This is a genomic window from Erwinia endophytica (assembly GCF_009295515.1).
Lineage (GTDB): Bacteria > Pseudomonadota > Gammaproteobacteria > Enterobacterales > Enterobacteriaceae > Erwinia > Erwinia endophytica.
On record NZ_RQVV01000003.1, the window covers coordinates 115,343 to 173,013 of the forward strand.

Sequence of the window (57,671 nt, forward strand, 5' to 3'; positions counted from 1 at the left end):
AACTCCCCCTGCGGCTGATTGCCGGAGTAGAGATCTCTTCCCAGTGGGAAAATAATGAAATCCATATTGTCGGTCTTGGCGTGAATTGCCAGCATCCCGGACTGATCGCCTTTTTGCGTGAGCAAAGCGATCGTCGGTTGGCGCGGGCGCAGTTAATGGCTCAACGTCTGGAAAAAGCGCATATCCCCGATGCACTGGAGGGTGCGCTGGCGCTGGCAGAGGGCGGAGCCGTCACTCGTGGGCATTTCGCTCGTTTTCTTATCGCGCAGGGCAAAGCCGATAATATGGCGCAGGTGTTCAAAAATTATCTTGCCAAAGGCAAAACCGGTTATGTCCCACCACAGTGGGGTACAATTAAACAGGCCATTGCGGTTATCCATCATGCGGGGGGGCGGGCTGTCCTGGCTCATCCGGGACGTTACGGTCTGTCGACAAAATGGTTAAAGCGCCTGATTGCCCACTTCAGTGAAGAGGGCGGTGATGCGATGGAGGTGGCGCAATGCCAACAGGCGCCCAATGAACGTACCCAACTGGCTCGCTATGCGCAAGATTATCAACTGGCCGTGTCGCAGGGGTCGGATTTCCATCAGCCTTGTGCGTGGATTGAACTGGGGAAAAATTTATGGCTGCCGGGCGGTGTTGAAGCCGTCTGGCTGCGTTTTCCGGAAATTGTATCTGTTTGATCCGTCTGCCTGACGGCGAACAAGAGGGTTGTTATGAGTCAATTTTTTTATATTCATCAGGAAAACCCACAGCCGCGTTTGATTAAACAGGCGGTAGAGCTCCTGAATAAAGGCAGTGTTATCGTTTATCCCACCGATTCTGGCTATGCGCTGGGCTGCAAGTTAGAAGACAAGAATGCGATGGATCGCATCTGTCATATCAGGCAACTGGATGGTCACCATAACTTCACGCTGATGTGCCGTGATCTGTCCGAGCTATCCACCTATGCTTACGTTGACAACACGGCTTTTCGGCTGATTAAAAATAACACACCGGGCAATTACACTTTTATTTTGAAAGCGACGAAAGAGGTGCCGCGTCGTCTGATGAATGAAAAAAGAAAAACCATTGGTCTGCGTGTCCCCTCCAATCCCATTGCGCTGGCATTGCTTGAGACGCTGGATGAACCGTTAATGTCAACATCGTTAATACTGCCAGGCAATGATTTTACTGAGTCTGATCCCGAGGCGATTCAGGAGATGATTGGTAAACAGGTGGATTTAATCATCCATGGCGGTTATCTGGGGCAGCGTCCGACGACGGTTATCGATCTGACTGAGAACAGCCCCGTGGTCGTCAGGGAAGGGATGGGAGATGTACAACCTTTTCGTTAAGTTTCGCGGTAAAGCAGGAGGAGCATTCTGGTGAAAGGATCTTGTCTGTGTGGCAAGGTAGCACACGCAGATGACGGAAGCCTGGGTTGAATTATGCAGAAGGCTAAAGCGCCAGATTTCAATGAGAAAGGGCAAAAACGCCGGGTTCATGCTATCCGACACTCATTCATCACAAAAGCCCTGGTACACTCCGGACCTGTGTATGTACAGCTTGTTGTTGGGCATAGCCTCACAGAATCTTTAGGCATCACAGCACGCTACACACATGAGCCAACCCTCAGAGAATTACTACCTGTTGTTGATGGCGTTGATATTTCATTGTTTAGTAAGAGGTGCAGGTAGTACTCGCATTTCCAAACGTGCTCACGTTATTACCGTACACATTACCCGTGGTGCTACCAAGGGTGTTGCAGGTAGTTGTTTTTGGTCGATTTGCCTGCATCTGTTGATTGTAGTTGTCCAATGCTTCGCTTATGGCTACTGCTCTTTGTTGCTCTTGGATTGCGTTGTTAACTGCCAGATTCGCAGATGTTAAACAATCATCATTACTGATTTTAAAGATTTTTAACGCTTTTCTGCGTTGTATCTCTGACTTAATGGAAAAAAAGTTGTCAGTATTGCCCTGATGCATAGCTAAGCCACCATTGCCGCACAATTCAATATCTGATTGTTGTTGCACTGGTCGCATCTGTGCACAGCCGGCAAGAAGAACGATTGCTGGCATGGTGTAGAAAAGTTTCATAACGTCCCTTATCGTAATTTTTACATATATTAAGAGCATTCTTAGTGTAGTGGAAGTTCAGGATTTTCTGATTTTGTCTAAGGGCTTAAAGATATATTGAAGTAATCCTTTGATTAGCATCACTTGATTGGTAGACGAAAAAGCTTATCATTAGCTGGATTAATCAATAAGAAGGTAACAGATGATCCAGTGTGAGATGGATTACAATAAGGTGAGTGCTGACGGGAAAACCGTAAAACTTCTTTGCTATGGCGTTGGCACCTTTGATGTATTTTCAGGTGATAATCCGACAACGAATATTGCTGAATGTGCCTGGAAGAACAAGGCCGCATTGCCACCCGGTACTTACTGGATTGTTCCCCGTCCTGTTGGCAGTTTCGCTAACCGTGTATTGAGCACCATAAAGGACTGGAAATAACGGTACTGACCATAGCGAATGGTTCGGGCTTTATAGCAACTCAACTATGAGTGATCATATGTTCGTTCATGGTGTTGATAGAGGCGGGTTCAGGCTCCATCCTTTAAGGCCTAATGGCGGGGGTGAATCATGGGGTTGCATCACATTCCACCGAATATCACAGTTTGAGGTGCTCCGTAAGGCGCTTCTGTCTACTAAAATGGTCCAGGTTAAAGCAGGCGTTAAGGCCTACGGACGTGTAATAGTTAGGGGGAGAACGGATTATGACAACTGTCAAATCAAATAGCCGCTGGCGCGCTCTCCTGTTGTTTGTCGTGCTCTATCTGGTGTGTTTAGCGGTAGTTTTGTTTGTCCGTCCTGTCTGGGACCTGATTGAGAAGCTTTCCTATCGGATTGATGATCTTTTGAATGCAACAGGCCTTGCTATGGCTGATGGAGAGTATGATCCGGCGTCGCTATGGGTAATATTCGGTGTCCCTCTGATTGTAGCGGCAGTTATCTTCTTCCTGATACGGCGATTTCGTTAGTCATCGTCAAATATCATCGTGTGATGGCATGATGCGGATTTGGATACCTTCACCTGTCTGTTCAGAACGTTGTGAATGAAGCGCCACGGATAATCTAGACACTAGACGCTGTAATTTTCAATCTCGATCTTGAACAGATGAGACTGGTAGCAACAACAAACATTAATGTTATCGCTACCAAAACAGTGTCTACTAAGAACATAGGCGGAACCACTAAACCCCTACAGCCGAACAAAACAACCACTACTACACTGCAAAGGGCTTCTGTCGGCAATAGCAACCTGGGCGTGTAGGGAACATTAACCCGTCTATGGCGGGTTTTTTATTGTCCGGAGATTGTACAACATCGCGTACAACATTGGGGGTTACAATGGATTGCACATCCTGTATAATGGCACTCGAATTTAAATGCAACTCATTGATTTTTAAGTGTTAATTTTTATCCATTCGACGCCTGGGAAGGCGACACAGAGGTAGCTCCATGAGCGAAAAATTACAAAAAGTCCTGGCGCGCGCCGGGCACGGTTCCCGCCGCGAGATTGAAAGCATGATTTCTGCCGGACGCATTAGCGTCGACGGCAAGCTGGCCACGTTAGGCGATCGTGTCGAGCCAGGCAACGCCCTGAAAATTCGTATTGATGGTCATTTGGTCTCTGTCGCCGAATCAACGGAAACCGTTTGCCGCGTGTTGGCATACTATAAGCCGGAAGGCGAATTATGTACCCGTAACGATCCCGAAGGTCGGCCGACAGTATTTGACCGTTTGCCAAAGTTGCGAGGCGCCCGCTGGATTGCTGTTGGACGGCTGGATGTAAATACCTGCGGCCTGTTACTGTTCACAACCGATGGTGAGTTAGCGAATCGTCTGATGCACCCCAGCCGTGAAGTAGAACGGGAATATGCGGTGCGCGTATTCGGACAGGTTGATGATGATAAACTGAAACAGTTGAGCCGTGGTGTGCAATTGGAAGATGGTCCAGCCTCGTTCAAAACCTTGAAGTTCAGTGGTGGTGAAGGCATCAACCAGTGGTACAGCGTGACGTTGACCGAAGGGCGTAACCGCGAAGTGCGGCGTCTTTGGGAGTCTGTCGGGGTGCAGGTCAGCCGGCTGATTCGTACTCGTTACGGCGATATTGCGCTGCCTAAAGGTTTGCCGCGCGGCGGCTGGACTGAGCTGGATCTGGCGCCGATCAATTATCTGCGTGGACTGGTTGATTTACCGCCAGAAACCACCAGTAAATTGCCGGTTGAGAAAGATCGCCGTCGCACCAAGGCGAACCAGATCCGCCGTGCTGTCAAGCGTCACTCACAGGTTAGCGGTAGCCGCCGTCCGGCGAATAAACGTTAACACCCAAAGACGGGCGCGGTGGTTTTTCACTGCTTGTTTAAGCCTGGATATTCGTATTGAAGGCGTGAGCATTGTAGTGGCGGCATCGGTTATTTTCCGCAGCGTCGCCACTGAGCGTTATTATTCGGCTGCACCGGGTTTACGTCCTGGCTGCGCATCAAAGCTGATACCATTCTTCCCTTTGCTGTCGTCGCCCATCAGATAAAGGTAGAGGGGCATAATATCTGCCGGAGTTTTTAATTTGTTGGCGTCTTCCTGGGGGAACGCACTGGCGCGCATTTTCGTCCGTGTGCCCCCCGGGTTGATGCAGTTTACCCGCAGATTATGATTAGCATATTCTTCCGCCAGTACCTGCATCATGCCTTCAGTCGCAAATTTGGACACGGCATACGCGCCCCAGCCCGCGCGTCCCTGTCGGCCAACACTGGAACTGGTGAACACCAATGAACCCGATGCAGATTTGAGCAATAAGGGCAGCAATGCCTGGGTCAGGAAGAATGTGGCGTTAATATTGACCTGCATCACCTGCTGCCAGACCTGCGGATTCTGCCGGTCCATCGGTGCGATATCACCCAGTATACCGGCGTTATGCAGCACGCCATCCAGCCGTGAAACATGTTGCGCCACGTCGCTGGCCAGTTGCTGACAATGCTCCGGGGTGGCGGTGTCGAAATCAAGAATAAACCAGAGTGGGGCGGGCTTGCCCTGTACGGCAATTTCGTCAGCCACGGCCTGAAGTTTTTGTCGGTTACGTCCGAGCAACAGAACCTGCGCGCCATAGCGGGCATAAGACAGCGCGGCTTCGCGGCCGATCCCATCGCTGGCTCCGGTAACCAGAATGATACGATCGGTCAGCAGTGTGCTTTTCGGATGATAGTGCACGGAGATGTCCTCTGGCGGTAAAATGAGCAGCGAGACAATTAAGCTCTTGCTTACAATGAATAATCTGCTTTATGCCTGAAAATGGTAATTAGTTCAATGTTATCCCGGTGTAAAACTGCATTAAAACGACGCTATTCGGGCGACGCCGGTCAGCGACTCGGCTACACTAGCGGCTTTTCTAATACGATGTTAAATAAGGCGGAATAAGTGGAACTACTCTCTTATTATGGACTATTTCTGGCTAAAACGATCACCGTGGTAGTGGCGATTGCTGTCATTGCTGTCCTGATTACCAATCTGGCGATGCGTAAACGTGATCAGGGGGGACAGTTGAAACTGACGAACCTGGGTAAACGTTATCAGGAGATGAAAGATGAGATGGTGTTGGCGAGAATACCGCATCATCAGCAGAAATTGTGGCACAAAGCGCAGAAGAAAAAAGAGAAGCTCGAAGCTAAAGCAGCAAAACAGCATGCTAAACAGGGACTGAAATCCGACGAGACGAAGCCAACGCTGTTTGTGATTGATTTTAAAGGCAGCATGGATGCTCATGAAGTCAGCTCGCTGCGTGAAGAAGTGTCTGCGGTCATGGCGGTCGCACAACCAGAAGATGAAGTGTTGCTGCGTCTGGAAAGCCCGGGAGGAGTCGTACACGGTTACGGGCTGGCATCTTCTCAGTTGCAGCGACTGCGCGATAAAGGGATCCGCCTGACGGTGGCTGTCGACAAAGTGGCCGCCAGTGGTGGTTATATGATGGCCTGCGTGGCGGATCGCATTGTCGCGGCGCCGTTCGCTATCATTGGATCAATTGGTGTGGTGGCGCAAATCCCTAATTTCAACCGACTGCTGAAGCGTAACGAGATCGATATTGAATTGCATACTGCGGGGGAGTACAAACGTACGCTGACGCTGTTTGGTGAAAATACCGAACAGGGACGTGAGAAGTTTCGTGAAGATCTGAATGAAACTCATCAATTGTTCAAGCAATTTGTCCACCAGATGCGTCCTGCGTTGGATATCAGCAGAGTGGCGACGGGCGAACACTGGTTTGGTACTCAGGCGCTGGAGAAAGGACTGATTGATGCCATTGGCACCAGTGATGACCTGATAATCGACCAGATAGCCAGTCGTGAAGTGATCTCGGTACGCTTCACTCGGCGTAAGAGCGTTATTGACCGTTTTACTCAGAGCGCCGCCAACAGCGCGGAACGAGTGCTGCTACGTTGCTGGCAGCGCGGTCAGAAGCCGTTACTGTAATGCCGTTAACGCCCGTATCGCGGGCGTTATTCTTGTAAATGGTAGCGAGACGAAAGCGCTACCGCCAGAAACTTAAATACGTTAAATGCTGCCGTACTTTTCTCCCCCGGAAGTCCTTGCTCATCCAGAAAATAGTCACCACGAAATACCAATACGTCGCCTTTTTGTTCCACGTCAGTGGCCGTCAGTCCGGTAAAGTAATGCTCGTGCTGCGTCATCATCTCATTCGCTTTTTTCAGCAGCGCGGCCTTATCAATAGCCTCAGTCTGGTTCACTGTTTATCTCCTTTATAAAGGTTGCTATCGCACAGTATATTACGACCACGATAAATAAGACCACCCTGTTAGCGATACGACATGTGAGGTGATTCCTTTCGTTGCTATTTCTGGCAGAAACGATGGGCAGATGCTAATTAAGTTGCGTATCAAATTTTATCAGGTAGAGTGTGGGCGTTTCGGGTTCTGGGTGTAAAACAGGCGTTACGTTTGGTGATCAGTTCGCTCAGCAGGTGGGAAAAGGTATAATTAATCAACCGGTTGACTTGCATGTGGCTTGTGTTGACCAGACAAAAAACAACCGGGTTGAAAAACTGAAATCCGGTAGCCATATCCTTAACGCGACGAGTTTGCATCGGGCAAACAGCGCAATTTACTCTCGGATGTTTTAATCAGGTAAAGGTAAATATGGGTAAAGCTCTCGTAATAGTTGAGTCCCCGGCAAAAGCCAAAACAATCAATAAATATCTTGGAAATGACTACGTGGTAAAGTCCAGCGTCGGTCATATTCGTGATTTGCCGACGAGTGGGTCAACAGTTAAAAAGAGCGCTGACTCTACAACCAGTAAAGCGACCAAAAAGGTAAAAAAGGACGAAAAAACGGCGTTAGTTAACCGCATGGGCGTCGATCCTTATCATGACTGGAAAGCGAATTACCAAATTCTGCCCGGCAAAGAAAAGGTGGTTTCCGAGCTAAAATCTCTGGCCGCGAATGCTGAGCATATCTATCTCGCAACGGACCTTGACCGCGAAGGGGAAGCCATTGCCTGGCACCTGCGGGAAGTGATCGGCGGCGATGACTCGCGCTTCAGTCGTGTGGTGTTTAACGAAATTACCAAAAATGCTATTCGCCAGGCTTTCGACAAACCGGGCGAGCTGAATATTAACCGAGTAAATGCGCAACAGGCTCGTCGGTTTATGGACCGCGTGGTGGGATATATGGTTTCCCCATTGCTGTGGAAAAAAATTGCCCGGGGACTGTCGGCAGGCCGTGTTCAGTCGGTTGCTGTGCGTCTGGTGGTTGAGCGTGAGCGCGAGATTAAAGCGTTCGTTCCAGAAGAGTATTGGGAACTGCACGCTGATTTGAACACGCCAAAAGGCAATGTGTTGCCGATGGAAGTGACTCATCAGCATGATAAACCGTTCCGTCCGGTTAACGGCGAGCAGACCCAGGCGGCGCTCAGTCTGCTGGAGAAAGCGCGTTATGTGGTGGTCGATCGTGAAGATAAGCCAACCAGCAGTAAACCTGGCGCGCCATTTATCACCTCCACACTGCAGCAGGCAGCCAGTACCCGTCTGGGCTTCGGCGTGAAAAAAACCATGATGATGGCGCAGCGCTTGTACGAAGCGGGTCACATCACTTATATGCGTACTGACTCTACTAATCTCAGTCAGGATGCGCTCAATATGGCGCGTGGCTACATTGAAAGCGAGTTCGGCGGCAAATATTTACCGAAAGCGCCAAACGTTTATGCCAGCAAAGATAATTCGCAGGAAGCGCATGAAGCCATTCGTCCTTCCGATGTAGGCATATTATCTGAGCAGTTGAAGGACATGGAAACCGATGCGCAGAAACTTTATCAGTTGATTTGGCGCCAGTTTGTTGCCTGCCAGATGATGCCGGCACAATATGATTCCACGACGCTGACCGTTGCGGCAGGTGACTTCAAATTAAAGGCGAAGGGGCGCACATTGCGTTTTGACGGCTGGACTAAAGTGATGCCCGCGCTGCGTAAAGGCGATGAAGATCGCACGTTACCGGTGATAGAGGTTGGCGAAGCGCTTGAACTGCAACTGTTGAAACCAAGTCAGCACTTCACCAAGCCGCCAGCGCGTTTCAGCGAAGCGTCACTGGTTCGCGAACTGGAAAAACGCGGTATTGGGCGTCCTTCAACTTATGCTTCAATTATCTCGACGATTCAGGATCGTGGCTATGTGCGGATCGAAAATCGCCGTTTCTACGCCGAAAAAATGGGTGAGATTGTCACCGACCGTCTGGAAGAGAACTTCCGCGAGCTGATGAATTACGATTTCACCGCGCACATGGAAGATAATCTGGATAAGGTCGCCAACAACGAAGCGCAGTGGAAAAGCGTACTGGATAAGTTCTTTGCCGATTTTAGCCAGCAGTTGGAGAAGGCGGATAAGGATCCGGAAGAGGGCGGGATGCAGCCGAATCAGATGATCCTGACTGCTATCGATTGTCCGACCTGTGGGCGTAAAATGGGGATCCGTACCGCCAGTACCGGCGTATTCCTCGGGTGTTCCGGTTATGCTCTGCCGCCAAAAGAACGTTGCAAGCAGACTATCAACCTGATCCCCGAGAATGAAGTTTTGAATATTCTCGAAGGCGACGATGCTGAAACTAATGCCCTCCGCGCTCGCCATCGCTGCAATAAATGCGGTACGGCGATGGATAGCTACCTGATTGATAATCAACGCAAGTTGCATGTTTGTGGTAATAATCCTGGCTGTGATGGTTATGAAATCGAACAAGGTGAGTTTCGCATTAAAGGCTACGATGGTCCGGTCGTCGAATGTGAGAAATGTAGCGCGGAAATGCATCTGAAAATGGGGCGTTTCGGCAAATATATGGCTTGCACCAACGACGAGTGTAAAAATACACGTAAGATCTTGCGTAATGGCGATGTTGCTCCACCGAAAGAAGATCCGGTTCCACTGCCAGAACTGGCTTGCGAAAAGTCAGATGCTTACTTCGTATTGCGTGATGGTGCTGCAGGGGTCTTCCTGGCGGCGAACACCTTCCCTAAATCAAGGGAAACGCGCGCTCCACTGGTAGAAGAACTGCAGCGTTTCCGGGATCGCCTGCCTGAGAAACTTCGTTACCTTGCGGATGCCCCGGCAGCGGATAATGAAGGGAACAAATCGGTGGTGCGCTTCAGCCGCAAAACTAAACAGCAATATGTCAGTACCGAGAAAGAAGGTAAGGCAACGGGATGGTCTGCATTTTACGTTGATGGAAAATGGGAAGTGACCAGTAAGTCCGCCACTAAAAAGTAATCTAATCTTCAGGGCCAGTTTCCGCTGGCCCGTTAACGTGTTGTACCCCATATGTGTGTTGCAGGAAGGTCGTCAGCGAGTCACTCTCCCGCCGCTTACTCGGTGTGACATACCGCTGTGGCCTGGCGTATGTCGGGTATATACATTCAGGGCTTTTTTGATATAGTTGTTATAGATATACCTTTCTTTATTATAAAATCGCATTAGTCCGATTTCCCCAGTGCTTCGGCTTATCCGTAACTGATAGCGCGGATAACTGGCGCGTGACTCCAACCCCTGGATGGAATGAACATGAAATTGCAGCAACTGCGTTATATCGTTGAAGTGGTTAACCATAACCTGAATGTTTCTTCAACGGCTGAAGGCCTTTACACTTCCCAACCCGGTATCAGTAAGCAGGTGCGGATGCTGGAGGATGAATTGGGAATACAGATTTTTGCCCGTAGCGGCAAGCATTTGACCCAGGTCACACCAGCCGGTCAGGAAATCATTCGTATCGCCCGTGAAGTTCTGTCTAAAGTCGATGCGATTAAGTCCGTCGCGGGTGAGCATACCTGGCCGGATAAAGGGTCGTTGTATGTCGCGACAACTCATACTCAGGCGCGCTATGCATTGCCTAATGTGATTAAAGGTTTTATCGAGCGTTATCCGCGCGTTTCTTTGCATATGCATCAGGGGTCGCCAACGCAAATCGCTGAGGCCGTATCAAAGGGGAATGCCGACTTTGCGATTGCCACCGAAGCGTTGCATCTGTATGACGATTTGATCATGTTGCCTTGCTATCACTGGAATCGGGCCATCGTTGTGACCCCCGACCATCCGCTGGCAGATAAAGAAAAAGTGTCGATTGAGGAACTGGCAGAGTATCCATTGGTCACTTATACCTTTGGTTTTACGGGGCGATCCGAACTGGATACCGCGTTTAATCGTGCTGGTCTGACGCCACGCATTGTTTTTACCGCGACAGATGCTGATGTGATTAAGACCTATGTTCGACTTGGACTGGGCGTCGGGGTGATTGCCAGCATGGCGGTCGATCCGATTTCGGACCCTGATTTGGTAAGAATCGAAGCGACGGATGTTTTCAGTTATAGCACCACCAAGATCGGTTTCCGCCGTAGTACTTTTTTGCGTAGCTATATGTATGATTTTATACAACGTTTTGCACCACATCTGACGCGTGATGTGGTTGATACGGCTATAGGTTTGCGATCCAATGAAGATATTGAAGCAATGTTCAAAGATATTAAATTGCCGTTGAAGTAATTTCGCCCATGAGTGTTTATTATGATGTTAAGGGCCTCAATGAGGCTCTTTTACTTAATTCATCCTGCGCACTTCAATATACCCAGATCACCGGTGAGTGAGCCCGTTTTTACTTTTTTGAATCACTGGTCTGAGTCAGTTTATTGGGATTCATATACCTGTTACTTGAATCATTTAAGGGTGAAAACTTCTCAAGTTTACTTTTTAAATGAAACGTATGTCACATATTCCATCTTTGTTTTACAATAAATGAGAATTAGAACACATTTTTCAGTAAACACCTTTGCATGTTGTTAAGAACATTCCCATACTCTAATTAAAAATGCATCGTAAACCGTGATGGGCAGGGGAGAGGAAAGATGACTCTCGGCGTTTACGGGCCGCAGCGGATGGTTTATGGGGCTATACGCAAAGCGCGGATATTCCAGTCATCCCAACTCAGTCCTTAACTCAAGTATGCCTGTTGGTATTCCGTAGTAAAGTTATTTAAATTGTTCAGTATATTGTTACTTACGTAAAAAAATATAATTGACGTGAATTTTTAAATGAAAATGAATGTAATTTTTAAACTTTTATAAATGCCATTAATCGTTTGTATCTGTAAATGTAACTGGATTTTGCTCTTTAATGTGTTTAGGATTCCCCCTTATTTTGGTTGGGTGAAAATATTATTGTCAGTGTACGAGGTTATACAAAGCTATGACGACAAGATTATCTGTTCATACTGACTTCGGTCACAAAAAAGAGGTTACGCTTCGGCGTAACGATCATCTGAAACGCAAAGCATGGATGGTGATTTTAACCAGTTCAGCGATGTTCTGGGTCGTTATCGCATTAATGATTGTGCGTGGTCTATGGGGATGAGCGTGCATTTTGAGACTGTAGACCATAAATCACCGCAGCCTGGAAAAAGGCAAGATCGCTTTTGTGCAGATAAAAAGATGAAAGATGTGGCTATCCCTGCGAGTTGGGAACTGAATGAACGACAACGTAATTTTATTGATTCAATGATTAGTCAACCTGGGAAGCAGTAAAGATATTATTTTTACCGATATAATACCGGACATTATAATTCAAACGATTAGCAATGATAGATTGGCAATTTTTAGTGCTCAGATCACCTTGTTCGCTGGGGATAGAAAAAGGAACTTAACTCAAATGACCGGGTTTAGCCACAGGGATTCCTTCTGCTCTGCTTGAAAACAAGTAGCTTTGTTCTGGAATTTTAAATATAAAGAATTCTTACAAAATGCCTCGCGGATTATTCCCCGGGGCGTTTTGTTTTACCGAATATCAGTCGACATTGTTAATGATGTGTTAACTTTTGTTTGTGCTATCTTTAAATCTGACCCTGCATTTACTCAGGTTATGATAAGACAAATGAAGGAGGCGTCATGTCGTCGACCCTACATCAAATGGTCAAGGCTCGTCTGGATGTGCAAGGCAGATATTATAATTATTACAGTCTGGCGAAAGCGGAAGAGCAACTTGGTGATCTTTCCCGACTCCCTAACTCACTGAAAGTCCTGCTCGAAAATCTTCTGCGTTGGCAAGATGAAAAGACCGTTACGGCTGAAGATATTCATGCACTGGCTGGCTGGTTGCAGCAGGCGCATGCCAGCCGGGAAATCGCCTATCGACCTACCCGTGTCTTGATGCAGGATTTTACCGGCGTCCCTGCGGTCGTTGATCTTGCCGCAATGCGTGAGGCGGTCAAACGGTTGGGGGGGAATGTCGCTAAAGTGAATCCATTGTCACCGGTCGATTTGGTTATCGACCATTCGGTCACAGTGGACCATTTTGGCGATGATGATGCCTTCGAAAAAAATGTCAGGATTGAAATGGCGCGCAATCACGAGCGCTATGTATTTCTACGCTGGGGACAGAAAGCCTTTAATAAATTCAGTGTGGTACCGCCAGGCACTGGTATTTGTCACCAGGTAAACCTTGAGTATCTCGGAAAAGCCGTCTGGCATGAGACGTTGGACGGTGAAGAGTTTGCCTGGCCTGATACGCTGGTGGGTACCGATTCCCATACCACGATGATTAATGCGCTGGGTGTACTTGGCTGGGGCGTCGGAGGCATTGAAGCCGAAGCGGCCATGCTGGGGCAGCCGATATCCATGCTTATCCCGGATGTCGTGGGATTTAAACTGACGGGTAAGTTAAAACCAGGGATCACGGCAACGGATTTAGTCCTGACAGTGACTCAGATGCTGCGTAAACATGGCGTGGTAGGTAAATTTGTCGAATTTTATGGCGACGGTCTGGATGACTTACCCCTGGCGGATCGGGCGACCATCGCTAACATGTCACCGGAATATGGCGCCACCTGCGGTTTTTTTCCGATTGATGACGTCACATTGGAATACATGACTCTGACGGGCCGCACAACTGAACAGGTTGCGTTGGTTGAGGCTTATGCTAAAGCACAAGGCATGTGGCGTAATCCCGGCGATGAGCCGGTGTTTACCCATTCGCTGGCGCTGGATATGAATGAGGTTCAAGCCAGCCTGGCCGGGCCGAAACGTCCACAGGATCGAGTTTCACTGGGCGATGTTCCCGCCGCATTCCAGGCCAGCAATGAGCTGGAAATTAATCCAGCTAAGCAGCTCAACGCCGTCAGCTACACCGACAATGCCGGACAGCAACATACGTTGAAAGAGGGTGCTGTGGTGATTGCCGCCATCACCTCCTGTACCAATACCTCCAATCCCAGCGTGTTAATAGCGGCTGGTCTGCTGGCGAAAAAAGCCGTTACCCTCGGACTAAAGCGGCAGCCATGGGTGAAGGCTTCGCTGGCTCCTGGATCGAAAGTGGTTTCCGATTATCTGGCGGCCGCCAAACTGACGCCGTATCTTGATAAACTTGGTTTTAATCTGGTCGGCTACGGTTGTACGACCTGTATTGGCAACTCCGGTCCTTTGCCTGATGAAATTGAATCCGCGATTAAAGTGGGAAATCTGACGGTTGCCGCGGTGTTGTCCGGTAACCGTAACTTTGAAGGACGTATCCATCCTTACGTAAAAACGAACTGGCTGGCGTCGCCACCACTGGTTGTGGCATATGCTCTGGCCGGGAATATGAATATTAACTTGCAGGCGGATCCGCTGGGTGAGGATAACACCGGCAAAGCGGTTTATTTGCGGGATATCTGGCCATCACCCGAAGAAATTGCTGAAGCGGTACAGAAGGTTTCTACCGCGATGTTCCATAAGGAGTACGCCGAAGTCTTTGCCGGTACACCGGAATGGCAGAAAATCAAGGTCAGCGAAGCGGCGACGTATGACTGGGATCAGCACTCAACATATATTCGTTTATCACCTTTCTTTGAGAAAATGAGCAAAACGCCGGATTCGGTTGAAGACATTAATGGCGTGAGGATCCTCGCTATCCTGGGTGATTCAGTGACTACGGACCATATCTCACCCGCCGGGAGTATTAAAGCTGATAGTCCGGCAGGGCGTTATCTACAGGAACAGGGCGTGGCGCAGACTGATTTTAACTCATATGGTTCGCGCAGGGGAAATCACGAAGTGATGATGCGCGGCACGTTTGCCAATATTCGCATCCGCAATGAGATGGTGCCTGGCGTTGAAGGCGGTATCACGCGTTTCATTCCGGACAATGAACAGTTACCGATTTACGATGCCGCGATGAAATACCAGCAGCAGTCTACGCCACTCGCGGTGATTGCCGGTAAGGAATATGGATCCGGATCGAGTCGCGACTGGGCGGCGAAAGGGCCTGGATTGTTAGGCGTCCGGGTGGTTATTGCTGAATCTTTTGAGCGCATTCACCGTTCAAACCTGATTGGGATGGGGATCCTGCCGCTGGAATTCCCACCAGGAGTGAACAGAAAAACATTGGAACTGACTGGCGATGAGCAAATCGATGTGCAGAACCTGGCGCAGTTAAAGCCAGGTGGTACGGTAATGGTCACGCTAACCCGGGGGAATGGCGTAAAAGAAACGCTGGAGGCCCGTTGCCGTATCGATACGGGTAATGAGTTGACCTATTATCAGAACGGCGGCATCCTGCATTATGTTATTCGCAATATGCTGGACTGAAGGGAAGCCATTAAACGTGAATGGCTACACGATGAAAGCGCCAGACAGGTTGTGATGGATGCTGATGGAGGACTGTCCAGACAGACGCTCACCAGCATCCTCTGCAATCAGACTGAAATAACGTAAACGGGCACGTCTTGGCGTTCCCGTTTGCCGTTTCAGTCTTTGGAGAGCAGATGGCCCATTTTGGCCGCTTTGGTATCCAGATAATGGGCGTTTTCAGGATTTCGCCCGACAATCAGTGGGACTCGTTCGACAATATTGATCCCGGCTTCGCTGAGGATTTCAACTTTACGTGGGTTGTTGGTCAGCAGGCGGACTTCATTCACGCCCAGTAATTTGAACATATCCGCACAAAGCGTAAAGTCACGTTCATCGGCCGCAAAGCCCAGATGATGGTTAGCTTCTACTGTGTCGTAGCCTTTGTCCTGAAGCGCATAGGCGCGAATTTTATTCAACAGGCCAATATTACGGCCTTCCTGGCGATGATAAAGAAGCACGCCGCGTCCCTGTTCAGCAATATGATTGAGCGCGGCTTTCAACTGAAAGCCGCAGTCACAACGCAGGCTGAACAAGGCATCACCGGTCAGACATTCGGAATGCACGCGAGCCAGCACCGCTTCATGATTATTGCTGATATCGCCATAAACCAGGGCCAGATGGTCGTGGCCGGTTGCCAATTCTTCAAAACCAACCATCAGGAATTCACCCCATGGCGTGGGCAGTTTGGCTTCTGCTACCCGTTTAAGCTGCATGTAACTCTCCAGATACTCAATATTGCGCTACCTTCATGGGTAGGGCACGATCAGCAAATCGACATTCATAGCCATTTATTTTGCCACAATCAACACCGGAGCGGTTAACGTCCTGGAGCGATTGTTGTGATACCGCACAATTATCAACATCTCAACCAATATGTTATTATTTTTTAATCATATTGTTCGCTAAAAATGTCTTGAAGGCCCGGTGGGTCAGGAATAATTATGTTCGATGTCGCTAAACGTACCACTCTGGGCGCCTTGCTGCTGCTGATTATGCCGGCCTGCGTCTGGGTTTCCGGCTGGCAGTGGCACCCCGTGGAAATGGGACGGGGCCATGAAATACTGTTCTGGTTGACCGAAACGGTGACCCGCCCATGGGGGACGTTAACCAGTGCCATTTTATGTGTCTGGTTCCTCTGGTGTTTGCGCTACCGGTTGCGATCTGCGCTGCTGTTACTGCTGATTATTATCCTGGCGGTCCTCGCGGGACAGTACAGCAAGACATTTATCAAACAACAGGTCCGGGAACCGCGACCTTATGTGCTGTGGCTTGAGGAAAATCATGGTCTGAACGGGCAGACCTTTTACCAACAAAAGCGCAAACAACGCAGTGTGCTGGTGCGTGACGCGCTTGCCAGAGACCCTCGTTTACCCGGCTGGTTGAAATCGCACTGGGAGTCTGAAACCGGTTACGCTTTTCCATCAGGACATACCATGTTTGTTGCCAGTTGGGCGTTACTGGCCATGGGGTTGTTGTGGTCGCGGCGCAGAATTATCACCCTGGTCGTGATGTTTGCCTGGGCAGTGGGGGTGATGGGGAGTCGTCTGCTGCTGGGAATGCACTGGCCACAGGATCTGATAACCTCAATCTTGATCAGTTGGCTATGGGTGACGCTCGCCACGTGGCTGGTACAGCGTTACTGCGGCTCATTGACTGTATCACCTGGCGAGCGATCCGGGAACGTCAAGGATGAGTGATTGTTATTCTGGCTTTTACCCCCATAACGGTGAGGTAAACGAGCAATTTTTGCGGTCCCCGCTTTGGTTAGCGCATCAGACAAGCAACAAGGCGATTTTTTTGGCATAATTCTCTGGTTATCACCAGACTATGGGACGGACTGTGAAATATTTGCTGATTTTTTTACTGGTTTTAGTGATCTTCATTATCTCCATTACACTCGGGGCGCATAACGATCAGATCGTTAGCTTTAACTACCTGCTGGCGCAGGGGCAATATCGGGTTTCCACGCTGGCGGCGACATTATTTGCCGCTGGTTTTGTTCTGGGGTGGGCGATCTGTGGCTTGTTCTGGCTACGCCTTCGCGTCTCTCTGGCCCATTCACAGCACAAACTGAAACGCTTGCAGCAGAAGCTGGAGCAGGCTGAAGGTTCGGTGACAACGTCACACGTTCCTGCCGTTAAGGAATAATTTTATATGCTGGAACTGCTGTTTCTGTTATTACCCGTTGCTGCCGCATATGGCTGGTATATGGGACGCAGAAGTGCGCAACAGGATAAGCAACAGGAAGCCAGCCGTCTGTCACGTGATTACGTGACTGGGGTTAACTTCCTGCTTTCCAACCAACAGGATAAAGCGGTCGATCTGTTCCTTGATATGCTTAAGGAAGACAGTGGGACGGTCGAAGCGCATCTGACGCTGGGAAATTTGTTTCGTTCCAGAGGTGAAGTGGACAGAGCCATTCGGATCCATCAGGCGCTGATGGAGAGCACGTCGCTGACCTATGATCAGCGCCTGCTGGCCGTGCAGCAACTGGGCCGTGATTATATGGCGGCGGGTTTTTATGACCGGGCCGAAGGGATGTTCATCCAATTGGTCGATGAGACAGACTTTCGCATTGGCGCATTGCAACAGTTACTGATTATTCATCAGGCAACCAGCGACTGGCCGAAAGCCATCGAAGTGGCGGAACGGTTGGTTAAGTTGGGGAAAGACCGCCAACGGATGGAAATTGCGCATTTCTATTGCGAACTGGCGTTGCAGGCCATGAGTGGCGACGACCTTGATCGTGCGATGAACCTGCTGAAAAAAGGCGAAGCCGCCGATCGCCAGAGTGCCCGTGTGTCGATCATGATGGGCCGTATTTATATGGCAAAAAGCGAGTATGTCAAAGCTGTCGAATGCCTCCAGCGCGTGATTGAGCAGGATAAAGAACTGGTCAGCGAAACGCTGGAGATGCTGGAAACCTGTTACGTTCAGTTGCAACAGCCTCAGGAATGGGTGGCGTACCTGAAACGCTGTGTCGAGGAGAATACCGGCGCGGTCGCCGAACTATATCTGTCCGACGTGATTGAGCGTGACGAGGGGGGAGACGTGGCGCAGTTGTATATTAACCGCCAGTTGCAGCGCCATCCCACCATGCGGGTTTTCCATCGCCTGATGGATTATCACCTCAACGAAGCAGAAGACGGCCGGGCGAAAGACAGCCTGATTGTGTTGCGCGACATGGTTGGCGAGCAAATTCGTACCAAGCCGCGCTATCGCTGCCACAAATGTGGTTTCACCGCTCATACGCTTTACTGGCACTGTCCTTCCTGTCGAGCCTGGTCTTCCATCAAACCCATTCGCGGACTTGACGGTCAGTAATCCTGTCCGCGTGAAAACCTTGACGACACACTGTGAATTTGTCGATAGCGCGGCTAGAATGCTTGCCGTTTATCATTTATGCCTTGTAGTGCTCCATTTTCAGAGGGTTTTTCCATGCAATCACCTCAGGTAACCGGTTCTCCGGTTCTGGTCGCGTTAGACTACGCTGATCGCGACAGCGCTCTGGCTTTTGTTGATCAGGTAGACCCGCGCAGTTGCCGCCTGAAAGTGGGCAAAGAGATGTTCACCCTGTTTGGTCCTCAACTGGTACGGGATCTGCAACAACGTGGATTTGAGGTATTCCTCGACCTGAAGTTTCATGACATTCCTAACACCACGGCTCATGCCGTGGCCGCTGCCGCCGATCTTGGCGTGTGGATGGTGAACGTGCATGCCAGCGGCGGGGTACGGATGATGACCGCGGCACGTGAAGCGCTGACGCCATTTGGCAAGGATGCGCCATTGCTGATTGCCGTCACCGTGCTAACCAGCATGGACGCCGACGATTTGCGGGGGATCGGCATTAATGCGGCGCCTGCAGAGCATGCTGAACGCCTGGCGCGGCTTACGCAGCAGTGCGAACTGGATGGCGTGGTCTGTTCAGCTCAGGAAGCACTACGCTTTAAACAGGCGCTGGGGACTGATTTCCGTCTGGTCACTCCGGGCATCCGTCCGGCCGGCAGTGATGCGGGCGATCAACGTCGGATCATGACACCGCAGCAGGCCCAACAAGCGGGTGTGGACTACATGGTAATCGGGCGTCCGATTACCCAGGCAGTCAACCCGGCTGCCGCACTGGCTGCTATTCTGGCGTCATTACGGGAGGCATCATGACGGATAATAACAGTCGGCTGGTTTACTCCACCGCCACCGGGCGGATAACCGAGCCGAAAGAAGTGGTACAACGCGCAAAAGGCGATGGTATTGTACGTATCCAGCGGCAGACCAGTGGCAGAAAAGGTAAGGGCGTCAGCCTGATTACCGGGTTGGATCTGGCCGCTGCCGAGTTGGAGAAGTTAGCGGCGGAATTGAAGAAGAAATGCGGTTGCGGCGGTTCGGTCAGGGAAGGGGTGATTGAAATCCAGGGGGACAAGCGTGATTTACTGAAAGCGTTGCTTGAAGCCAAAGGACTGAAAGTTAAACTGGCGGGGGGATGAGTCATCGCTGACGCGCTTACCCGGTAAAAAGCAAAAGGGCGGCGGTTCGCGGCCCTTTTGCGGTCAATACGTTGTTGTCACTTCTTTTTACTGTGAAAATGGTCAGGATTAACGGCTGACCTGATGCCCGATAACGCCCCCGACAACCGCACCGCCTACCGTACCCAGCCCACTGCCATTAGACAGGATGGATCCGCCGACTGCGCCGAGACCTGCACCAATCGCAGTATTACGATCACGCTCAGACCAGTGGGAACAGCCGCTCAGCGCGAGCATTAATGTCACGATCAGCAAGTTCGCAGTAATGCGTTTTGCCGTTACTGTCATTCTTATTTCTCCATAATTTCTTTACTGCAGGGTGATCAATGTTAGTTTAACAGCCACCGATCATCGCTGGTGCGACTACTGCCAGGTAGTGTATGTGTCTCTGTATATTTTCACAGGTAAATTGTCTTAATTCCTCGCGTAATTTTGTCGTCATAGCCAGATTCTGCCGTGCATCCAGCCATTGCCTCCATACACGGTGAAACGCCCTGAGTGGGAGAATAAAACCACTAACCAGAGGGGAAGAGAATGTTGGAATTACTGAAACAACAGGTGCTGGAGGCTAATCTCGCACTACCGCAACACGGATTGGTGGTCTTCACATGGGGTAATGTGAGTGCCATCGATCGTGACAGTGGGTTGATGGTGATTAAACCTTCCGGCGTCAGCTATGCCAATATGCAGCGCGACGATATGGTGATAGTAGAGGTCGCCAGCGGTAAAGTTATTGCTGGCGCAATGCGCCCTTCATCCGATACCGAGACCCATCGGGCGCTGTATCTCGCCTGGGCCGATGTCGGCAGTATTGTCCACACGCATTCCCGTCATGCCACTATCTGGGCGCAGGCAGGCCTGGATATTCCGGCCTGGGGTACGACCCATGCCGATGATTTTTACGGGGCTATCCCTTGTACCCGGCAAATGACCCCGCAAGAAATTAAGCATCGTTATGAGTGGGAAACAGGTCAGGTAATTATTGAAACATTTCATCAGCGGGATCTTGATCCGCTGGCGGTGCCTGCTGTTTTGGTAAATTCGCATGGGCCGTTCTGCTGGGGAAGCTCGCCAGAAAAGGCGGTTCACTCAGCTGTGGTACTGGAAGAGGTGGCCTATATGGGCATTTTCAGTCAGCAACTGACCCCCGATTTACCGGCTATCCAACAGCCATTACTGGACTGCCACTACCAGCGTAAACATGGCAGTACGGCATGGTACGGACAAAAAAATTAATTCTCTGGTTCACGGATCTCACCGCAAGCTGTGATTAAAATTTTCATGATTCTGCCCGGTGTGGCATACAACAGGATCAGCCTTCACGGGCTGATTGGGTATTCCGGCCCATTGTTTTCGTCCGTCGCGGGCGGTTGAATATATTTTTAAACAGTGGCTCACTTTATTGGCGACACTCAGCCGCTGTTCAAAAAATGCTAACCGCGATTTGCTCTGTTATGGGAATTTTTTGATTAAAGCAGGGGGCACACAAGAAATGATGAGGTCAATAAGTGGGATGTTTACTGTAGGGCAAACGCCGGTGGGATAAACGACTATCCCACCGGTCAGATAAGATTATGCTAGTGGGCGAGCGACGATACTGCGTGTTTCCATACGGACTTCAGCAATAGTGACGTCAATCACGTCAGTCACGCGATACACCACGTCACCCTTGATCTGTACGGTGCCATTTTCCTGGCTGCATACCAGCTCATCACGCACAGCATGAATGAACGGGGCAGGGATAAAGGCTACCGCACCATTGTCAGTCAGGCGCACCCGCATGCCGCCACGAGAAATATCAATGATCTCCGCAGCAAAGCGCTGATCGGTCCCTGCCGCTTTCTGCAGGAAGCGTGAGTACAGCCAGTCAGCGACATCACGCTCAGCCATCCGGTTCAGGCGACGACGTTCGCTCATCTTCACGGTTAGCGCATCCTGTGGACGCTCAGCCGTTTCACCTTTGATCATCGCCTTCAGCAGACGGTGGTTGATCATATCGCCATACTTACGGATCGGTGATGTCCAGGTGGCATAAGCTTCCAGACCCAGACCAAAGTGCGGACCTGGCTCGATGCTGATTTCAGCAAACGACTGAAAGCGACGGATTCGACTGTCCAGGAACTGCGTTGGTTGCGAATCCAGATCACGGCGCAAATGACGGAAACCTTCCAGTGTAGTGATGGCCTGTGAGTCAACCTTCACACCGTGATTTTCCAGGATGGTCGCGGCCTGTTCCGCTTTTTCCGCATCAAAACCCAGGTGGATGTTGTAAACCCCAAAGCCCAGTTTTTCACGTAACACGGTAGCGGCACAGATGTTGGCGGTGATCATCGCTTCTTCGACAATACGATTGGCAATGCGCCGGTGTTCAGCAATGATATCCAGCACTTCACCTTTCTCGCCAAGTAGGAAACGGAAGTCAGGGCGGTCTTTAAACACCAGGGCATGCTTCTGACGCCATTCAGCACGGGCCAGGCACAGTCGGTGCAACAAGCGGATCTGGTTTGCTACGGCTTCACTTTCTGGCTGCCATTCGCCGGTGTTTTCCAACCAGTCAGAGACATCGTCGTAGGTCAGCTTAGCTTTGGATTCAATCCAGGCGGAAAAGAAATGGATTTCTTTGCTTAGCGTACCGTCAGCGGCAACCGTAACGCGGCAAGCCAATACCGGACGACGCGCATGCGGACGCAGTGAACAGAGGTCATCAGACAGGTGGCGCGGCAGCATCGGGATATTGAAGCCGGGGAGATAGTTAGTGAACGAGCGTTCGGCAGCAATGGCGTCCAGCTCACTGTTAGCGGCAACATAAGCCGTTGGATCAGCGATAGCAATAGTCAGGCACAGTTCACCTGTCGGCGTCTCTTCGACAAACAGGGCATCGTCCATATCTTCGGTGCTGGCGCTGTCAATGGTGACGAATTCCAGCGCGGTGAGATCCTCACGCTCCAGCTGTTCGTCCAGCATTTCACCGGCTACCGCTTCCGGGGCTTCACGTTCCAGATTGTGGCGGGAAAGTGTTACCCACCATGGCGCAAAGTGATCGTCCGCCGTGGTAATAAAGGCCGTCAGCTCGGCGTAGAAGGAGCGGTCTCCCTTCAGTGGATGACGGCGCATCTCGGCTACGGCCCAGTCTCCATCCTGAAAGTCATGCTTTACATTGCGATCGGCACGGCACGATATCGCTTCTTTCAGTAGCGGATGATCGGGCACAATGGCCAGGCGATCATCTTTCTTCTGAACGCGGCCAACAAAACGAGTCAGGAAAGGCTCAACCAGTTTTTCCGGATCCGCAACTTCACGATCCTTGTCGGTTTGCAGCACTGCAATCACCCGATCGCCGTGCATCACTTTTTTCATGAACGGCGGTGGAATGAAGTAACTTTTCTGCGCGTCGACTTCCAGAAAGCCGAAACCTTTCTCGGTGCCTTTTACCACACCTTCAACACGCGGCGTCTGGGAGTGGAGTTTCTCTTTGAGCTGCGCGAGCAGCGGGTTGTCCTGGAACATAATCTCAACAGTTTTCGTGGCCTAAGAGCGGCAGACAGTTTTACGCGATTAACCGCTTCGCGGCAAGTAAAAAGCCGGGATACCCCGGCTTTCTTTAATACAAATGACGGTCTGCTCAGGCAATACGCAGATCAGCCTTCACTTTGGAGAGGGTAATTTTCACCGGGACGGATTTAGAGGTTGGTGTACCGCTGTCGTCGCCAACGCTGGAGAGGGGCACCAGCGGGTTGGTTTCCGGGTAGTATGCCGCCAGGTTGCCTTTTGGAATGTTGTAAGGCACCAGCTTGAAACCGAACACTTTGCGGGTAATGCCGTCATTCCACAATGTTTCGATATCCACATCGTCACCGGTAGAAAAGCCCAGTCGCGCCATATCTTCCGGATGAATAAACAGGACTTCACGCTGGCCATAAACGCCGCGATAACGATCATCGAGACCATAAATCGTGGTGTTGTACTGATCATGTGAACGCAGCGTTTGCAAAGTGAAAGGCACTTCTACATTGTCGCCTAATTGCGGAAACAATGAGTCAGGCAGACGGGCGGCACTGAACTGCGCTTTGTTATTCGGCGTGTTAAAGCGCAGCTCGGCCGCCGCATTCCCCAGATAGAAACCGCCTTTGATCTCACATTTGGCATTGAAATCACTGAAGCCTGGAATAGTCGCTGCAATGTGATCACGGATTTTGTTGTAATCTGCCGCCAGCGCTAACCAGTCCACTTTCTCTTTGCCCAGTACAGCATCGGCGATACCGGCCACAATCGCGGTTTCAGAACGCTGAGTTTCGGCAATTGGCTTACCCACGCCTTCAGAGGCGTGAACCATGCTGAAGGAATCCTCAACGGTAACAAATTGTGGACCACTGGCCTGAATATCCTGCTCGGTACGGCCCAGTGTTGGCAGGATTAACGCGTCGATAGCGCCAGGACAGAGGTGGCTGCGGTTCAGTTTAGTACTGATATGTACGGTCAGACCGCAACGGCGCAGTGCCTCTTCAGTGCGGGGACTGTCCGGCGCTGCCGCGGCCAAATTTCCACCGAGAGCGATCAGAACTTTAATCTCGTTACGCAACATCGCTTCCAGCGCTTCCACGGTGTTATGGCCGGCTTTACGCGGTGGCTCAAAACCAAAATGGTTGGCCAGACTGTCGAGGAAGGCCTGGCTGGGTTTCTCGTCGATGCCCATGGTGCGGTTGCCTTGCACGTTACTGTGTCCGCGCACCGGACACAGGCCAGCGCCTTTTTTCCCCAGTTGGCCGAACAGCAGCTGCAGGTTGACGATTTCACGCACGGTATCAACCGAATGCTTATGCTGAGTGATCCCCATCGCCCAGGTACAGATAACACGTTCCGCACTTTGGTAAATAGCAGCGGCTTCACGCAGTTGTTGTTCGCTCAGGCCTGACTGTTGCTCGATTTGCGCCCAGCTGGTTGCCTCAACGACCGCCAGATACGCGTCGACCCCTTCGGTTTTGGCATTGATAAACACCTGATCAAACAGGCCTTCTTTTCCTTCAGCCTGCAACGCGTAATGCGTTTCTGCCAGCGCTTTTACCATACCGCGAACTGCCGCCATATCACCGCCCAGATTAGGCTGATAGTAAGTCGAGCTGATGGTTCCGGCTTTGCTGGTCACCACTTCAAGCGGTTTTTGCGGATCGGCAAAACGTTCAAGTCCACGTTCGCGCAGGGTGTTAAAAGTCACAATTTTGGCGCCATGATCGGCCGCGTGACGCAGACTGTGCAACATTCGCGGATGGTTGGTGCCTGGATTCTGCCCGAAGACGAAAATAGCATCGGCGTGATCAAAATCATCAAGACGGATGGTGCCTTTCCCCACGCCAATACTGCGTTTCAGACCGGTACCGCTGGCTTCATGGCACATATTGGAACAGTCAGGGAAATTATTACTGCCGTTCATGCGGCCAAATAGCTGATAGAGCCATGAGGCTTCATTGCTGGCGCGACCTGATGTATACAACTCCATCTGGTCCGGATTATCCATCGCATGGATATGCCGGGCGATCAGCGTAAACGCCTCATCCCAACTGATCGGTTCATAATGATCAGTTTCGCGGTTGTAGCGTAGCGGTTCAGTCAGGCGCCCCTGGTATTCGAGGAAATAATCACTCTGCTGATATAACGTTGATACGCTGTGTTTTTCGAAGAAACTGGCATCGATATAGCGGCGGGTTGCCTCCCAGGTCACGGCTTTGGCACCGTTTTCACAAAAGCTGAAGGTACTTTTATTATCGTCGCCCCAGGCACAGCCAGGACAGTCGAAGCCTTTGGCTTTGTTCATGCGCATCAGATTGCGCATGTTTTTCAGGACTTGTTTACTGTCGAAGACGAAACGGGTTGTGGCCTCGAGAGAACCCCAACCGCCCGCAGCGGCCTGATAGGGTTTAATGGCAGTTTTAAATTTCATATTGCTTGCTTCGCAGGTTTCTATTGTGTTTTGGAGTTGTAAATTAATTATTGCTTCTTTTGTGGATTAAGTCTGCGATCAGGTAAATAAATTGTCTAATTGATTGGTTTAATGGTGCGATAGGCATAATTTATCGCGAGAGTGTGAACTGATTCAAAGATCTTAAGTGTATGTTGTGAATTTGTCTCGCTTCGCTACTAACTGACCGGTTCGACCGCTAATCAGATTTCTTTTCTTGATAGAGATCAAGCAGATTGTCTGGAACAGCTGAAACCAGCCGTTATGATTGTGTTTCACTCAGAGAGCAACACGGATTGTGCGATGGATACTGTTAAGGATGGAAACGTGTTAGCGCATGACGCCTGGAACGAACGGCCCACGGCATGCGCTAACAGGATAGCGGTTCCCCCATCAGAATTGCGTGGCTATCTGCGCTGAGTTTGTTGCTTCCTGTATATCGGCTGGCTGTCTTGCGGTGATAGAATATAAATTATGGACATAAAACAACTGATCTATCTCTGTAACCTTGAGCGCGAACGGCATTTTGGCCGTGCCGCTGAGGCCAGCTTTGTCAGCCAACCGACGTTGTCGATGCGGCTGAAAAACCTTGAGCGCGAACTGGGTCTGTCATTGATTAACCGCAGCAATAACTTCGATGGTTTTACGCCGGAGGGGGAGCGGGTTCTGAGCTGGGCGCGGGAAATCGTCTCGGTCTATCAGGGGTTGAAGCTGGAAGTGGAATCACTCAAGCACGGAGTGACCGGGATACTCAGGATTGGGGTCGTCCCGCAGTGCAGCGTCTCATTACCTTTGTTGCTGAAGAGCGTCAGTGGTCAGTATCCACAACTGGATTATCGGGTGGCAGTGCTGAGTGCCGATCAATTGCTGGATGCGCTCAACAGTCATACTGTTGATGTTGGCATTGGTTTCTTTGAACTGGCAACGTTGCGTGAACTGCATTTTCAGGCAGAAGCTCTACAGGATAACGGCGTTGAAGTGGTATTCCATCCGCAGCATTTCCCGCAGTTACGCGGCGATGGTGAATTGGCGTTTAACGATCTCCAGCATATTCCTTTATGCCTTGCCGAGCAGACCCGTTATTTCCGGCGTTATCTGGACAGCCATTTCCGGGAGGCGGAAGTGCATCCGCGGGTGGTGCTGGAAACCACCTCGGTGTTCCAACTGGTGCAGGGGGTACAGGTAGGGCTGGGATGCCTGATTTCTCCTCGCGGCCATCTGTTGCCGGAAATGATGCCGGAGTTGCAGTCACGCCAACTGGCCATTCAGCCAATGTCACGGCAGGCGGCTGTGGTGATTGCGGAACCGGGGCGCGCCACGCCGTTGTCGCAGCATTTCTTCGATGAAGTGCGCCGTTGGTTAAGCGAACGATAAATACAAGCAGAAAGCGTTCCTGGCTGTGCTAATGCTCTAAGCGTTGGCCGGACAGGTCGATCCCAGGGTTTGCAGCAGGCGATTATTCCAGTTTGCCAGGGCTACACTCTGGATCACGCCGAAAATGGCCTGTTGCGACAAGCCAGCTTCGTTCAGCGGTTGTAGATGGGCGGCACTCAAGCGTTCCGGTGAACGGGTTAGCTGGGCAGCCAACTGGATGACCGCCTGTTCGTCCGTATTGGCGCTGGTCATAGCCTGAGCAATGCTTTTCTTCAGCGCCGTGCGCAATGTTTCATGGGTATAGCGATAGAAACAAGCCGGACTGCCATTGATTCTGGCGGTTACCGCCGCGGCCAGAGAGCTTTCAGGGGTTGCCATCGGCGCTTCCAGCGTAGTTCTCAACACACTCCAGCCATACAACGTTTCTGCATCATGTGCCAGCAACCAGGCGCTTTCATTGAGTCCCTGTTGCGATTGGCAAAACGTTAATGCTTCCAGTTGGCTGGCCGAAGCGTAGCGCCGTTCAACGGGAGTCAACTGTGGTTGCCAGGGGGCGGTATTCTCAAAATACTCAGGTCTGGCATCATCAGGAATGACGACGCCAGGTATCCAACGAACAGGGATCGCGAGAAGGGCATTAATGCCGGCGACCACACGCGCCTGGTAGCTGACAAAGCCGATAATTTGGCTGAAAGTAATAATATCCGGCAGGGTCAGTCCTACATCGTCCAGGCGTTGTAACGCGGCACAGTCAATCAGCGTTGGCTGACTGGCCAGTTGGCGGGCGTACTCAGTAATTTGTGTCAGGCGGCGATTACTTTCGCGGGAGGAGTCCGGCCCGGAAAGCGGATTTAGCCTGGCGGCATAATGATTGCACAGACGCTGGATACCGGTGACCTGTGCGACAGTCAGCGCAGTACTCAGGCGATCATATAGCGTCAGAGTCTGTGTTCGCGTGGTGCTGAGTTGTGCGGGAAATAACACCTGATAAAGATAGCGCGATACCTGTAGCGCAGGCTGAGCCTGTTGCAGGGTATTTTTCAGTTCACCGTCACAAAGCGGGGCCAGGCCAAGCAGAAAACGGTCTTCAATATCGGCGGCTTCAGGGACTAGCGGCGCGGTTTGTATGGTAAGTGAGGATTGTGTTTCATGATACCAGTGGCTATTACCGGAAAAACGGCGCTGTTCCATGGTCATTCCTTTTTAGCTGGGACGGCATTATCCTCGCGCAGGAGAATTGGCTAACACAAGACCGTTCGGTGCTAATAAATAGCAGAAAAGCATAAGGAAGAAAGGATAAGCCCACTGGAGCAGCAACCGCCCGGGTAAAGAGCGGCGCTGAATAACGGCCCATTGTTGTGATCTCTTGTCTGTTGACGGTCAGCGATCTTTGCGCCAGGCATCCGCCGTCAGAGCCTCGCCGAAATGGCTGTTAATCAGCCGCTTGGTCAGGTCATGTAACGGGCTGGCGAGGACATCCGCCGTGCTGCCGCGCTCAACCACCTCGCCCTGATGCATGACCAGTAGCTGGTCGCTGATATGCTTCATCATCCCCAGGTGCTGCGTAACATAAATATAAGAAAGACCGTGTTTGTTTTGCAATTCCAACATCAAATTGATCAATTGCGAACGCATGGACATGTCCAGCGAGGCCATTGCTTCATCGGCGACAATCACTTTGGGTTGCAGGATCAGCGCGCGGGCCAGCGCCACGCGTTGCTTCTGGCCCGGTGCCAGCATGTGTGGATAATAAGCCGCATGATCGCGCCGCAGACCGACCTGACGAAGTGTGGCCACAATGCGTTTTTCACGCTCTTCAGGTACCAGACCGGTATTGAGTCGCAAGGGGAAATCCAGAATCTGGCTGATACGCTGGCGCGGGTTAAGTGAGGTTGATGGGTCCTGGAAAATCATACGGATCCGCTGACTGCGATAACCATAGTCGCCATACTCCAGCGGGTGGTCATCAATCACAATATCACCCGCGCTGGGTTCAACCATACCGCTGAGCATTTTGGCCAGTGTAGATTTTCCCGAGCCATTTTCACCAATGATGGCCAGCGTCTGGCGTTCCCGTAGTGTAAAACTGACCCCTTTCACCGCTTCAACATGTTGCCGTCGGAACAGACCGGTACGATAACGGTATGTTTTACTGAGATTACGCACCTCCAGTAGGGTATCAACCATTACTGATTCTCCATATTCAGCGGGAAGTGGCAGGCGAACAGATGGGTTTTCGCCCCGGTCAGGCGTGGTCTTTCAATGCAGGTTTTTTGCGCGTAGGGACAGCGTGGCCCCAGACGACAACCAATGGGGAGATGTTCCAGTGACGGGATAGCGCCGGGCAAGGCATTAAGACGGCTTTTGTGTGGCATCGAATGGCCAAAATCCGGCATTGCGCGGATCAGCGCCTGGGTATAAGGATGATGCGGCGAGGCAATCAGATCATCACTCTGCGCCGTCTCTACCGTCTGGCCGCAGTACATGACATTAATGCGATCGGCCCAGTGGCTTAGCATTTGTAAATCATGGCTGATCAGCAGGATAGTGGTGTTGTTATTCTGATTCAGTCGCGAAAGCAGGCGGAAAATCTGCGCCTGGGTGGTCGGTTCCATCGCGTTGGTGGGATCATCGGCGATCAACAGGCGCGGTTGATTGGCCAGCGCAATAGCAATCATAACCTTTTGGCATTCACCATCAGAAAGCTCATAGGGGAAGCTACGCATAATGTCCTGGTGGTCTTTGATGCCCACGCGGTGCAGCAACTCGATCGCCCGGCGATGACGCCAGAAGAAACGCTGAAACCAGCGGCCTTTATAGGTCCAGCCCGGAATAGCCTGCATCAACTGGCGCCCGATACTCTCGGAGGGATCGAGACAGGATTGCGGCTCCTGAAAAATCATTGAGACATTGTGTCCAACGAGTTTGCGACGTTCACGGGGGGAAAGACGCAATAAATCGATGTCGTCAAAGCGCATGCGGTCGGCGGTAACACGCCAGTTTTCTTTGGTGACACCACAGATAGCTTTGGCAATCAGACTCTTGCCGGAGCCAGATTCTCCAACCAGTCCACGCACCTCGCCCTCGGTGAGGGTAATATTGACGCGATCGACCGCTTTCACCGGTCCATCAGCGGTCATAAATTCGATCGTCAGGTTACGAATATCGAGCAGCGGCATTTATTCAACTCCCGCAACGATGGCCCGGCGGATGCCGTCACCTAACAAGTTAACAATCAGCACACTCAGCATGATCGCCGCGCCTGGCAGCATTACCGTCCACGGGGCGACATAAATCAGCTCCAGCGCATCACCCAGCATGGCGCCCCATTCCGGCGAAGGTAACTGGGCACCGAGATCAAGAAAACCGAGCGCGGCGATATCTAAGATAGCCATGGACAGCGCCCGGGTAAATTCGCTGACCAGTAATGACAGAATATTGGGGAAAATGGCATGGCGCAGTATGTTCATACTGCTGGCGCCATCCAGACGCGCCGCCACCACGTAATCCTTCTCCAACTCATCATGCACCGCAGTATAAATCGCCCTGACCAGACGCGGGATGAGAGCCAGAAACACCGCCAGCAGGGCATGCCCCAGCGTTGGCCCCAGAAAGGCCACCACGATAATCGCCAGCAGCAATGACGGGATAGATAACAGCGTATCAAGGATATGGTTCATTACCGCCGAGCGTAGTCCATGGGTGAGTCCGGCAAAAATGCCGAGCACCATGGCACACAGTGACGCGAGAATAGTGACCGCAATGGCTGAACCGACTGTCGGGCCAGCACCGCTCAGCAGACGGCTCAAGACATCCCGGCCAAGATCATCGGTGCCCAGGAAAAAAGAAACATTCCCGTAGCGCGACCATGATGGCGGCAGCAACTGATAACCGAGGAACTGCTGATCGAGGCCATAAGGTGCCAGCAGGTGGCCAAAGATGCAGATAAACAGCAGCGCGATAAAGGCATAGAAACCCACCATCGCGGTGGTATCACGATAAAAAATCCGCCAGGTATAACGCAGGGGACTGGGTTGCCGCTTCTCGGCATAAACATCATCTAAGGGCATACCATTCCTTATGCTTCAGTGGATTGGTCATAGCGCCCAGAATATCGGCGAGCACGTTTACGGTAATCACCAGTCCTCCCACCATCATCACGCCAGCGGAAATGGCAGCATAATCCTGCTGACGGATGGCTTCCACCAACCAGCGCCCCAGTCCCGGCCAGTTAAACACCACTTCGGTGATCATCGTTAGCGTGAGCATGGTCGAAAACTGTAAACCAAGACGCGGGATAACCGGTGGCAGGGCATTGTGCAATACGTGGCGGCGAATAATCGTCAGTTGCGACAGACCGCGCGTTGCCGCCGCTTTAATATAATTCTGCGCAATCACTTCCCGTGTGCTGATCCGCAGCAGACGAATCACTTCGGTTGTCGGCGCCACAGCCAACGCGGTGACAGGCAAAATCAGGTGTTTTAGCACGCTGATAAGCATCTCATGTCGCCAGGGCGAGTGGCTGAGCCAGGCATCTATCAGCGCAAAACCAGTGATATTTTTCATCGGATAGAGCAGATCAATACGTCCTGAGACTGGCAGCCATCCCAGATTGAGCGAGAACAGCAATGTCAGCAATAGCGCCAGCCAGAATACCGGCATGGAGAACCCCAATAACGCTAACGCACTGATGGTTTTATCCTGCCATCGGTCGCGCATCATGCCTGCGGCGATCCCCATTGGAATGCCGATCAGCAGCGCCAGAGCGAAAGCCATAATACACAACTCCAGGGTCGCGGGAAAAAATTCACCTAGCTGATGAGCGATCGGTTCGCCATTGATGCTGGAAACACCAAAATCAAGCTGAAATAAGCCTTTATACCAAAACAGTACGGCATCAATGAAGGAGGCACCCTGTAGCGGCGCATCGGGGGTGAAATAACTCAGACTGAAGCCGACCAGCGTCAGCATCACCAACGTGACCAGCCACAGCACCAGACGACGCAGCGTATAGATAACCATGATTATTTATCCTCACCATTATCACGATAGACACCGGCAAACGATGCATTGCCAAATGGACTGAGTATCAATCCGTGAATATCGTAACGATAAGCCTGCAGGCGCAGTGAGTAAGCCAGCGGTAGCACTGGCAGCGAGGAGGCCAAAATTGCCTGTGCGCGGGCGTAATAGTCAATTCGCGAGGCTAACTGCTGTGAAAGCAGGGCTTTATGTAGGATGTCATCGAAATCAGGATTACACCAGTGAGCATAGTTTGTTTGTGAATGGATCGCGGCGCAACTGAGTAATGGCCGGAAAAAGCTGTCGGGGTCATTACTGTCAGTGGCCCAACCCGTCAGGGTTAAATCGTGATTCATTTTTATCAGGCGTGCTTCCTGGGTGCGGCCTTCAACCGGGACAATCGTCACTTTTACGCCAACCTGTGCCAGATCGGCCTGAAGCAGTTCAGCCATTTTCAGTGGACTGGGATTCCAGGACTGTGAAGAAGAGGGAACCCACAATGAGAGATGCAGATCTTTCACCCCCAGTGTTTTCAGTTCTTCACGGGATTTTTGTGGATTATATTCTGTTACCTGTGCATCGTTATTGTAAGCCCAGGAGGCGCGCGGCAGGATTGACGCGGCCGTTTCCGCCGTTCCGTAATAAATGGACGCCATCAGTCGTTCGTTGTTGATGGCTAACGCCAGTGCCTGGCGGACTTCAGGGCGATTGAGTGGGGGTTTGCGGGTGTTGAACGCCAGGTAGGCGATATTCATACCTGGACGCAGTGTCAGGCGCAAACGCGGATCATCTCGCAGGATAGCGATCTGACTGGCGGTCGGATAGGCCAGCACGTCGCATTCTCCGGTCAATAGTTTAGAAAGACGTCCGGTCCCCCCCGCGCCCATATCAATCACTACTTGCGACATTTTCGGCAACCCTTTCCAGTAAAAAGGGTTACGCGCCAGGCGGATAAACTGACCCGTGCGGTATTCACTCAATTGAAACGGGCCAGTCCCAACAGGTTGGCGATCCATCTGTTCCTGGTGGCCACTCAGGGTCAACTGATCGGCATACTCAGCAGACAAAATCGGGGCATAATGTGTCGCGATATGCCAGAGAAACGATGCATCTGGTTTGTTCAGCCGGATTTCAACGGTATCTTTACTCAGCCGCTTCACGCTTTGCACTGAATCGGCAAATTGCAGACTGTCGAAATAGGGATAGTTGCCACCGTTAACATCATGCCAGGCCGACTGGCGATCAAAAATGCGCTGAAAACTGAAGACCACATCATCAGCATTCATGGGGCGGGTAGGGGTGAACCAGTGGGTTTTCTGGAAGTCGACGTTATGACGCAGATGAAAACGATAAGTCGCCCCGTTGTCCAGCACCTCCCAGCTTTCCGCCAGCTCAGGAATGAGTCGATAAGTATAAGGATCGACATCCAGTAGCCGGTCGTACAATTGAGCGGCGAGCGTATCGACCACCAGTCCGCCACTGGCCATTTGCGGATTAAAGGTGGTCACTGCGCCATTGACGCAGTAAACAAAGCCGCTTTGGCGGATATCGTCCGGCTGCGTAGCGAAGACCGAGGCACTGTACAGCAACAGACTCGGTAGAAGGATGGAGAAAAATGTGCGCATAAGTCATCTGAAATATCAGGCAATAATCAGAGTGTACCGCACTCTCCAGACTCTCCCAAAATTTGCCGGGGTAAGCGGTGTTTTTTTACGCAAATCCACCCTAAAAGAGCATCCATAGTCACTGCAGGGATGTTCATAATACGCCCAACAACATCATGGTAATGAGAAATATTCTCAACAAAGTGCTTTACAATGCACATTGCGAATGATTATTATTCTCTTGCTCTCCTGAGGTGGCTCTGCCGAAGAAGAGCATGACATTGCTCACATTGCTTCCAGTATTTTCAGCCCGCCTTGCGCGGGCTTTTTTTAGGAGGCCGGTGTACGCAGCTGTTGAATAACGATGGAGTCAAAGTCATCGTATTGCTTCCGACAGAATTAGACACCAAATTGACCAGGACATTTTCTGCGTACGTCTGGGTAATATTCAGAGTTGTCTGTACCAATGTTGAGCATGTTGGGCTCGTTTGACCCTGAACACTTACGTCGAACCCAGTCCAACGACTAGCATTACCGGGATGATGCAACTTTAGATAGAAGGTTCGTTTATGGTTCACGTTTAGTCCCAGCAATATTAGTGGGCCGCCGGATCGCTTTTTAAATCTATATCATGCTTTTTCATCATCGCCCGTAACTGGTGATAGGTCAGTCCTAACAATTCTGCGGCGCGTCGCTGGTTAAACCGTGCCTGATGTAGACTTTTCTCCAGCAAATTTTTCTCCTGTTGGTTTTGCCAATGGCGGAGGTCAAGGGGGAGTTCAGGCAACGTATCCGGTGCTGACGTTGAATGGCTAATGGGGAGGGACGACCGTTGGAAGGGATTGATAATAATGTTATCCAGGTCTTGCTCAACCTTACTATGGCGATAAACCGAACGTTCCACCACGTTTTTCAGTTCACGCACATTGCCCGGCCAGCGATAGTCCAGCAAAACCTGCCGGGCGGCAGGAGAGAACCCCGGGAATAAAGGCAGTCCCAATTCGCGGCACATCTGGATAGCGAACTGTTCCGCCATCAGCAGAATATCGCTGCGCCGTTCCCGCAATGGTGGGAGATGAATCACATCGAACGCCAGCCTGTCCAGCAAGTCAGCACGGAATTTACCCTGTTGCGCCAACCGCGGCAGATCATCATTGGTCGCGCAGACCAGCCGCACGCTGACCTGCAACGGCTGGCTGCCGCCGACACGTTCCAGTTGGCCATATTCAATCACCCGCAGCAATTTTTCCTGCACCAGCATCGGCGCCGTGGCCAGCTCGTCAAGAAACAATGTACCGCCATCAGCACGTTCAAAGCGGCCCAGATGACGCTTTTGCGCGCCGGTAAACGCGCCGGCCTCGTGACCGAACAGTTCGGAGTCGAGCAAATTTTCATTCAACGCCGCGCAGTTAAGTGAAATAAAGGGACCCTGCCAGCGGTCAGACAGGTAATGCAGGCGGCTGGCGATCAGTTCTTTCCCGGTTCCACGCTCGCCGATGACCAGTACTGGCTTATTTAACAGCGCCAGACGGGAAACCTGTTCCAGCACTTCAAGAAAGTTATTCGACTCACCCAACAGGCTATCGTTAAATTCACTCATGAAATTCACCAAGTGTTAGTGATTTACACCACATTAGATAATTCGTGTCGTACTGTAAAGGACCGAAATACGGTAAAATCAACGAGATAAAAATTGGCACACTAATTGAATAGCGGTAAGGAGGTAAGCAGCATACTGCATTATATAAACAAAACACTGAGGACTTTGATTATGGGTATTTTTTCTCGTTTTGCCGATATCGTGAACGCGAATATCAACACGTTGCTGGAAAAGGCGGAAGACCCACAGAAGCTGGTACGGTTGATGATTCAGGAGATGGAAGACACGCTGGTAGAAGTCCGTTCCACCTCCGCCCGGGCGCTGGCTGAAAAGAAACAACTACAGCGTCGTATCGAGCAGGCTGAAACTCAGCAGAATGAATGGCAGGAAAAAGCCGAGCTCGCGCTGCGTCGTGATAAAGACGATCTGGCTCGTGCCGCGTTGATCGAAAAACAGAAGCTGGGCGAGTTGATTGCCGCACTGAACAGTGAAGCGGATCAGGTTGAGGAAACACTGACCCGGATGAAAGGTGAAATCAGCGAGTTGGAGAAAAAACTCAGTGAAACCCGCGCCCGTCAACAGGCCCTGACGCTGCGTCATCAGGCGGCTTCTTCTTCACGCGATGTGCGCCGCCAACTGGACAGCGGTAAGATGGATGAGGCGATGGCGCGTTTTGAATCATTCGAACGTCGCATCGATCATATGGAGGCGGAAGCAGAAAGTTACCGTTTTGGTAAACAGAAAACCCTGGAGCAACAGTTCTCTGAACTACAGGTTAACGATGAAATTGCAGAACAGTTGGCGGCGCTGAAAGCCAAAATGAACCGCAGCGAGTAACAGTTGCCATCCTTAATGCTGAATTTTCAAGGAGAGTGAATGAGCGCGTTATTTCTGGCCATACCCCTGACGATATTTGTGTTGTTTGTCGCGCCAGTCTGGTTATGGCTTCATTATAGCAATCGGCAGAATGGCGATGCCGGGCTGTCATCCGGTGAACGACAGCGTTTGCAACAGTTGACTCAGGAGGCGGGAAGAATGCGTCAACGCATTCAGGCGCTGGAAGAGATCCTTGATGCGGAGCATCCAGACTGGAGGCAGCAATGAGTGGGATAACCATTAAAGGTACAAAGCTTTACCGTATTTCGGCGCGTGGAAAAGTGAAAGGCGTCTGCGCCGGGATAGCCGACTATCTGGGGATCCCCGTGTGGTTGGTCCGGGTGATGGTGGTGTTGTCGATGTTTTTCAGCCTGTTCATGTTTACTATTGTGGCTTATTTTGCATTGGCGCTGGTGCTGGACGATATGCCGGAAAGCCTGTCCCGCGAGGGAGAAAATACCCTGACCGCGCATCAGTTGCTGAACCAACTGAGCGCGGATCTGGACCGTGGAGAACGCCGCCTGCGTGAAATGGAACGTTATGTTACTTCCGATACGTTCAGCGTACGTAGCCGCTTTCGCCAGCTTTAATCCCGCTACGGGCTCCGGGTCCGGATGCGGGCCTGATGATTTCTCCGGAGAAATTGCTATGCGTCACTGGCAAGAGACTTTAGGTCGTAACACGTTGCCAACCCTGAAGAAGGTGGGAAAATTTGCGCTGATCAGCGCACTGACTTACGCGCCTGCGGGCCTGGCCGGCTGGGCGGTAAAATCGGTCGCTCGTCGTCCGCTGAAAATTATGCTCGCCTGGGCGCTGGAACCGTTGATTCGTCGTGCCATGCGTGGCGCGACCACTCGCTGGTATAAACGCTGAGGAGTGTAATTTGCGACACCAGGCGATAAATACATTGATTGATCAATAAAAAAATAAGGGCCGACACCCAGATGAAACGACTTCAAAATGAGTTGCTGTCGATGGTGAATCGGGGCGCGGATCGCCACTTACGTCTTGCGGTCACCGGCCTGAGCCGCAGCGGTAAAACCGCTTTTATCACATCCCTGGTTAATCAACTGCTTAACATTAACTCGGGGGCGCGCCTGCCGATGTTTTCAGTGGTGCGCGAGGGGCGCCTGCTCGGCGTTAAGCGTGTGCCGCAACGGGATCTAGGTATTCAACGTTTTACCTATGATGAGGGATTATCGCAGCTTTATGCGGCACCGCCAGCCTGGCCCACGCCGACGCGCGGAGTGAGTGAAATGCGTCTGGCCTTACGCTACCGTTCGCGTGAATCTTTGCTGCGTCACGTCAAAGATAATTTTACGCTATATCTGGAAATCGTCGATTATCCGGGAGAATGGTTACTGGATTTGCCCATGTTGGCGCAGGATTACCTCAGTTGGTCACGGCAGATGATCGGCCTGCTACAGGGAGATCGCGCCAACTGGTCGGCCCCCTGGCAAAAACTGTGTGCCGGGCTGGAACCGTTTGCGCCGGCAGATGAAAACCGGTTGGCGGAAATCGCCGCAGCCTGGACCGACTACCTGCTTAAGTGTAAGCAGGAGGGACTGCATTTTATCCAACCCGGACGTTTTGTACTGCCCGGCGAGATGGCGGGCGCGCCGACCCTGCAGTTTTTCCCATGGCCTCAGGTCGACAAAGACGGAGAGTCGAAGTTGGCTCAGGCAGACAGCAATAGCAACATCGGCATGTTGCGGGCCCGTTATAATTATTACTGCCGACATGTGGTGAAAGGTTTCTATAAACAGCATTTTTTGCGTTTTGACCGACAAATCGTGTTGGTGGATTGTTTGCAACCCCTTAACAGTGGGCCGCAGGCGTTTAACGATATGCGGCTGGCGCTGACTCAACTGATGCAAAGTTTCTCCTATGGCCAGCGCACACTGTTTCGGCGACTGTTCTCACCAGTTATTGATAAATTGCTGTTTGCCGCCACCAAATCCGATCATGTGACCAGCGACCAGCATGCGAACCTCGTTTCACTGCTACAACAACTGGTTCAGGATGCCTGGCAGAACGCTGCTTTTGAGGGTATTGCTATGGACTGCGTGGGGCTGGCCTCGGTACAGGCAACGCAAAGTGGTTTAGTGGAACATCAGGGAGAGAAAATCCCAGCGTTGCGCGGACATCGGTTGCAAGACAACGCGCCGCTGACCGTTTATCCAGGAGAAGTGCCGGCAAGATTGCCTGGTAATGCTTTCTGGCAGCAGCAGGGGTTCCATTTTGAACAGTTCCGGCCGCAGGAACTCGACGTTGATCGTCCCTTGCCGCATATTCGGCTGGATGCCGCACTGGAATTTCTATTGGGAGATAAATTGCGATGAGTGAACCACTGAAATCACTGAAACCACGAATAGAGTTCGCCCAGCCACTGGCAGTGGAAAAAGACGTAACATTGCAGGCGGCGCAGAATTTTGAGCAACAAAACATCCCGTTTATCGCGGTTGACCCGGAACAGGATCCGGCAGAAGAGAACAGTGGAGAAAAATTGCTGGAAGCCGCGTTGCGCCCTAAACGCAGCCTGTGGCGCCGGATGGTAAAAGTCGGGTTGGCAATCTTTGGCGTCAGCGTGATTGCGCAGGGAGGGCAGTGGGCGTACCACGCCTGGGTTCAGCAGGACTGGATAGCGATGGGCGGTTGCGTCGCTGGCGGACTGGTGGTTTGTGCCGGGGCAGGCTCGCTAATGGCCGAATGGCGGCGGCTGTATCGCTTGCGGGAACGGGCGGAAGAGCGTGATATTGCTCGCGAGTTGTTGAGTAGTCACGGGATGGGAAAAGGTCGTGAGTTTTGCGAAAGACTGGCGCGTCAGGCGGGGATGGATCAGGCGCACCCGGCGCTGCAACGTTGGCACGCCTCGTTACATGAAACCCACAATGACCGTGAAATTATCCAGCTTTATGCGCAACTGGTGCAGCCCGTGCTGGACAACCAGGCCCGCCGTGAAACTGGACGCAGTGCGGCTGAATCCACATTGATGATTGCCGTCAGTCCGTTGGCGCTGGTGGATATGACCTTTATCGCCTGGCGTAATTTGCGGCTGGTTAACCGTATTGCCGCAATTTACGGTATTGAACTGGGTTACTTCAGTCGTATTCGCCTCTTCCGGCTGGTATTACTGAACATTGCTTTCGCCGGAGCTTCTGAATTGGTAAGGGAAGTAGGGATGGACTGGATGTCGCAGGATTTGGCGGCGCGTTTTTCTTCGCGCGCGGCGCAGGGTATCGGCGCCGGATTACTGACCGCACGTTTGGGCATTAAGACCATGGAACTGTGCCGACCATTGCCCTGGCTGGAAGACGACAAACCGCGGCTGGGCGATTTCCGTCGAGATCTGGTGAACCAACTAAAAGAAGCGCTGCAAAAATAATCAGCTGTCAAGATTTCCTTCCAGAAGACTTCTGACGCTTTCAGCGATGGAGTATTATCAGTTTTCACCCGATAGAAATGAAGGTTGCTACGCATGCGTCTGGAAGTTTTTTGCCAGGACCGACTCGGTCTGACTCGCGAACTGCTTGATCTCCTTGTCGAAAGAAGCATTGATTTGCGCGGTATCGAAATTGCCCCCATTGGTCGCATTTACCTGAATCTTTCCACCATCGCTTTTGACCCGTTTAGTCAGCTGATGGCGGAAATCCGCCGTATAGCTGGCGTGACAGATGTCAGAACCGTGACCCATTTGCCTTCTGAACGTGAACACCGGGCCTTGAGTGCACTGTTGGTGGCGCTGCCGGAGCCGGTGTTCTCTATCGACCTGAAAGGTAAAGTAGAATTGGCTAACCCGGCCGCTCAGGCGTTGTTTTCACTCAATGAAGAGAAAATACGTCACTTTGGTGCCGGGACGTTAATTGGCGGATTTAACTTTCAGCGTTGGCTGGAAAGCGATCGTGTTGAGTCGCAAATCCATCACGTGGTTATCCAGAGCCGCGATTTTCTGATGGAATTAACCCCTATTTATGCTTCAGGTGAAAATGAGCAGCCCGGTTGCCCGGTTGGCGCGGTAGTGATGCTGAAATCCACCGCGAGGATGGGGCAGCAGTTGCAAAATTTGGTGGTGAACGACGACAGCGAATTCCAACATATTGTGGCGGTCGCCCCTAAGATGCGTCAGGTGATCGAACAGGCCCGTAAACTGGCGATGCTGGATGCGCCACTGTTGATTGTCGGGGATACGGGAACCGGGAAAGAGATGCTGGCCCGGGCCTGCCACTTGCGTAGCGCGCGCGGCAAAAAGCCCTTTTTGGCGCTGAACTGTGCCTCTTTACCGGATGATGTAGCGGAAAGTGAATTGTTTGGTCACGCTGCCGGGGCATACCCGAACGCGCTGGAAGGCAAAAAAGGCTTCTTTGAACAGGCGAACGGCGGTTCGGTGTTGCTGGATGAAATTGGCGAGATGTCAGCACAGATGCAGACCAAATTGTTGCGATTCCTCAACGACGGCACTTTTCGTCGGGTGGGAGAAGAACATGAGGTTCATGTTGATGTTCGGGTGATTTGCGCGACGCAGAAGAACCTGACTGAGTTGGTACAACGCGGAGCATTCCGTGAAGATCTGTTTTATCGCCTGAACGTGCTGACGCTGAACCTGCCGCCGTTGCGCGATCGTCCACAGGATATTTTGCCACTGACCGAGATGTTCGTGGCCCGTTTTGCCGATGAACAAGGGGTCGCGCGGCCCAAATTGTCGCCACAGTTGAATGCGTTCCTCAGCCGGTATAGCTGGCCGGGTAATGTCCGTCAGTTAAAGAATGCACTGTATCGGGCACTGGCCCAACTGGAAGGCCACGAACTGCGGCCTCAGGATATAGCCCTGCCGGAATTAGCCACGGAACTGCCGTTGGACGAAGAAATGCTGACGGGATCGCTGGACGAGATAACCAGCCGTTTTGAGCGTTCAATTCTGACCCGTCTGTATGCGTCTTATCCCAGTACCCGCAAGCTGGCGAAGCGTTTAGGTGTTTCGCACACGGCCATTGCTAATAAGCTGCGCGAATACGGGCTGAGCCAAAAGAAAACCCGCGGAGAAGAGAAGTCAGCATTGGCTGAGCAAGGAAAGCCACTTCAGCCATGAGCTGAAGAGGAGGGCTGCCAGCGCAGTAAGTCCACCATCGCCGTGAGATATTTCTCGCTGGATTCATCGGCTGAGATGGCGGGCAGCTCGGCGGTGATCACCGGCAGGCCGAGCTGGCAGCCATCCGGGTTTACCGCCAGCACCACATGATGACGGCGATGAAATTTGTGTAACGTACGTATGGCGCAGGAAAGCGTCACTACGGAGGCCGTTTCATCACCGTGCGTTCCTGCGAGGATTAAACCACTGTGTTGATCAGCCACTGGCGCCGGGAACCATAGCAATGGCGCGCCCAGTACACTATGACCATAGATTTTACACTCTGCCTCCAGTTTGCCGCGCAATTGGCGCGGATGTGTCAGGGACATGCGAACAACTCCGGTATGATTTTCCTCAAACTAGCGTAAAAGACGAGGGAAAAAAAGTGCAGGCCTGCTCGTTGTCCGCTGATGTCATCCTCTCTGGTGAGAAAAAGGCTATTTACCGATCAATGATTTGCGCTAAAGTGCGGGTATAAATCAGCCCTGCTGACCGTATTTTGAGGTATACCGATGAGGAATCACCGTTTCACGCTGGCTTTGCTGTCTCTGGTCGTCAGCGCTTCCCTTTATGCCGCCGATGTTCCGCCTGGCACGCTGCTGGCAAGCCGTCAGGAAATCGTCCGCCAAATAAAAGATGAGCCAGCGTCACTGGACCCAGCCAAAGCAGTCGGTTTGCCTGAAATTCCCGTGATACGCGATCTGTTTGAGGGACTGACGAATCAGGATGCGCAGGGCAAGATTGTGCCAGGCGTGGCGACACAATGGCAGACGACCGACAATAAAAGCTGGATTTTCACTTTACGCCAGGATGTCCGCTGGTCGAATGGTGAGCCGCTGACTGCCAACGATTTTGTTTACAGTTGGCGTCGTTTAGTTGATCCGAAAGTTGGTTCAACATTTGCCTGGTTTGCCGGGCTGGCTGGGATTAAGAATGCGACGGCAATCACCAAAGGTGAAATGACGCCGGATAAACTGGGCGTTACCGCGCTGGATAAGTATCGACTGCAGGTCACGCTGGATAAACCTGTTCCGTTTTTTGCCAGCCTGACCGCTCATTTTAGTTTGTATCCGGTCCCGGAAAAAGTCATCGAAAAATACGGGAACGACTGGACGCAGCCTGGCCATCTGGTCGGCAATGGCGCCTATAAATTGCAGGAACGTGTGGTGAATGAAAAACTGGTGCTGGTACGTAATGACCAGTATTGGGACAATGCACATAGTGTACTGACTAAAGTAACATTCCTGCCGATCAGTGAAGAATCCAGTGCCACTAAACGTTATCGTGCTAACGATATCGATATCACTGAGTCTTTCCCGAAAAACATGTACGGACTGCTGAAAAAACAACTGCCTGGCGAGGTCTACACGCCCGACCAGTTGGGGACTTACTACTACGCGTTCAATACGACTAAAGGGCCGACTGCGGATGTACGGGTACGGAAAGCGCTTTCGTGGAGTATCGACAGAAGAATTATTGCTGAAAAGGTGCTGGGAACGGGGGAAAAACCGGCCTGGCATTTTACGCCGGACATCACGGCTGGTTTCAATCCTCAACCTGACTTTTTACAACAGCACAGCCAGGCGGAGCTGAATGCTCAGGCGAGAGCGTTATTTGCAGCAGCAGGATATGGCCCGACGCATCCGTTGAATTTGACGCTGTTGTATAACAGTTCGGAAAACAACCAGAAGATCGCTATCGCTGTCGCGTCGATGTGGAAGAAGAACCTTGGGGTCAGTGTAAAATTGCAAAACCAGGAGTGGAAAACTTATATCGACAGCCGTAATACCGGTAATTTTGATGTTATCCGCGCATCGTGGGTGGGGGATTATAATGAGCCCTCCACATTCCTCAGCTTACTGACTTCTCCCCATAGCGGCAACATCGCGAAATTCAACAATGCCGCTTACGATGCAGTGATCGAACAGGCGGGTCGGGAAACCCGCAATTCCGCGCGTAACGACGATTACAATCGTGCTGAACAAATAATCGCCGATCAGGTACCCATCGCGCCACTCTATCAGTATACCAATGGCCGGTTGATCAAACCGTGGGTGAAAGGCTATCCCATCACCAATCCGGAAGATGTGGCCTACAGTCGCACGATGTATATCCTCAAACATTAACCTTTTTGGCATCCACTGAGATGGTGGCCTGATTATCGCGCATGGATCGGTGACGTTGGCAGCCCACAATTTTCGAGAACCGTCACAGAACCAGGGTCTGGGGCTTGAGCTACAGGCGCAATGAATTAAGGTAATGTCTGGATTGTGACTGCTTCGCTGCAGGCAAAACCTGACAGACGGACTTGTCCGGCAGTCAGGTTTTTTTACTTTCAGGCCAGGATATGAAAATTACCAAGGTACTTAACAATAATGTGGTGATCGTCCATGATGCGCAGGGAAAAGAACAGGTTGTCATGGGATGCGGGCTGGCCTTCCAGAAGCGGGCAGGGGATGTTGTCGATCCTGAACAGGTGGAAAAGATCTTTGCCCTGCAAAACTGTGAGCTGACAGGTCGACTGGCCGAACTGTTGTCGGAAATCCCGTTAGAGGTGGTCACCACCAGCGAGTATATTATCGCGCTGGCGCAAAAAGAATTCGCGGGTAATCTGCATGAGAGCCTGGCGATTGCACTGACCGATCACCTTAATTTTGCCCTGCAGCGCCAGCGGGAAAATATCCCCTTACACAACGTGCTGCACTGGGAGATTAGGACGCTTTATCCGCGCGAATATGCACTGGGACTCCGCGCCCTCGATATTATCGAAAAACGGCTGGGGATCCGTCTGGAACAGGATGAGGCGGGTTTTATTGCTCTACATCTGGTCAACGCTCAATTGCAAAGTAATATGCCTGAGGTGTTGCATATCACTGGTTTTATGCAGCAGATACTGGATATTGTCCGCTATCAGTTGAATATCGAATACCAGCCCGATTCCCTTAGTTACAATCGTTTTGTCACTCATCTGAAGTTTTTTGCCCAACGGATGCTGGGTAAGAAGGGCGTGTTCAGCGATGACGAATCATTGCATGACATCGTACGTAACCGCTATCCACAAGCCTATCGCTGTGTGGAAAAAATCGATAGTCATGTCACCAAAACCTGGTCTTATACGCTGGGAACTGAGGAACGGATGTTTTTAACCATCCATATTGAACGGGTAAGGAAAGAAACGTTAGCGCTGGAAGAGAGCGAAGACGAAGCATAAAAGCCAACTGAAGCCGCAGCCATTCCCGGTCAGTTGGCAGGAACCGGTCATTGACTACCGGCTCCTGAGCATCAGAAGGTCACCACTGTTTTGAGCTCAGAAACCCAGGCGTCCTGAGTTTCTTTGACGCCGCCAGGGCGATGCCAGTATTGCAGGCCCGGCTGAATTTGCAGCCAACTGGTAGCATGTATTCGGTAATAAAATTCAGCATTAACAGAATGCCCCACAAGAGGATGATACAGTGGGTCGCTGTAATTATCGATGCCCTGGATCTGATTCAGCGCTTGCTGATTACGGCGGTAATCGCTGCTCATTTTTATCCACGAAACCCCTAATCCCAGCCAGTCCCGTGGACGCGCATCCAGCAATCCACTGTAACGCAGTGAAACCGCACTGGTAACGTGCAGGGGATTAGTGCGTTGATCACCTACACCAAGGCTCCATGAGGTGCTGAGACCACGTGTCGCATCATCCTGATGACGGGTAATTTGCTGATTAAATCCACTATAAAGAAACCAGGTCCGACGGTGTTGCCGGTAACCTTGCGGATCGTCAGCGCCGATCGCCTGAGACTTACCCGTATAAAGACTTTGCTGGGGAGCATTGGTAAACAGCAAACCCAGATTATAGATCCCGGGCAGATTATTGAGATGTGTTTTCAGCTCCAGTTCGACCGGTAAGAGCAGGCCCTTACTGCCTTTGGTCGAGGTATTCCATGCCTGACGGCGGGAAGTCGCGGCGGGATTTTGCTCCATAATGCCGCCTTTCAGCGTCAATTCATCGGTCAGTTTGTATTGCAAAGTGGTGCCCCAGTAGTGAATATTCCAGTTATACCAGGTCAGTGAATTCGCTGATTTACCGCCACATTGAGAGAGCAATTGAAAATCGCAAGGGATTATCTGATCAAAATCCTGCACTTTATTCATCATTCCGATGCGCCAGTGCAGACGTTGGTTATTAAAGCTACGGGAGAAAGTCAGCCAGCCCAGTCGGGTTATTGAGCCACTGCCGGAACTTTCCTGAGCAATATCATTAATACTGACCCGCGAGTCCTGCAGACGTCTGGCGGTCAGACTATCATCATGGTTACGATTAACAATATTGCCCTCTATTTTTGCATCAGGAATACCCGTCAGCGCCTCCAGGTCCTGTTGAAAAGTCAGCGAAACCTGATCAATATAAGCGACATGATTATCGGGGTTATACCCTCCTGACATGTTATAAGCCACCTGACTTAAATAACCGAGATTAAAATAAAATCCTTTATCTTCCAGTAACGGTCTGACGCCCAGCATATCACCGAGTAATCCTTCCTCCTGGGGGATAAAACCCAGCGCGGTACCCTCCCATTGCTTAGCGCTTGCGGTGGTATTTCCGGAGTACAGTAAAAGGATAGCGGTGGCTATTGAGAGGGAAATAGAAAAATGGCTATTTTTATTTTCAGTATGGTAGTGGTGATTATTTATATTGGTTGTTATTTTTCTGCCTTTATAGAAATAATGAGAGCACCTTTTCATTATTTATTTCCTTGTTGATATTGTTACGCTCGTGATTCTGCACGATGCAGATGTTCTGGCGATATTTAGTTAACGGCCTCACTTATCTGAAAAGTCCATAGGTATTCGTTTACTCACGGCATCATTCAGTCTGACAACCTTATTTTCATCCTGCCACCTGCATTGAATGATTCAAGACTATACATAGCCATACGGAGTTATTTTCTACGACTGAACAATATGATAAACAGTGAGGGCAGGGATCTGCCCTCAAAAGAGGGTTATTTTAATGACGCGCCATTTGACTGAATAACTTGCTGATACCAGTAAAAACTCTTCTTACGTTTACGCTCCAGAGTACCCTGACCGTCATCATGACGGTCGACATAGATAAACCCGTAGCGTTTGGAGAGTTGAGCTTTCGAGGCGCTGACCAGGTCTATTGGTCCCCAACTGGTATACCCCAGAACTTCCACGCCATCGTCAATAGCTTCGCGCACCTGCACCAAATGATCGTTCAAATAAGCAATGCGGTAATCGTCATTGATGCTGCCATCGCTTTCCACCTTGTCGCGGGCACCCAGACCATTTTCGACAATAAACAGCGGTTTTTCATAACGATCGTACAGCTCGTTCATCAGCAGGCGCAGGCCCAGCGGATCAATCTGCCAGCCCCATTCAGAACTCGGGAGATGAGGATTGGGGACCATATCCAGAATATTACCACGTCGTTGCTCCTGGTTTTCATCGGCGGCGACACAGCCTGTCATGTAATAACTGAAGGAGATAAAATCAACGGGTTGACGCAGCTCAACTTTATCCTGTTCACTGATATCCAGTGTGATTCCCTGGTCACGGAAAAATCGGCTCATATACGCGGGATAATAACCGCGAACCTGTACGTCACCAAAGAACAGCCACTCACGGTTCTTTTGTAATGCCTCCAGCATATCCTCTGGTTTACAGCTCAGCGGATACAGCAGACCTCCCAGCAACATATTGCCAATTTTTCCATCCGGCACAATCTGGTGGCAGGCTTTCACCGCACGGGCGCTGGCAACTAATTGATGATGAATCGCCTGATAGACGTCTTGCTTACTGCTGTCTTCTGGCAACCCGACACCTGTAAAAGGCGCATGCAGCGACATATTAATTTCGTTGAAGGTGAGCCAATATTTCACCTTATTCTTGTAACGCTCAAAAACCGTGCGGGCATAATGCTCAAAAAAGTCGATGGTTTTACGATTACCCCAACCGCCATAGTTTTTCACCAGACCATAAGGCATTTCGTAATGCGAGAGGGTAACCAGTGGCGCAATGTTATATTTCGCCATTTCATCGAACAGTCGGTCGTAAAAGGCCAGTCCGGCTTCACAAGGCTGGGTTTCATCGCCATTCGGAAAAATACGGGTCCAGGCAATGGAGGTGCGTAACACAGTAAATCCCATCTCGGCGAACAGTTTAATATCCTGCGGATAACGGTGATAGAAATCGATAGCCAGATCTTTAATGCCATAATCACCTGGCTGACGTTCAACACGTTCCCCAAAGATCCCCTGTGGCTGAAGATCTGATGTGGATAGGCCTTTTCCTCCCTCTTGCCAGGCGCCTTCAACCTGATTGGCCGCGATAGCGCCACCCCATAAGAATGTGTCCGGAAAGCGTTGGGTCATGATGATCTCCTTGAGGAAAATTAGATAAACAGCGTGAGTAACGGCATATTTTCTTTTACTTCTGTCTGCACCGTGGCAGGCAGGATATCGAGATAATCATCACTATTGCTGACAATTATCGGTGTGGTCAGGTCGTAACCAGCCTGGCTGATGGCCGTCATATCAAACTCAATCAACAGCTCACCGCGGCTTACCGGCTGATCCTGGCTAACATGGATAGTGAAGTGTTTCCCGTCGAGTTTGACCGTATCCAGCCCGACGTGGATCAGGAGTTCCACGCCGTTTTCGTCCAACAAACCGATAGCGTGACCGGTACGAAACAATGAAGCGATGGTGCCATTGACGGGAGACACTACGCGTCCATCGGTTGGGATGATCCCGACGCCTTTTCCCAGTAAACCACTGGCAAACGTCTGATCAGGAACATCTTCCAGTGGAATAACTCGGCCAGACATTGGGCTGTCAAGTGTCAACGTCTTGAGCAAAGAAGGGGACGCGGAAGAGGGACCGGATGGATCTGTGTTAGCTGCCCGCGGCGTGGCTTTTTCTGTTGGCAGGCCAAAGAAATAAGTCGCCACAGCGCCAATAACCAGCGCCAACAATGAACCGATGCCGGCGGCAATGACCGTCACATCAATACCGGTAGCTGGCATGGTCTGGAATAAGGTAAAAATATTCGCAAAGCCAAAGGAGTAAACGCGGGCCTGATAGAAACCGATAATGGCCGCACCGAGCGCGCCACCAATACAGCCAAAGATAAATGGACGACGCCCCGGTAAGGTGACGCCATAAACCGCAGGTTCAGTGATACCAAACCAGCAGGCGCTGAACGCGGAAGCCGCAATCCCTTTTAACTTATTGTCGCGGGTGCGCAGTAGAACACCCAGCGTTGCGCCGGTTTGCCCCATGACCGCCGCCAGCAATAGCGGCAACATCGAATCCTGCCCGTAAATGCTGATATTGTTAATTATCAGCGGTACCAGTCCCCAGTGCAGACCGAAAATAACAAACACCTGCCAGAAGCCGCCAACAAATAGCCCGGCGACCAGTGGACTAAGGGCATAGGCCCACAGATAACCGTTCGCTAACAAATGACTCAGCCAGGTGGCGATGGGACCTATTAGCAGAAAATTCAGCGGAACCACCACCATCAGGCAGACCAGTGGGGTAGTGAAATTACGGATGGCGCCGGGCAGGCGCAGGTTCAGTAAGCGCTCAATCAGACAGGAAACCCAGGCAGCCAGAATGATCGGAATGACTGAAGAGGCGTAATTAATCAGGATGACCGGCACCCCAAAAAAATGCATGGGAGCCTGACCGGCCTGTTCATTCGTGAAGGCTTCCAACATTATTGGATGTACCAGAGCGGCGCCAATGGTCATACAAACGAAGGGATTGCCGCCAAATTTTTTCCCGGCACAGTAGCCCAGTACTATCGGCAGAAAGTAGAACAGCGCGTCGCTGGCGACAAAAAGGATTTTATAGCTGCCGCTTTGTTCCTCCATTACTCCAAGGGCTAATGCCAGAGCCAGCAGACCTTTTAAAATACCGGAAGCGGCCATCACCCCAATAAATGGGGTAAAAATCCCGGAGACGATATCGATAAAACGGGCAAACAAGGTCAGCTTTTCTGCTGATTCGTTGTCATCACCCCTCTCTGTATCACTCAATCCACCTTCACTCAGCAACGCCTGATAAACCTCGCCAACATGATTACCAATCACTACCTGATATTGGCCTCCGCTCTCCACGATGGTGATGATGCCGGGGTTTTGTTTTAACTGGTCGGTATCTGCCTTATGTGATGTTTTCAGCCGGAAACGCAGGCGTGTGGCGCAATGTACAACCGATTGGATGTTTTCCCTGCCACCCACGCCGAGCAGAATCTGTCGGGCCAGTTGCTGATATTTCATGATTATCACTCCCTCAAACCTGTCATTGCCATTGATGTCTGAACGACGACCAAAAAAAAACCTAAACCGCTTACCTCTGCCCGTTGCCGGGGGAAGAAATAAGCGCTTTAGGTTTTGCCTGATAAACAGTCACAATCCTTAATTGCTACGAGAGTATTTCCTCACTCGTCGGTAAATAACAAGCTATGACCGCGAGTGGATGTTTATTTCGTGAGCCGGATCTTATTTTATTTGCACAATGACACGTTTATTAACGGTTACCGTTGGCACGGCTGTTTTGCATCAGACCTGGCTCAGGTTAGACTGTATCACATTGATAATGCTAAACGCGGAGTCGCCGTGGACGTCATTGAAGGTAAAGCTCTACAGATATCTGACGCGGTTATTGCCTGTCAGTTGGACGGTAAAGGCGGGTTAATTCCCATCGATGATAAAGAGATTATTCACTGCGAAAAGCCTTGCTGGTTGCACTTGAATTATACCCATCGTGAAAGTGCGGATTGGCTGGCATCAACACCGTTACTGCCTGATGCGGTACGCAGTGCGCTGGGCGGCGACAGTATGCGTCCACGTGTTAGTCGACTGGGCGATGGCAGCATGATTACGCTGCGTAGCGTCAATCTTAACAGCGAGTCCCGTCCGGATCAGTTGGTGGTTATCCGCATATTTATCAGTGATAAGCTGATTGTTTCTACCCGACAGCGTAAAGTTTTTGCTATTGATGAAGTGCTGACCGACTTGCAGAACGGTAACGGACCGGTAAATGTCGGCGATTGGCTGGTAGAACTTTGTGATGCCCTGACCGATCACACCAGTGAGTTTATCGAGCAGTTGCACGATAAAATTATTGATCTTGAGGATGCGGTGGTTGATCAGCAGGTGCCGCCAAGAGGCGAGCTGGCGTTGATTCGTAAGCAATTGATCATCATGCGGCGCTATATGGCACCGCAGCGTGATGTATTTTCGCGCATCGCCAGCGAACGTCTGCCGTGGATGAGTGATGATGACCGCCGCCGGATGCAAGATATCTCTGATCGGTTGGGCCGTGGTCTGGATGACCTGGATGCCAGCGTTGCGAGGACGGCTGTATTGGCTGATGAGATCAGTACTGTTATCGCTGAGGCGATGAACCGTCGGACTTATACCATGTCGTTACTGGCAATGGTTTTCCTGCCGACGACTTTTCTGACCGGATTATTTGGCGTTAACCTTGGCGGTATTCCTGGCGGCGGATGGCGCCATGGCTTTAGTGTTTTCTGTCTATTGTTATTATTGATGGTGTTAGCTGTTGGCTGGTGGTTAAGACGACGTAATTGGTTATGGCCAGTACAGCCGGGTACAGAGGAAAGGGCACAAAAGCGGCAATAAAGCTGATCAACATCAATAAAATTCAGGAATAAGTAAGGCAAACTCTTTTCCGCAGGTGAATGCAACGTCAAGCGATGGGCGTTGCGCTCCATATTGTCTTACTTCCTTTTTTGAATTACTGCATAGCATATTTGATTCGTACAAGCCGGTGATAGCCGGCTTTTTTTTGTGCATTTTCCAGCACTGGCCGCTGTGCCCGTGTTCCCAGCCGTGCGTCATGTTTCAACCTGTTCTAAAAAAACGTATAATTGCTTCACTTCAGTCAGGTACAGATTGCGTGAGTGCAGTCTTCAAATTTAAACATGATAAATCAAGAAGATAAAAGAAAAGACACCCTCGAGTTCAATAAACTCCAGAAGCGTCTCAGACGTAATGTCGGCAATGCCATCACCGATTACAACATGATCGAAGAAGGCGATGTCGTGATGGCTTGCATGAGTGGTGGCAAAGATTCTTTTGCGATGCTGGATATTTTACTTAATCTGCAGAAAGCCGCGCCAGTCAATTTTAAGGTGATCGCGGTTAATCTGGACCAGAAACAACCGGGTTTTCCTGAGCATATTCTGCCGACCTGGCTCGAGAGCCTCGCTGTCCCTTATTATATTGTCGATAAAGACACTTATTCGGTGGTAAAAGAGAAGGTCCCGGAAGGGAAAACGACTTGTGGTTTATGTTCCCGTCTGCGCAGGGGCACGCTGTATTCCTTCGCTGAAAAAATTGGTGCGACTAAAATTGCGTTGGGCCACCATATGGATGACATCGTTGAGACGTTGTTCCTTAATATGTTTCATGGCGCAAAAATGAAGGCGATGCCGCCTAAATTGCGTTCGGATGACGGACGTAATGTGGTTATCCGGCCGCTGACCTATTGTCGTGAGAAGGACTTGATCCGCTATGCGGAACACAAAAACTTCCCGATTATTCCGTGTAACCTCTGCGGCTCCCAGGAGAATCTGCAGCGTCAGGCGGTGAAAGCTATGCTGACAGAATGGGACCGGAAGGATCCGGGCCGTGTGGAAAGCGTGTTTAAATCTTTGCAGAATGTCAGCCCAAGTCAGTTAGCGGATAAAAATCTGTTTGATTTTGAGCAATTGCCACTGGATCGTTCCGGCGAACGGGCGGAGTATGCCTTTAACGAGGCCACTATCTCTGCAACGAATATTGACGCTTCGCTCTTTATAAACGTCACTAATATTTGATTCAATCGCTAATTAACTGGCCGTTGCCGGATGCAGGCAACGGTTTGCAACGGTTTTCTGCTACACTCAGCAGCAATCCTCCCGCCGCTTTTCTCAGAGAGTAATTTGTGACTGCTTTTTCAACTCTGGACTTACTCCCCGCCAGCCAGCTCGATAATTTGAATGAGCTGGGTTATCACGCCATGACCCCAATCCAGGCGGCTGCTCTGCCCGCTATTCTGGCAGGGAGAGATGTTCGCGCTCAGGCCAAAACGGGCAGCGGTAAAACCGCGACATTTGGGCTGGGTGTTATGCAGCGAATCGATGTGACGCAGTTTGTCACCCAGTCATTGGTAATTTGCCCCACGCGTGAGCTGGCTGATCAGGTGGCGAAAGAGTTACGTCGTCTGGCGCGTTTCACCGCCAATATTAAAATTCTGACTTTGTGTGGCGGACAACCCATGGGAGCGCAGCGCGACTCATTAATTCATGCGCCACATATTGTGGTGGGGACACCAGGACGTCTTCTGGAACACTTGCAGCGTCAGACATTGCAACTGGGCCAGTTGCAGACGCTGGTGCTGGATGAAGCGGACCGTATGCTGGAAATGGGCTTCCGCGATGATATAGATAACATTATTAGTCACTGTCCATCGTCACGTCAGACGTTGTTGTTTTCCGCCACCTGGCCTGAGGATATTGCGAAGATCAGCCAGCGTATCCAGCAAGACCCGCTAACGGTGGAAACGGATGTTGTCGCTGATCTGCCGTCTGTCGAACAGCTGTTTTTTGAGACCAGCGCAGGCGATAAGCTGTCTGTACTGGTCGGTTTACTCAGCAAACACCAACCCGCGTCATGCGTGGTGTTCTGTAACACCCGCCGTGAGTGTGACGCGATCGCCCATTCATTATCCAACGGCCAGATTAGCGCGCTGGCGTTACATGGCGACCTGGAGCAACGTGATCGCGACCAGGTGTTAATCCGTTTCGCCAATGGCAGTTGTCGCGTACTGGTCGCGACAGATGTTGCCGCTCGCGGTCTGGACATTAAATCGCTGGCCATGGTGGTGAATTATCAACTGTCATTCGATCCGGAAGTCCACGTACATCGAATTGGACGTACGGCCAGAGCGGGTGAAGAAGGCGTCGCTATCAGCCTCGTCGCGCCAGAAGAAATGAACCGTGCCCACACGCTGGAAACGTTCCTGGAACGGTCACTGAACTGGCACGACATTTCTACTCTGACCGCGGTCAGGCCTCAGCCATTACTGGCTGAAATGGTGACGCTGAGCATTGATGGCGGTAAGAAAGCCAAAATCCGCTCTGGTGATATTCTCGGGGCACTCACCGGTGACGTGGGGCTGAGTGGTGAGGCTATCGGTAAGATTGATATTGCCGCGAACCAGGCCTATGTGGCAATCCATCACCGCAGCGGCCACCAGGCGAAACACTTGCAGCAGATCAAAATCAAAGGCAAATCCTGCCGGGCGCGTTTGCTGAAGTGATGGCCTGGTTCAGGCCTTTTTACCGGTTACAGTTTGATCAGTTCGGGCGGCTGGACCAGCAGTGGTTCAGCCGCGGCTATCATCGTTTTGAAATGGGCCTGGTCGTTGTGAAAATCGACGGCGGCGGCATCTTTCCATGTCTCATGAAACAGAAATACATTGCCATCTTCTACGTTGCGGTAGAGATCGTAATGTAGGCAACCGGCTTCGGCCCGGGCTGGTTTAACACCGTCATGTAGCACCTTCTCCAACTCATCGGCTTTACCGGCTTTGGCGATAAATTTCGCCACAATATACACGTTCATACACTTCTCCTTTTGTCACCTGTATACCCTCAGGCCAGGTCCGACCCTCGGTCAACATGGTTCAGATTTCTGTCTTTCCGGCCATCAGCGCCAGTCGCTGATAATTCCGCTGAGCTTCTTCACTGGCATCATGCCACAATCTCTTCGCTACTTCAGGTTGTTGCGTATTCAGGCGGCGAAAACGTTGTTCGTTCATCAATACGGTATCCAGATCAGTCGTCGGCGCGCGTGAATCCAGCGCTAGCGGGGCTTTACCTTCATCTGCCCGTCGTGGATCGAAACGGTATAGCGGCCAGAAACCGCTGCTGGTCAACTGACGCATTTGATCGTGGCTGAACGCCAGGTCGTATCCATGTTCTTCGCACGGGCTATAGGCGATGATCAGCGATGGCCCGTTATATGACTCGGCTTCCTGAATGGCTTTAACGGTTTGATTCAGTTGGGCACCCAGCGAAATCTGCGCGATGTACACATGACCATACATCATCATGCTCACCCCTAAATCTTTCCGGGCCTTACGCTTGCCGTGCTCGCCGAATTTGGTGACGGCACCGAGTGGGGTGGCCTTCGATGCCTGACCGCCAGTATTAGAGTAACACTGGGTATCCAGCACCAGGATATTGACGTTTTCCGTCAGACTGAGCACATGATCCAGACCGCCAAAACCGATATCGTAAGCCCAACCGTCACCACCGATCAGCCAGATTGATTTATCGACCAGATAATCTGCACTGGCGGCTAGCTGACGGGCTGCTTCACTGTTGTCTGTGGCCAGTATTGAGCGTAGTTCAGCAATCTGCTCTCGTTGATGTTTGATAGTGACATTGTCACTTTTTAGTGCTTTTACCAACGCGACGGGCAGGCGGTCCGCCAGCGTATCTAATAACCTGATGGTACGCTGACGATGTTGATCCACTGTCAGGCGAAAACCCAGCCCGAATTCGGCATTATCTTCAAACAGCGAATTAGCCCAGGCCGGACCGTGCCCGTCAGGGGTAGTGGTATAAGGCGTGGTAGGTAAATTACCGCCGTAAATTGATGAACACCCGGTAGCGTTAGCAATCAGTAAACGGTCGCCATACAGTTGGGTCAGCAGCTTGATATAAGGTGTTTCACCACAGCCTGAACAGGCGCCGGAATATTCGAACAGGGGTGTAATCAGCTGCGAGGTACGGATATCAATCCGTTCCAGCTCTGCGGCACTGATTTCTGGCAGTTGCAGGAAGAAGTCGTAATTCACTTTTTCTTCTTCAACATGTTCAAGGCGCGGCAGCATGTTGATCGCCTTAACCGCAGGGTGCTGGCGGTCTTTGGCCGGACAAACCTCCACGCACAAATTACAACCTGTACAATCCTCTGGCGCCACCTGCAGAATATATTTCTGACCTTTCATATCGCGGGATTTAACATCCAGTGATTGCAGCGCCGACGGGGCGCTATTCAACGACTCTGGCTGAACCACTTTGGCACGAATAGCCGAGTGGGGGCAGGCCGCCACGCAGTGATTACACTGAGTACAGAGTTCGGGTTTCCAGATGGGGATCGCTTCGGCGATATTGCGCTTCTCCCAACGAGTGGTGCCTGACGGCCAGGTTCCATCCGGCGGCAATGCGGAAACCGGCAGCGCGTCGCCCATCCCGGCCAGCATGGCTGCTGTCACTGTTTTCACAAAATCCGGCGCGGCATCGGCAACGACGGCCGGTCTGTGTGGGCTTTGCGTGTCCACCTCCTGCAAGATGACCGGTTGCACGGCTTGCTGTGCAACCGCCAATGCCTGCCAGTTGCGTTCAACCAGCTCCTGACCTTTACTGTGATAGCTGTGAGCTATAGCGTTTTGCAATTCGCTCAGGGCGACCCCGTCAGGCAGAATTTTCGTCAGGTGGAAGAAGGCCATTTGCATAACGGTGTTAATGCGTGCGCCCAGTTTGCATTCACGCGCGATCTTCGCGGCGTTAATCACATACAATCGTGCCTGCTTTTGTCGCAATTCACATTGTACTTCCTGGGGTAACCGATGCCAGATTTCATCGGCCCCGTAAGGGCTGTTAAGCAGGAAGATACCACCCGGCTTCAGCTTTTCAGCCATCTGATATTTATCGATAAACTGTAACTGGTGACAACCGATAAAATCAGCCTGCTCAATAAGGTAAGCTGCATTGATCGGTTGCTGACTGACACGCAGATGAGAAACTGTCAGGCCGCCTGCTTTCTTTGAGTCATAGACGAAGTAGCCCTGGGCGAACAGTGGGGTAGTGTTGCCGATAATTTTGATGTTGTTCTTGGTGGCAGAGACACTGCCATCGCTGCCCAAACCATAAAATAACGCCTCCAGTTGAGCGCGGGAAGGTAATGAGTGTTCTGGCAACGGCAATGAAAGATGGGTGACATCATCATAGATCCCCACCGTAAACCGCGCAGGGGGTGATGCCTGCGCAAGGGCATTAAAGACCGCCAGCACACAGCGTGGATCGAACTCTTTCGAGGATAAACCGTAACGCCCACCAATGATCCGAGGCAGTGTCTCGCGTTCCCCCCGGCTCCAGGCCTCAGCCAGGGCGGTCATTACATCCAGGAACAGCGGTTCGGCTTGTGCGCCGGGCTCTTTAGTACGATCGAGTACCGCAATATTTTTAACTGTTGCTGGGATAGCCGCCAGCAGATGGCGAGCGGAGAAGGGGCGGAACAGACGAACTTTGACCATCCCGACTTTTTCACCGCGCTGCAACAAGGCATCGATGACTTCTTCGCAGGTACCGGAAGCAGATCCCATCAGCACGATCATTCTTTCTGCCTGCGGATGGCCGTAATAATCAAATGGTCGATAACGACGGCCGGTTTCCAGCGCAAAGTCATTCATCGCCTGTTCGACATACGTATAGGTGGCGTCGTACCAGGGATTGGTGGCCTCGCGGGATTGAAAATAAGTATCCGGATTGGCCGAAGTGCCGCGGATAACCGGATTATCAGGTGTCAGCGCTCGCTGGCGATGTGCATCAATACTTGGCTGAGGGATTAATTTTCGTAGTGTTTCATCACTTAGCGGCGCAATTTTATTGATCTCGTGTGAGGTACGAAAACCGTCGAAAAAATGGATAAAAGGGATGCGACTGTTCAGCGCGGCTATCTGAGAAATCAATGCAAAGTCCTGCGCTTCCTGCACACTGCCAGCCGAAAGTAATGCGCAACCGGTCTGCCTGACGGCCATAACGTCAGAGTGATCGCCGAAAATCGAAAGAGCATGTGTGGCGACAGTACGTGCAGCAACATGTAGCACAAACGGTGTCAGTTGCCCGGCCAGTTTATAGAGGGTTGGTATCATCAGTAGCAACCCTTGCGAAGAGGTAAATGAAGTGGCAAGGGCACCGGTCTGCAGCGCGCCGTGTACGGTGGCGATAGCACCAGCTTCAGACTGCATTTCCACCACGCGGGGCACATCTCCCCAGATATTGCATTGTCCGTCGCTGGCCCAGGCATCGGCCTGCTCGGCCATGGTTGAGCTGGGCGTAATCGGATAGATAGCAATGACTTCACTGGTACGAAATGCAACGGAAGCCGCTGCGTTGTTACCGTCGGTTGTGAGCATATCAGGCCTGAAAATTGAGTAATACGAAAAAACTGCCATGAAGACAGTAAGGTTATTGAAAGTTTAGCAGACTTGACAAAGACGATTTTGATCTGAGTACGAGACCTGAGGGCAATCGCACCAGCAGATAAATTTGGCGATATTTAATGCATTTCGACAGACTGAACCCCTTTTATCTCC

The 57,671-nt window shown here is 51.2% G+C and carries 51 protein-coding genes and 1 pseudogene (1 of these 52 cut by a window edge); 31 read left to right on the plus strand and 21 right to left on the minus strand.

The window, feature by feature from the left end; genetic code table 11:
• Together rnm and EH228_RS00770 are read left to right on the plus strand one after the other, a co-directional pair.
• A protein-coding gene (gene rnm / locus EH228_RS00765; RefSeq protein ID WP_152319796.1) for an RNase RNM crosses the window boundary here: on the plus strand, nt 1-683 show its 3' portion. It extends 229 nt beyond the left edge of the window; 683 of the gene's 912 nt are visible here — the last part of the coding sequence; the start codon falls outside the window, past its left edge; its stop codon occupies nt 681-683.
• A 33-nt stretch (nt 684-716) separates the two neighbouring features.
• Complete coding sequence (locus EH228_RS00770) at nt 717-1,337, plus strand: L-threonylcarbamoyladenylate synthase (RefSeq protein ID WP_152319797.1); 621 nt, start codon at nt 717-719, stop codon at nt 1,335-1,337.
• A gap of 322 nt (nt 1,338-1,659) precedes the next feature.
• Here EH228_RS00770 and EH228_RS00775 read toward each other — a convergent pair whose 3' ends face one another.
• Nucleotides 1,660-2,079 carry a hypothetical protein gene (locus EH228_RS00775; protein ID WP_152319798.1) on the minus strand — a complete coding sequence of 140 codons (420 nt, stop codon included), beginning with the start codon at nt 2,077-2,079 and terminating at the stop codon, nt 1,660-1,662.
• Nucleotides 2,080-2,260: 181 nt separating this feature from the next.
• Between EH228_RS00775 and EH228_RS20360 the strand changes: the two genes are divergently transcribed.
• The 4 genes from EH228_RS20360 to rluB all read left to right on the plus strand — a co-directional run bounded on the left by EH228_RS20360 (nt 2,261) and on the right by rluB (nt 4,372).
• Nucleotides 2,261-2,497: a DUF2778 domain-containing protein gene (locus tag EH228_RS20360; protein WP_240116202.1), complete on the plus strand. Its 237-nt coding sequence runs from the start codon at nt 2,261-2,263 to the stop codon at nt 2,495-2,497.
• 58 nt (nt 2,498-2,555) lie between these two features.
• A complete protein-coding gene (locus EH228_RS20365; RefSeq protein WP_240116206.1) occupies nt 2,556-2,783 on the plus strand; it encodes a tlde1 domain-containing protein in 228 nt (75 codons plus the stop codon).
• Nucleotides 2,761-3,024, plus strand: coding sequence for a hypothetical protein (locus EH228_RS00785; RefSeq protein ID WP_152319799.1), 264 nt, complete (start codon nt 2,761-2,763; stop codon nt 3,022-3,024). The genes EH228_RS20365 and EH228_RS00785 overlap by 23 nt, the downstream gene beginning before the upstream one ends.
• A gap of 481 nt (nt 3,025-3,505) precedes the next feature.
• A complete protein-coding gene (rluB, locus tag EH228_RS00790) occupies nt 3,506-4,372 on the plus strand; it encodes a 23S rRNA pseudouridine(2605) synthase RluB (protein ID WP_152319800.1) in 867 nt (288 codons plus the stop codon).
• A 120-nt stretch (nt 4,373-4,492) separates the two neighbouring features.
• Here rluB and EH228_RS00795 read toward each other — a convergent pair whose 3' ends face one another.
• Nucleotides 4,493-5,254 (minus strand): YciK family oxidoreductase, encoded by a 762-nt coding sequence (locus EH228_RS00795; RefSeq protein WP_152319801.1) that lies wholly within the window; start codon nt 5,252-5,254, stop codon nt 4,493-4,495.
• A 207-nt stretch (nt 5,255-5,461) separates the two neighbouring features.
• On the opposite strand from EH228_RS00795, the gene sohB reads away from it, so the two are divergent.
• On the plus strand, nt 5,462-6,511 hold the full coding sequence (sohB, locus tag EH228_RS00800; protein WP_152319802.1) for a protease SohB: 1,050 nt from the start codon (nt 5,462-5,464) through the stop codon (nt 6,509-6,511).
• Nucleotides 6,512-6,537: 26 nt separating this feature from the next.
• Here the strand turns inward: sohB and EH228_RS00805 are convergent, their stop codons facing one another.
• Nucleotides 6,538-6,786, minus strand: coding sequence for a DUF2498 family protein (locus EH228_RS00805; protein WP_152319803.1), 249 nt, complete (start codon nt 6,784-6,786; stop codon nt 6,538-6,540).
• Between the two features lie 408 nt (nt 6,787-7,194).
• Here EH228_RS00805 and topA point away from each other — a divergent pair, with 408 nt between their 5' ends.
• The 5 genes from topA to acnA all read left to right on the plus strand — a co-directional run bounded on the left by topA (nt 7,195) and on the right by acnA (nt 15,143).
• Nucleotides 7,195-9,807: a type I DNA topoisomerase gene (topA, locus tag EH228_RS00810; protein WP_152319804.1), complete on the plus strand. Its 2,613-nt coding sequence runs from the start codon at nt 7,195-7,197 to the stop codon at nt 9,805-9,807.
• 291 nt (nt 9,808-10,098) lie between these two features.
• Nucleotides 10,099-11,073: an HTH-type transcriptional regulator CysB gene (cysB, locus tag EH228_RS00815; RefSeq protein ID WP_152319805.1), complete on the plus strand. Its 975-nt coding sequence runs from the start codon at nt 10,099-10,101 to the stop codon at nt 11,071-11,073.
• Nucleotides 11,074-11,772: 699 nt separating this feature from the next.
• Nucleotides 11,773-11,937 (plus strand): YmiA family putative membrane protein, encoded by a 165-nt coding sequence (locus tag EH228_RS20685; protein WP_152319806.1) that lies wholly within the window; start codon nt 11,773-11,775, stop codon nt 11,935-11,937.
• Nucleotides 11,859-12,107 carry a hypothetical protein gene (locus EH228_RS20690; protein WP_193323246.1) on the plus strand — a complete coding sequence of 83 codons (249 nt, stop codon included), beginning with the start codon at nt 11,859-11,861 and terminating at the stop codon, nt 12,105-12,107. Before EH228_RS20685 ends, EH228_RS20690 begins: the two co-directional genes overlap by 79 nt.
• Nucleotides 12,108-12,467: 360 nt before the next feature.
• The gene (acnA, locus tag EH228_RS00825; RefSeq protein ID WP_152319807.1) at nt 12,468-15,143 is read left to right on the plus strand and encodes an aconitate hydratase AcnA; all 2,676 of its coding nucleotides are present in this window, start codon (nt 12,468-12,470) and stop codon (nt 15,141-15,143) included.
• A 158-nt stretch (nt 15,144-15,301) separates the two neighbouring features.
• Here the strand turns inward: acnA and ribA are convergent, their stop codons facing one another.
• The gene (ribA, locus tag EH228_RS00830; protein WP_152319808.1) at nt 15,302-15,898 is read right to left on the minus strand and encodes a GTP cyclohydrolase II; all 597 of its coding nucleotides are present in this window, start codon (nt 15,896-15,898) and stop codon (nt 15,302-15,304) included.
• A 228-nt stretch (nt 15,899-16,126) separates the two neighbouring features.
• Between ribA and pgpB the strand changes: the two genes are divergently transcribed.
• The 5 genes from pgpB to yciH all read left to right on the plus strand — a co-directional run bounded on the left by pgpB (nt 16,127) and on the right by yciH (nt 19,666).
• Nucleotides 16,127-16,882 (plus strand): phosphatidylglycerophosphatase B, encoded by a 756-nt coding sequence (gene pgpB, locus EH228_RS00835; protein ID WP_152319809.1) that lies wholly within the window; start codon nt 16,127-16,129, stop codon nt 16,880-16,882.
• A 142-nt stretch (nt 16,883-17,024) separates the two neighbouring features.
• Nucleotides 17,025-17,333, plus strand: coding sequence for a LapA family protein (locus EH228_RS00840; protein ID WP_152319810.1), 309 nt, complete (start codon nt 17,025-17,027; stop codon nt 17,331-17,333).
• A gap of 6 nt (nt 17,334-17,339) precedes the next feature.
• Complete coding sequence (gene lapB / locus EH228_RS00845) at nt 17,340-18,509, plus strand: lipopolysaccharide assembly protein LapB (protein ID WP_152319811.1); 1,170 nt, start codon at nt 17,340-17,342, stop codon at nt 18,507-18,509.
• Between the two features lie 114 nt (nt 18,510-18,623).
• The gene (gene pyrF / locus EH228_RS00850) at nt 18,624-19,343 is read left to right on the plus strand and encodes an orotidine-5'-phosphate decarboxylase (RefSeq protein WP_152319812.1); all 720 of its coding nucleotides are present in this window, start codon (nt 18,624-18,626) and stop codon (nt 19,341-19,343) included.
• A complete protein-coding gene (gene yciH, locus EH228_RS00855) occupies nt 19,340-19,666 on the plus strand; it encodes a stress response translation initiation inhibitor YciH (RefSeq protein ID WP_152319813.1) in 327 nt (108 codons plus the stop codon). The genes pyrF and yciH overlap by 4 nt, the downstream gene beginning before the upstream one ends.
• Nucleotides 19,667-19,774: 108 nt before the next feature.
• On the opposite strand, the gene osmB is transcribed toward yciH, so the two are convergent.
• Nucleotides 19,775-19,993, minus strand: a complete 219-nt coding sequence (osmB, locus tag EH228_RS00860) for an osmotically-inducible lipoprotein OsmB (RefSeq protein ID WP_152319814.1) — start codon at nt 19,991-19,993, stop codon at nt 19,775-19,777.
• A 246-nt stretch (nt 19,994-20,239) separates the two neighbouring features.
• Between osmB and EH228_RS00865 the strand changes: the two genes are divergently transcribed.
• Nucleotides 20,240-20,941 carry an L-ribulose-5-phosphate 4-epimerase gene (locus EH228_RS00865; protein ID WP_152319815.1) on the plus strand — a complete coding sequence of 234 codons (702 nt, stop codon included), beginning with the start codon at nt 20,240-20,242 and terminating at the stop codon, nt 20,939-20,941.
• Between the two features lie 336 nt (nt 20,942-21,277).
• Here EH228_RS00865 and EH228_RS00870 read toward each other — a convergent pair whose 3' ends face one another.
• A complete protein-coding gene (locus tag EH228_RS00870) occupies nt 21,278-23,212 on the minus strand; it encodes an exoribonuclease II (protein WP_152319816.1) in 1,935 nt (644 codons plus the stop codon).
• A 115-nt stretch (nt 23,213-23,327) separates the two neighbouring features.
• On the minus strand, nt 23,328-25,640 hold the full coding sequence (locus EH228_RS00875) for an FdhF/YdeP family oxidoreductase (protein ID WP_152319817.1): 2,313 nt from the start codon (nt 25,638-25,640) through the stop codon (nt 23,328-23,330).
• Between the two features lie 492 nt (nt 25,641-26,132).
• Here EH228_RS00875 and EH228_RS00880 point away from each other — a divergent pair, with 492 nt between their 5' ends.
• Complete coding sequence (locus EH228_RS00880; protein ID WP_152319818.1) at nt 26,133-27,032, plus strand: LysR family transcriptional regulator; 900 nt, start codon at nt 26,133-26,135, stop codon at nt 27,030-27,032.
• Nucleotides 27,033-27,068: 36 nt separating this feature from the next.
• Here the strand turns inward: EH228_RS00880 and EH228_RS00885 are convergent, their stop codons facing one another.
• The 7 genes from EH228_RS00885 to pspF all read right to left on the minus strand — a co-directional run bounded on the left by EH228_RS00885 (nt 27,069) and on the right by pspF (nt 35,258).
• Nucleotides 27,069-28,223: a CMD domain-containing protein gene (locus EH228_RS00885; protein WP_152319819.1), complete on the minus strand. Its 1,155-nt coding sequence runs from the start codon at nt 28,221-28,223 to the stop codon at nt 27,069-27,071.
• Between the two features lie 189 nt (nt 28,224-28,412).
• A complete protein-coding gene (gene sapF, locus EH228_RS00890) occupies nt 28,413-29,219 on the minus strand; it encodes a putrescine export ABC transporter ATP-binding protein SapF (protein WP_152319820.1) in 807 nt (268 codons plus the stop codon).
• Entirely contained in the window at nt 29,219-30,211 is a 993-nt protein-coding gene (gene sapD, locus EH228_RS00895) for a putrescine export ABC transporter ATP-binding protein SapD (protein WP_152319821.1), read from the minus strand. The genes sapF and sapD overlap by 1 nt, the downstream gene beginning before the upstream one ends.
• On the minus strand, nt 30,212-31,102 hold the full coding sequence (gene sapC / locus EH228_RS00900; RefSeq protein WP_152319822.1) for a putrescine export ABC transporter permease SapC: 891 nt from the start codon (nt 31,100-31,102) through the stop codon (nt 30,212-30,214).
• Nucleotides 31,089-32,054 carry a putrescine export ABC transporter permease SapB gene (sapB, locus tag EH228_RS00905; protein ID WP_152319823.1) on the minus strand — a complete coding sequence of 322 codons (966 nt, stop codon included), beginning with the start codon at nt 32,052-32,054 and terminating at the stop codon, nt 31,089-31,091. Before sapB ends, sapC begins: the two co-directional genes overlap by 14 nt.
• A gap of 2 nt (nt 32,055-32,056) precedes the next feature.
• On the minus strand, nt 32,057-33,679 hold the full coding sequence (gene sapA / locus EH228_RS00910; protein WP_152319824.1) for an ABC transporter substrate-binding protein SapA: 1,623 nt from the start codon (nt 33,677-33,679) through the stop codon (nt 32,057-32,059).
• Between the two features lie 574 nt (nt 33,680-34,253).
• Entirely contained in the window at nt 34,254-35,258 is a 1,005-nt protein-coding gene (pspF, locus tag EH228_RS00915) for a phage shock protein operon transcriptional activator (RefSeq protein ID WP_152319825.1), read from the minus strand.
• Nucleotides 35,259-35,429: 171 nt separating this feature from the next.
• On the opposite strand from pspF, the gene pspA reads away from it, so the two are divergent.
• The 7 genes from pspA (at nt 35,430) to tyrR (ending at nt 41,220) form a co-directional block, all read left to right on the plus strand.
• A complete protein-coding gene (gene pspA, locus EH228_RS00920) occupies nt 35,430-36,095 on the plus strand; it encodes a phage shock protein PspA (RefSeq protein WP_152319826.1) in 666 nt (221 codons plus the stop codon).
• A 39-nt stretch (nt 36,096-36,134) separates the two neighbouring features.
• Complete coding sequence (pspB, locus tag EH228_RS00925) at nt 36,135-36,362, plus strand: envelope stress response membrane protein PspB (RefSeq protein ID WP_152319827.1); 228 nt, start codon at nt 36,135-36,137, stop codon at nt 36,360-36,362.
• Nucleotides 36,359-36,724: an envelope stress response membrane protein PspC gene (pspC, locus tag EH228_RS00930; RefSeq protein WP_152319828.1), complete on the plus strand. Its 366-nt coding sequence runs from the start codon at nt 36,359-36,361 to the stop codon at nt 36,722-36,724. The genes pspB and pspC overlap by 4 nt, the downstream gene beginning before the upstream one ends.
• Nucleotides 36,725-36,782: 58 nt before the next feature.
• Nucleotides 36,783-37,007: a phage shock protein PspD gene (gene pspD, locus EH228_RS00935; protein ID WP_152319829.1), complete on the plus strand. Its 225-nt coding sequence runs from the start codon at nt 36,783-36,785 to the stop codon at nt 37,005-37,007.
• Between the two features lie 71 nt (nt 37,008-37,078).
• On the plus strand, nt 37,079-38,476 hold the full coding sequence (locus EH228_RS00940; RefSeq protein ID WP_152319830.1) for a YcjX family GTP-binding protein: 1,398 nt from the start codon (nt 37,079-37,081) through the stop codon (nt 38,474-38,476).
• Complete coding sequence (locus tag EH228_RS00945) at nt 38,473-39,519, plus strand: YcjF family protein (protein ID WP_152319831.1); 1,047 nt, start codon at nt 38,473-38,475, stop codon at nt 39,517-39,519. Before EH228_RS00940 ends, EH228_RS00945 begins: the two co-directional genes overlap by 4 nt.
• 93 nt (nt 39,520-39,612) lie before the next feature.
• Nucleotides 39,613-41,220, plus strand: a complete 1,608-nt coding sequence (tyrR, locus tag EH228_RS00950; protein WP_152319832.1) for a transcriptional regulator TyrR — start codon at nt 39,613-39,615, stop codon at nt 41,218-41,220.
• A 104-nt stretch (nt 41,221-41,324) separates the two neighbouring features.
• Here tyrR and EH228_RS00955 read toward each other — a convergent pair.
• Nucleotides 41,325-41,588 (minus strand): annotated as a pseudogene (locus EH228_RS00955) (M14 family metallopeptidase); the annotation flags it as partial.
• A gap of 183 nt (nt 41,589-41,771) precedes the next feature.
• Here EH228_RS00955 and EH228_RS00960 point away from each other — a divergent pair.
• Nucleotides 41,772-43,385 carry a peptide ABC transporter substrate-binding protein gene (locus EH228_RS00960; protein ID WP_152319834.1) on the plus strand — a complete coding sequence of 538 codons (1,614 nt, stop codon included), beginning with the start codon at nt 41,772-41,774 and terminating at the stop codon, nt 43,383-43,385.
• A gap of 221 nt (nt 43,386-43,606) precedes the next feature.
• Complete coding sequence (gene licT / locus EH228_RS00965) at nt 43,607-44,470, plus strand: BglG family transcription antiterminator LicT (RefSeq protein WP_152319835.1); 864 nt, start codon at nt 43,607-43,609, stop codon at nt 44,468-44,470.
• A gap of 71 nt (nt 44,471-44,541) precedes the next feature.
• Here the strand turns inward: licT and EH228_RS00970 are convergent, their stop codons facing one another.
• The 3 genes from EH228_RS00970 to bglF all read right to left on the minus strand — a co-directional run bounded on the left by EH228_RS00970 (nt 44,542) and on the right by bglF (nt 49,552).
• Nucleotides 44,542-45,987 (minus strand): carbohydrate porin, encoded by a 1,446-nt coding sequence (locus EH228_RS00970; RefSeq protein WP_152319836.1) that lies wholly within the window; start codon nt 45,985-45,987, stop codon nt 44,542-44,544.
• Between the two features lie 260 nt (nt 45,988-46,247).
• A complete protein-coding gene (gene ascB, locus EH228_RS00975; protein WP_152319837.1) occupies nt 46,248-47,639 on the minus strand; it encodes a 6-phospho-beta-glucosidase in 1,392 nt (463 codons plus the stop codon).
• Nucleotides 47,640-47,659: 20 nt separating this feature from the next.
• Nucleotides 47,660-49,552, minus strand: a complete 1,893-nt coding sequence (gene bglF / locus EH228_RS00980; protein ID WP_152319838.1) for a PTS beta-glucoside transporter subunit IIABC — start codon at nt 49,550-49,552, stop codon at nt 47,660-47,662.
• A 339-nt stretch (nt 49,553-49,891) separates the two neighbouring features.
• Here bglF and zntB point away from each other — a divergent pair, with 339 nt between their 5' ends.
• Complete coding sequence (zntB, locus tag EH228_RS00985; protein ID WP_152319839.1) at nt 49,892-50,920, plus strand: zinc transporter ZntB; 1,029 nt, start codon at nt 49,892-49,894, stop codon at nt 50,918-50,920.
• Nucleotides 50,921-50,932: 12 nt separating this feature from the next.
• Here the strand turns inward: zntB and EH228_RS20105 are convergent, their stop codons facing one another.
• Entirely contained in the window at nt 50,933-51,139 is a 207-nt protein-coding gene (locus tag EH228_RS20105; RefSeq protein WP_193323245.1) for a hypothetical protein, read from the minus strand.
• 86 nt (nt 51,140-51,225) lie between these two features.
• Between EH228_RS20105 and ttcA the strand changes: the two genes are divergently transcribed.
• Both ttcA and dbpA read left to right on the plus strand, forming a co-directional pair.
• Entirely contained in the window at nt 51,226-52,119 is an 894-nt protein-coding gene (gene ttcA, locus EH228_RS00990; RefSeq protein WP_152319962.1) for a tRNA 2-thiocytidine(32) synthetase TtcA, read from the plus strand.
• 107 nt (nt 52,120-52,226) lie between these two features.
• On the plus strand, nt 52,227-53,603 hold the full coding sequence (dbpA, locus tag EH228_RS00995) for an ATP-dependent RNA helicase DbpA (RefSeq protein WP_152319840.1): 1,377 nt from the start codon (nt 52,227-52,229) through the stop codon (nt 53,601-53,603).
• Between the two features lie 26 nt (nt 53,604-53,629).
• Here dbpA and EH228_RS01000 read toward each other — a convergent pair whose 3' ends face one another.
• The gene (locus tag EH228_RS01000) at nt 53,630-53,908 is read right to left on the minus strand and encodes a putative quinol monooxygenase (protein ID WP_152319841.1); all 279 of its coding nucleotides are present in this window, start codon (nt 53,906-53,908) and stop codon (nt 53,630-53,632) included.
• Nucleotides 53,909-53,969: 61 nt separating this feature from the next.
• Nucleotides 53,970-57,491: a pyruvate:ferredoxin (flavodoxin) oxidoreductase gene (gene nifJ, locus EH228_RS01005; RefSeq protein WP_152319842.1), complete on the minus strand. Its 3,522-nt coding sequence runs from the start codon at nt 57,489-57,491 to the stop codon at nt 53,970-53,972.
• Nucleotides 57,492-57,671 lie beyond the last annotated feature (180 nt).

Bases quoted from the DNA above. Each gene is read 5' to 3' on its own strand.
- EH228_RS00940 (WP_152319830.1), top strand. From the start codon at position 37,079: ATGAAACGACTTCAAAATGAGTTGCTGTCGATGGTGAATCGGGGCGCG.
- pspC (WP_152319828.1), top strand. From the start codon at position 36,359: ATGAGTGGGATAACCATTAAAGGTACAAAGCTTTACCGTATTTCGGCG.
- sapB (WP_152319823.1), bottom strand. From the start codon at position 32,054: ATGGTTATCTATACGCTGCGTCGTCTGGTGCTGTGGCTGGTCACGTTG.
- tyrR (WP_152319832.1), top strand. From the start codon at position 39,613: ATGCGTCTGGAAGTTTTTTGCCAGGACCGACTCGGTCTGACTCGCGAA.
- pspA (WP_152319826.1), top strand. From the start codon at position 35,430: ATGGGTATTTTTTCTCGTTTTGCCGATATCGTGAACGCGAATATCAAC.
- EH228_RS00775 (WP_152319798.1), bottom strand. From the start codon at position 2,079: ATGAAACTTTTCTACACCATGCCAGCAATCGTTCTTCTTGCCGGCTGT.
- EH228_RS20365 (WP_240116206.1), top strand. From the start codon at position 2,556: ATGTTCGTTCATGGTGTTGATAGAGGCGGGTTCAGGCTCCATCCTTTA.
- nifJ (WP_152319842.1), bottom strand. From the start codon at position 57,491: ATGCTCACAACCGACGGTAACAACGCAGCGGCTTCCGTTGCATTTCGT.
- pyrF (WP_152319812.1), top strand. From the start codon at position 18,624: ATGCAATCACCTCAGGTAACCGGTTCTCCGGTTCTGGTCGCGTTAGAC.
- pgpB (WP_152319809.1), top strand. From the start codon at position 16,127: ATGTTCGATGTCGCTAAACGTACCACTCTGGGCGCCTTGCTGCTGCTG.
- lapB (WP_152319811.1), top strand. From the start codon at position 17,340: ATGCTGGAACTGCTGTTTCTGTTATTACCCGTTGCTGCCGCATATGGC.
- acnA (WP_152319807.1), top strand. From the start codon at position 12,468: ATGTCGTCGACCCTACATCAAATGGTCAAGGCTCGTCTGGATGTGCAA.
- EH228_RS00945 (WP_152319831.1), top strand. From the start codon at position 38,473: ATGAGTGAACCACTGAAATCACTGAAACCACGAATAGAGTTCGCCCAG.
- EH228_RS00885 (WP_152319819.1), bottom strand. From the start codon at position 28,223: ATGGAACAGCGCCGTTTTTCCGGTAATAGCCACTGGTATCATGAAACA.
- EH228_RS00785 (WP_152319799.1), top strand. From the start codon at position 2,761: ATGACAACTGTCAAATCAAATAGCCGCTGGCGCGCTCTCCTGTTGTTT.
- EH228_RS00865 (WP_152319815.1), top strand. From the start codon at position 20,240: ATGTTGGAATTACTGAAACAACAGGTGCTGGAGGCTAATCTCGCACTA.
- licT (WP_152319835.1), top strand. From the start codon at position 43,607: ATGAAAATTACCAAGGTACTTAACAATAATGTGGTGATCGTCCATGAT.
- sapA (WP_152319824.1), bottom strand. From the start codon at position 33,679: ATGCGCACATTTTTCTCCATCCTTCTACCGAGTCTGTTGCTGTACAGT.
- EH228_RS20105 (WP_193323245.1), bottom strand. From the start codon at position 51,139: ATGACGCACGGCTGGGAACACGGGCACAGCGGCCAGTGCTGGAAAATG.
- EH228_RS00960 (WP_152319834.1), top strand. From the start codon at position 41,772: ATGAGGAATCACCGTTTCACGCTGGCTTTGCTGTCTCTGGTCGTCAGC.
- sapC (WP_152319822.1), bottom strand. From the start codon at position 31,102: ATGCCCTTAGATGATGTTTATGCCGAGAAGCGGCAACCCAGTCCCCTG.
- ascB (WP_152319837.1), bottom strand. From the start codon at position 47,639: ATGACCCAACGCTTTCCGGACACATTCTTATGGGGTGGCGCTATCGCG.
- osmB (WP_152319814.1), bottom strand. From the start codon at position 19,993: ATGACAGTAACGGCAAAACGCATTACTGCGAACTTGCTGATCGTGACA.
- pspF (WP_152319825.1), bottom strand. From the start codon at position 35,258: ATGAGTGAATTTAACGATAGCCTGTTGGGTGAGTCGAATAACTTTCTT.
- EH228_RS00970 (WP_152319836.1), bottom strand. From the start codon at position 45,987: ATGAAAAGGTGCTCTCATTATTTCTATAAAGGCAGAAAAATAACAACC.
- sapD (WP_152319821.1), bottom strand. From the start codon at position 30,211: ATGCCGCTGCTCGATATTCGTAACCTGACGATCGAATTTATGACCGCT.
- EH228_RS01000 (WP_152319841.1), bottom strand. From the start codon at position 53,908: ATGAACGTGTATATTGTGGCGAAATTTATCGCCAAAGCCGGTAAAGCC.
- EH228_RS00870 (WP_152319816.1), bottom strand. From the start codon at position 23,212: ATGTTCCAGGACAACCCGCTGCTCGCGCAGCTCAAAGAGAAACTCCAC.
- EH228_RS00770 (WP_152319797.1), top strand. From the start codon at position 717: ATGAGTCAATTTTTTTATATTCATCAGGAAAACCCACAGCCGCGTTTG.
- EH228_RS20685 (WP_152319806.1), top strand. From the start codon at position 11,773: ATGACGACAAGATTATCTGTTCATACTGACTTCGGTCACAAAAAAGAG.
- cysB (WP_152319805.1), top strand. From the start codon at position 10,099: ATGAAATTGCAGCAACTGCGTTATATCGTTGAAGTGGTTAACCATAAC.
- yciH (WP_152319813.1), top strand. From the start codon at position 19,340: ATGACGGATAATAACAGTCGGCTGGTTTACTCCACCGCCACCGGGCGG.
- pspB (WP_152319827.1), top strand. From the start codon at position 36,135: ATGAGCGCGTTATTTCTGGCCATACCCCTGACGATATTTGTGTTGTTT.
- topA (WP_152319804.1), top strand. From the start codon at position 7,195: ATGGGTAAAGCTCTCGTAATAGTTGAGTCCCCGGCAAAAGCCAAAACA.
- EH228_RS20690 (WP_193323246.1), top strand. From the start codon at position 11,859: ATGGATGGTGATTTTAACCAGTTCAGCGATGTTCTGGGTCGTTATCGC.
- sapF (WP_152319820.1), bottom strand. From the start codon at position 29,219: ATGGTTGATACCCTACTGGAGGTGCGTAATCTCAGTAAAACATACCGT.
- EH228_RS00880 (WP_152319818.1), top strand. From the start codon at position 26,133: ATGGACATAAAACAACTGATCTATCTCTGTAACCTTGAGCGCGAACGG.
- EH228_RS00875 (WP_152319817.1), bottom strand. From the start codon at position 25,640: ATGAAATTTAAAACTGCCATTAAACCCTATCAGGCCGCTGCGGGCGGT.
- pspD (WP_152319829.1), top strand. From the start codon at position 36,783: ATGCGTCACTGGCAAGAGACTTTAGGTCGTAACACGTTGCCAACCCTG.
- bglF (WP_152319838.1), bottom strand. From the start codon at position 49,552: ATGAAATATCAGCAACTGGCCCGACAGATTCTGCTCGGCGTGGGTGGC.
- ribA (WP_152319808.1), bottom strand. From the start codon at position 15,898: ATGCAGCTTAAACGGGTAGCAGAAGCCAAACTGCCCACGCCATGGGGT.
- EH228_RS20360 (WP_240116202.1), top strand. From the start codon at position 2,261: ATGATCCAGTGTGAGATGGATTACAATAAGGTGAGTGCTGACGGGAAA.
- rluB (WP_152319800.1), top strand. From the start codon at position 3,506: ATGAGCGAAAAATTACAAAAAGTCCTGGCGCGCGCCGGGCACGGTTCC.